This is a genomic window from Oxalobacter paeniformigenes (assembly GCF_027158465.1).
Classification (GTDB): Bacteria; Pseudomonadota; Gammaproteobacteria; order Burkholderiales; family Burkholderiaceae_D; genus Oxalobacter; species Oxalobacter paeniformigenes.
Window position 1 is genome coordinate 1 of the sequence record NZ_JAMKYL010000006.1, and the last position, 57,254, is coordinate 57,254.

At 50.6% G+C, this 57,254-nt stretch carries 62 protein-coding genes and 2 pseudogenes (1 of these 64 running past the window's edge); 38 read left to right on the top strand and 26 right to left on the bottom strand.

What is annotated here, in order from left to right; all coding sequences use genetic code 11:
- Positions 1-209 precede the first annotated feature (209 nt).
- Entirely contained in the window at positions 210-755 is a 546-nt protein-coding gene (locus NAI64_RS07355) for a YggT family protein (RefSeq protein WP_269299202.1), read from the top strand.
- Complete coding sequence (locus tag NAI64_RS07360) at positions 752-1,051, top strand: DUF167 domain-containing protein (protein WP_269299204.1); 300 nt, start codon at positions 752-754, stop codon at positions 1,049-1,051. The genes NAI64_RS07355 and NAI64_RS07360 overlap by 4 nt, the downstream gene beginning before the upstream one ends.
- Before the next feature lie 10 nt (positions 1,052-1,061).
- On the opposite strand, the gene ampD is transcribed toward NAI64_RS07360, so the two are convergent.
- Positions 1,062-1,646, bottom strand: a complete 585-nt coding sequence (ampD, locus tag NAI64_RS07365; RefSeq protein WP_269299206.1) for a 1,6-anhydro-N-acetylmuramyl-L-alanine amidase AmpD — start codon at positions 1,644-1,646, stop codon at positions 1,062-1,064.
- Between the two features lie 50 nt (positions 1,647-1,696).
- Between ampD and NAI64_RS07370 the strand changes: the two genes are divergently transcribed.
- A complete protein-coding gene (locus NAI64_RS07370; protein ID WP_269299208.1) occupies positions 1,697-2,254 on the top strand; it encodes a GNAT family N-acetyltransferase in 558 nt (185 codons plus the stop codon).
- Here the strand turns inward: NAI64_RS07370 and NAI64_RS07375 are convergent.
- Positions 2,227-2,541 (bottom strand): PP0621 family protein, encoded by a 315-nt coding sequence (locus tag NAI64_RS07375; protein ID WP_269299210.1) that lies wholly within the window; start codon positions 2,539-2,541, stop codon positions 2,227-2,229. The two genes, NAI64_RS07370 and NAI64_RS07375, sit on opposite strands and share 28 nt — an antisense overlap.
- Positions 2,542-2,682: 141 nt before the next feature.
- Between NAI64_RS07375 and NAI64_RS07380 the strand changes: the two genes are divergently transcribed.
- Positions 2,683-3,393 (top strand): YggS family pyridoxal phosphate-dependent enzyme, encoded by a 711-nt coding sequence (locus NAI64_RS07380; protein WP_269299212.1) that lies wholly within the window; start codon positions 2,683-2,685, stop codon positions 3,391-3,393.
- A 39-nt stretch (positions 3,394-3,432) separates the two neighbouring features.
- On the opposite strand, the gene NAI64_RS07385 is transcribed toward NAI64_RS07380, so the two are convergent.
- The 6 genes from NAI64_RS07385 to NAI64_RS07410 all read right to left on the bottom strand — a co-directional run bounded on the left by NAI64_RS07385 (position 3,433) and on the right by NAI64_RS07410 (position 7,659).
- The gene (locus NAI64_RS07385; RefSeq protein WP_269299214.1) at positions 3,433-3,759 is read right to left on the bottom strand and encodes a hypothetical protein; all 327 of its coding nucleotides are present in this window, start codon (positions 3,757-3,759) and stop codon (positions 3,433-3,435) included.
- Positions 3,760-3,780: 21 nt separating this feature from the next.
- A complete protein-coding gene (locus NAI64_RS07390; RefSeq protein ID WP_269299216.1) occupies positions 3,781-4,146 on the bottom strand; it encodes a phage holin family protein in 366 nt (121 codons plus the stop codon).
- A 13-nt stretch (positions 4,147-4,159) separates the two neighbouring features.
- Entirely contained in the window at positions 4,160-4,483 is a 324-nt protein-coding gene (locus tag NAI64_RS07395; protein ID WP_269299218.1) for a DUF883 family protein, read from the bottom strand.
- A 112-nt stretch (positions 4,484-4,595) separates the two neighbouring features.
- Entirely contained in the window at positions 4,596-5,453 is an 858-nt protein-coding gene (gene ubiA, locus NAI64_RS07400; protein ID WP_269299220.1) for a 4-hydroxybenzoate octaprenyltransferase, read from the bottom strand.
- A 45-nt stretch (positions 5,454-5,498) separates the two neighbouring features.
- Entirely contained in the window at positions 5,499-7,523 is a 2,025-nt protein-coding gene (gene recG / locus NAI64_RS07405) for an ATP-dependent DNA helicase RecG (RefSeq protein ID WP_269299222.1), read from the bottom strand.
- The gene (locus tag NAI64_RS07410; protein ID WP_269299224.1) at positions 7,516-7,659 is read right to left on the bottom strand and encodes a hypothetical protein; all 144 of its coding nucleotides are present in this window, start codon (positions 7,657-7,659) and stop codon (positions 7,516-7,518) included. The genes recG and NAI64_RS07410 overlap by 8 nt, the downstream gene beginning before the upstream one ends.
- A gap of 32 nt (positions 7,660-7,691) precedes the next feature.
- Between NAI64_RS07410 and malQ the strand changes: the two genes are divergently transcribed.
- From malQ to NAI64_RS07475, 13 genes are all read left to right on the top strand, one after another.
- Positions 7,692-9,191, top strand: coding sequence for a 4-alpha-glucanotransferase (malQ, locus tag NAI64_RS07415; RefSeq protein ID WP_269299226.1), 1,500 nt, complete (start codon positions 7,692-7,694; stop codon positions 9,189-9,191).
- 72 nt (positions 9,192-9,263) lie between these two features.
- Positions 9,264-10,295, top strand: coding sequence for a tRNA preQ1(34) S-adenosylmethionine ribosyltransferase-isomerase QueA (queA, locus tag NAI64_RS07420; protein WP_269299229.1), 1,032 nt, complete (start codon positions 9,264-9,266; stop codon positions 10,293-10,295).
- A gap of 15 nt (positions 10,296-10,310) precedes the next feature.
- Entirely contained in the window at positions 10,311-11,438 is a 1,128-nt protein-coding gene (gene tgt / locus NAI64_RS07425; protein ID WP_269299231.1) for a tRNA guanosine(34) transglycosylase Tgt, read from the top strand.
- A gap of 149 nt (positions 11,439-11,587) precedes the next feature.
- Positions 11,588-11,914: a preprotein translocase subunit YajC gene (gene yajC, locus NAI64_RS07430; protein ID WP_269299233.1), complete on the top strand. Its 327-nt coding sequence runs from the start codon at positions 11,588-11,590 to the stop codon at positions 11,912-11,914.
- Positions 11,915-11,978: 64 nt separating this feature from the next.
- A complete protein-coding gene (gene secD, locus NAI64_RS07435) occupies positions 11,979-13,853 on the top strand; it encodes a protein translocase subunit SecD (protein ID WP_269299235.1) in 1,875 nt (624 codons plus the stop codon).
- Between the two features lie 27 nt (positions 13,854-13,880).
- Positions 13,881-14,822, top strand: a complete 942-nt coding sequence (secF, locus tag NAI64_RS07440; protein ID WP_269299237.1) for a protein translocase subunit SecF — start codon at positions 13,881-13,883, stop codon at positions 14,820-14,822.
- A 62-nt stretch (positions 14,823-14,884) separates the two neighbouring features.
- Complete coding sequence (icd, locus tag NAI64_RS07445) at positions 14,885-16,138, top strand: NADP-dependent isocitrate dehydrogenase (RefSeq protein ID WP_269299239.1); 1,254 nt, start codon at positions 14,885-14,887, stop codon at positions 16,136-16,138.
- 272 nt (positions 16,139-16,410) lie between these two features.
- Positions 16,411-17,184, top strand: coding sequence for a fumarylacetoacetate hydrolase family protein (locus tag NAI64_RS07450; protein ID WP_269299241.1), 774 nt, complete (start codon positions 16,411-16,413; stop codon positions 17,182-17,184).
- A gap of 232 nt (positions 17,185-17,416) precedes the next feature.
- Positions 17,417-17,929: a Spy/CpxP family protein refolding chaperone gene (locus tag NAI64_RS07455; protein WP_269299243.1), complete on the top strand. Its 513-nt coding sequence runs from the start codon at positions 17,417-17,419 to the stop codon at positions 17,927-17,929.
- Between the two features lie 185 nt (positions 17,930-18,114).
- Positions 18,115-19,830 carry an arginine--tRNA ligase gene (gene argS, locus NAI64_RS07460; RefSeq protein WP_269299245.1) on the top strand — a complete coding sequence of 572 codons (1,716 nt, stop codon included), beginning with the start codon at positions 18,115-18,117 and terminating at the stop codon, positions 19,828-19,830.
- A gap of 7 nt (positions 19,831-19,837) precedes the next feature.
- Positions 19,838-20,359: an SPOR domain-containing protein gene (locus tag NAI64_RS07465; RefSeq protein ID WP_269299247.1), complete on the top strand. Its 522-nt coding sequence runs from the start codon at positions 19,838-19,840 to the stop codon at positions 20,357-20,359.
- Positions 20,360-20,364: 5 nt separating this feature from the next.
- Complete coding sequence (locus tag NAI64_RS07470) at positions 20,365-21,054, top strand: thiol:disulfide interchange protein DsbA/DsbL (protein ID WP_269299249.1); 690 nt, start codon at positions 20,365-20,367, stop codon at positions 21,052-21,054.
- Positions 21,055-21,189: 135 nt separating this feature from the next.
- The gene (locus tag NAI64_RS07475) at positions 21,190-22,776 is read left to right on the top strand and encodes a DNA methyltransferase family protein (RefSeq protein ID WP_269299251.1); all 1,587 of its coding nucleotides are present in this window, start codon (positions 21,190-21,192) and stop codon (positions 22,774-22,776) included.
- Between the two features lie 33 nt (positions 22,777-22,809).
- Here the strand turns inward: NAI64_RS07475 and lipA are convergent, their stop codons facing one another.
- The 10 genes and pseudogenes from lipA to NAI64_RS09110 form a co-directional block, all read right to left on the bottom strand.
- Positions 22,810-23,796, bottom strand: coding sequence for a lipoyl synthase (gene lipA, locus NAI64_RS07480; RefSeq protein ID WP_269299253.1), 987 nt, complete (start codon positions 23,794-23,796; stop codon positions 22,810-22,812).
- A complete protein-coding gene (lipB, locus tag NAI64_RS07485; RefSeq protein ID WP_269299255.1) occupies positions 23,768-24,463 on the bottom strand; it encodes a lipoyl(octanoyl) transferase LipB in 696 nt (231 codons plus the stop codon). The genes lipA and lipB overlap by 29 nt, the downstream gene beginning before the upstream one ends.
- A 33-nt stretch (positions 24,464-24,496) precedes the next feature.
- On the bottom strand, positions 24,497-24,772 hold the full coding sequence (locus tag NAI64_RS07490) for an HP0495 family protein (RefSeq protein ID WP_269299257.1): 276 nt from the start codon (positions 24,770-24,772) through the stop codon (positions 24,497-24,499).
- A gap of 18 nt (positions 24,773-24,790) precedes the next feature.
- Positions 24,791-25,936 (bottom strand): D-alanyl-D-alanine carboxypeptidase family protein, encoded by a 1,146-nt coding sequence (locus NAI64_RS07495; protein WP_269299259.1) that lies wholly within the window; start codon positions 25,934-25,936, stop codon positions 24,791-24,793.
- A 36-nt stretch (positions 25,937-25,972) separates the two neighbouring features.
- The gene (locus tag NAI64_RS07500) at positions 25,973-26,596 is read right to left on the bottom strand and encodes an alpha/beta hydrolase (protein WP_269299261.1); all 624 of its coding nucleotides are present in this window, start codon (positions 26,594-26,596) and stop codon (positions 25,973-25,975) included.
- Positions 26,597-26,634: 38 nt separating this feature from the next.
- A complete protein-coding gene (locus NAI64_RS07505) occupies positions 26,635-27,237 on the bottom strand; it encodes an ABC-type transport auxiliary lipoprotein family protein (protein WP_269299263.1) in 603 nt (200 codons plus the stop codon).
- A gap of 23 nt (positions 27,238-27,260) precedes the next feature.
- The gene (locus NAI64_RS07510) at positions 27,261-28,139 is read right to left on the bottom strand and encodes an MlaD family protein (protein WP_269299265.1); all 879 of its coding nucleotides are present in this window, start codon (positions 28,137-28,139) and stop codon (positions 27,261-27,263) included.
- On the bottom strand, positions 28,129-28,938 hold the full coding sequence (locus NAI64_RS07515) for an ABC transporter ATP-binding protein (protein ID WP_269299267.1): 810 nt from the start codon (positions 28,936-28,938) through the stop codon (positions 28,129-28,131). The genes NAI64_RS07510 and NAI64_RS07515 overlap by 11 nt, the downstream gene beginning before the upstream one ends.
- Positions 28,938-29,660: pseudogene (locus NAI64_RS09105) on the bottom strand (MlaE family ABC transporter permease); the annotation flags it as partial. The pseudogene NAI64_RS09105 and the gene NAI64_RS07515, both read right to left, overlap by 1 nt.
- Before the next feature lie 149 nt (positions 29,661-29,809).
- Positions 29,810-30,058: a hypothetical protein gene (locus tag NAI64_RS09110; protein ID WP_407946920.1), complete on the bottom strand. Its 249-nt coding sequence runs from the start codon at positions 30,056-30,058 to the stop codon at positions 29,810-29,812.
- A 290-nt stretch (positions 30,059-30,348) separates the two neighbouring features.
- Here NAI64_RS09110 and NAI64_RS07525 point away from each other — a divergent pair, with 290 nt between their 5' ends.
- From NAI64_RS07525 to NAI64_RS07580, 12 genes are all read left to right on the top strand, one after another.
- On the top strand, positions 30,349-31,128 hold the full coding sequence (locus tag NAI64_RS07525) for a type III pantothenate kinase (RefSeq protein WP_269299269.1): 780 nt from the start codon (positions 30,349-30,351) through the stop codon (positions 31,126-31,128).
- A 4-nt stretch (positions 31,129-31,132) separates the two neighbouring features.
- Positions 31,133-31,819, top strand: coding sequence for an SPOR domain-containing protein (locus tag NAI64_RS07530; RefSeq protein ID WP_269299271.1), 687 nt, complete (start codon positions 31,133-31,135; stop codon positions 31,817-31,819).
- 151 nt (positions 31,820-31,970) lie between these two features.
- On the top strand, positions 31,971-32,612 hold the full coding sequence (locus tag NAI64_RS07535; protein ID WP_269299273.1) for an MBL fold metallo-hydrolase: 642 nt from the start codon (positions 31,971-31,973) through the stop codon (positions 32,610-32,612).
- Positions 32,613-32,858: 246 nt separating this feature from the next.
- Entirely contained in the window at positions 32,859-33,203 is a 345-nt protein-coding gene (locus NAI64_RS07540; RefSeq protein WP_269299275.1) for an ATP synthase subunit I, read from the top strand.
- Between the two features lie 2 nt (positions 33,204-33,205).
- On the top strand, positions 33,206-34,042 hold the full coding sequence (atpB, locus tag NAI64_RS07545) for a F0F1 ATP synthase subunit A (RefSeq protein ID WP_269299277.1): 837 nt from the start codon (positions 33,206-33,208) through the stop codon (positions 34,040-34,042).
- Between the two features lie 52 nt (positions 34,043-34,094).
- A complete protein-coding gene (gene atpE / locus NAI64_RS07550) occupies positions 34,095-34,340 on the top strand; it encodes a F0F1 ATP synthase subunit C (RefSeq protein WP_269299279.1) in 246 nt (81 codons plus the stop codon).
- Positions 34,341-34,410: 70 nt separating this feature from the next.
- On the top strand, positions 34,411-34,881 hold the full coding sequence (locus NAI64_RS07555; RefSeq protein ID WP_269299281.1) for a F0F1 ATP synthase subunit B: 471 nt from the start codon (positions 34,411-34,413) through the stop codon (positions 34,879-34,881).
- Complete coding sequence (locus NAI64_RS07560; RefSeq protein WP_269299375.1) at positions 34,881-35,414, top strand: F0F1 ATP synthase subunit delta; 534 nt, start codon at positions 34,881-34,883, stop codon at positions 35,412-35,414. Before NAI64_RS07555 ends, NAI64_RS07560 begins: the two co-directional genes overlap by 1 nt.
- A 49-nt stretch (positions 35,415-35,463) precedes the next feature.
- Complete coding sequence (gene atpA / locus NAI64_RS07565) at positions 35,464-37,014, top strand: F0F1 ATP synthase subunit alpha (protein WP_269299282.1); 1,551 nt, start codon at positions 35,464-35,466, stop codon at positions 37,012-37,014.
- A 37-nt stretch (positions 37,015-37,051) separates the two neighbouring features.
- On the top strand, positions 37,052-37,921 hold the full coding sequence (gene atpG, locus NAI64_RS07570; protein ID WP_269299284.1) for a F0F1 ATP synthase subunit gamma: 870 nt from the start codon (positions 37,052-37,054) through the stop codon (positions 37,919-37,921).
- Positions 37,922-37,974: 53 nt separating this feature from the next.
- A complete protein-coding gene (gene atpD / locus NAI64_RS07575; RefSeq protein WP_269299286.1) occupies positions 37,975-39,351 on the top strand; it encodes a F0F1 ATP synthase subunit beta in 1,377 nt (458 codons plus the stop codon).
- Positions 39,352-39,443: 92 nt separating this feature from the next.
- On the top strand, positions 39,444-39,866 hold the full coding sequence (locus NAI64_RS07580) for a F0F1 ATP synthase subunit epsilon (protein ID WP_269299288.1): 423 nt from the start codon (positions 39,444-39,446) through the stop codon (positions 39,864-39,866).
- 65 nt (positions 39,867-39,931) lie between these two features.
- On the opposite strand, the gene argB is transcribed toward NAI64_RS07580, so the two are convergent.
- The 5 genes from argB to NAI64_RS07605 form a co-directional block, all read right to left on the bottom strand.
- Positions 39,932-40,813, bottom strand: a complete 882-nt coding sequence (gene argB, locus NAI64_RS07585; protein WP_269299289.1) for an acetylglutamate kinase — start codon at positions 40,811-40,813, stop codon at positions 39,932-39,934.
- A gap of 89 nt (positions 40,814-40,902) precedes the next feature.
- Complete coding sequence (locus NAI64_RS07590) at positions 40,903-41,664, bottom strand: BPSS1780 family membrane protein (RefSeq protein ID WP_269299291.1); 762 nt, start codon at positions 41,662-41,664, stop codon at positions 40,903-40,905.
- Positions 41,661-42,620, bottom strand: a complete 960-nt coding sequence (locus NAI64_RS07595; protein ID WP_269299293.1) for a homoserine kinase — start codon at positions 42,618-42,620, stop codon at positions 41,661-41,663. The genes NAI64_RS07590 and NAI64_RS07595 overlap by 4 nt, the downstream gene beginning before the upstream one ends.
- Positions 42,621-42,666: 46 nt before the next feature.
- On the bottom strand, positions 42,667-43,080 hold the full coding sequence (locus NAI64_RS07600) for a hypothetical protein (protein ID WP_269299295.1): 414 nt from the start codon (positions 43,078-43,080) through the stop codon (positions 42,667-42,669).
- A gap of 54 nt (positions 43,081-43,134) precedes the next feature.
- Complete coding sequence (locus NAI64_RS07605) at positions 43,135-43,872, bottom strand: LOG family protein (RefSeq protein WP_269299296.1); 738 nt, start codon at positions 43,870-43,872, stop codon at positions 43,135-43,137.
- On the opposite strand from NAI64_RS07605, the gene polA reads away from it, so the two are divergent.
- Complete coding sequence (gene polA / locus NAI64_RS07610) at positions 43,873-46,617, top strand: DNA polymerase I (RefSeq protein ID WP_269299298.1); 2,745 nt, start codon at positions 43,873-43,875, stop codon at positions 46,615-46,617.
- Between the two features lie 6 nt (positions 46,618-46,623).
- Here polA and NAI64_RS07615 read toward each other — a convergent pair whose 3' ends face one another.
- Positions 46,624-47,565 (bottom strand): DMT family transporter, encoded by a 942-nt coding sequence (locus tag NAI64_RS07615; protein ID WP_407946921.1) that lies wholly within the window; start codon positions 47,563-47,565, stop codon positions 46,624-46,626.
- On the opposite strand from NAI64_RS07615, the gene NAI64_RS07620 reads away from it, so the two are divergent.
- From NAI64_RS07620 to folE2, 5 genes are all read left to right on the top strand, one after another.
- A complete protein-coding gene (locus tag NAI64_RS07620) occupies positions 47,465-47,821 on the top strand; it encodes a hypothetical protein (RefSeq protein WP_269299389.1) in 357 nt (118 codons plus the stop codon). The two genes, NAI64_RS07615 and NAI64_RS07620, sit on opposite strands and share 101 nt — an antisense overlap.
- On the top strand, positions 47,811-48,065 hold the full coding sequence (locus tag NAI64_RS07625; RefSeq protein ID WP_269299300.1) for an exodeoxyribonuclease VII small subunit: 255 nt from the start codon (positions 47,811-47,813) through the stop codon (positions 48,063-48,065). Before NAI64_RS07620 ends, NAI64_RS07625 begins: the two co-directional genes overlap by 11 nt.
- Entirely contained in the window at positions 48,058-48,945 is an 888-nt protein-coding gene (locus tag NAI64_RS07630; RefSeq protein ID WP_269299301.1) for a polyprenyl synthetase family protein, read from the top strand. The genes NAI64_RS07625 and NAI64_RS07630 overlap by 8 nt, the downstream gene beginning before the upstream one ends.
- Positions 48,946-48,948: 3 nt before the next feature.
- Positions 48,949-50,811 (top strand): 1-deoxy-D-xylulose-5-phosphate synthase, encoded by a 1,863-nt coding sequence (gene dxs, locus NAI64_RS07635; RefSeq protein ID WP_269299303.1) that lies wholly within the window; start codon positions 48,949-48,951, stop codon positions 50,809-50,811.
- 123 nt (positions 50,812-50,934) lie between these two features.
- The gene (gene folE2, locus NAI64_RS07640; RefSeq protein ID WP_269299305.1) at positions 50,935-51,744 is read left to right on the top strand and encodes a GTP cyclohydrolase FolE2; all 810 of its coding nucleotides are present in this window, start codon (positions 50,935-50,937) and stop codon (positions 51,742-51,744) included.
- Here folE2 and NAI64_RS07645 read toward each other — a convergent pair.
- The gene (locus NAI64_RS07645; protein WP_331282619.1) at positions 51,708-52,391 is read right to left on the bottom strand and encodes a cob(I)yrinic acid a,c-diamide adenosyltransferase; all 684 of its coding nucleotides are present in this window, start codon (positions 52,389-52,391) and stop codon (positions 51,708-51,710) included. The two genes, folE2 and NAI64_RS07645, sit on opposite strands and share 37 nt — an antisense overlap.
- On the opposite strand from NAI64_RS07645, the gene pyrC reads away from it, so the two are divergent.
- Entirely contained in the window at positions 52,371-53,417 is a 1,047-nt protein-coding gene (gene pyrC / locus NAI64_RS07650; protein WP_269299307.1) for a dihydroorotase, read from the top strand. The two genes, NAI64_RS07645 and pyrC, sit on opposite strands and share 21 nt — an antisense overlap.
- Before the next feature lie 58 nt (positions 53,418-53,475).
- Here the strand turns inward: pyrC and NAI64_RS07655 are convergent.
- Positions 53,476-54,759: pseudogene (locus NAI64_RS07655) on the bottom strand (malic enzyme-like NAD(P)-binding protein); the annotation flags it as partial.
- Between the two features lie 472 nt (positions 54,760-55,231).
- Between NAI64_RS07655 and mnmG the strand changes: the two are divergent.
- Both mnmG and rsmG read left to right on the top strand, forming a co-directional pair.
- Positions 55,232-57,154 (top strand): tRNA uridine-5-carboxymethylaminomethyl(34) synthesis enzyme MnmG, encoded by a 1,923-nt coding sequence (gene mnmG / locus NAI64_RS07660; RefSeq protein WP_269299309.1) that lies wholly within the window; start codon positions 55,232-55,234, stop codon positions 57,152-57,154.
- Between the two features lie 99 nt (positions 57,155-57,253).
- On the top strand, position 57,254 holds a 1-nt sliver of the coding sequence (gene rsmG / locus NAI64_RS07665; RefSeq protein WP_331282620.1) for a 16S rRNA (guanine(527)-N(7))-methyltransferase RsmG. The gene runs 587 nt beyond the window's last position; a 1-nt sliver of its 588-nt coding sequence is all that appears in the window; only part of the start codon is in view: it crosses the right edge, with 1 base visible at position 57,254; the stop codon falls past the right edge of the window.

Genomic DNA, 57,254 nt, shown 5'->3' on the forward strand with positions numbered 1-57,254 from the left:
CTTTATCAAACGCCCGCAACTGCGGGCGTTTGTGTTTTTGGCACCACGTCAGTAATATACCTCTTTTAAAAAACGGCCAAACGGCGAAAAACGTCGTTTTCTGTCCATTTGTCAATATCCTGCGTGATCATGGAAGCAAACTGGCCATATTGCCGGGAATCGCTTGACGATGAACATGCCATCCATCCGAAGTTGCAAGGAGAAACCGCTTGTTGTACAGCCTCTTGAAAATGATAGCCGATGCCGCCACCACCATACTGGGAGGTGCATTTCTGCTCCGTTTCTGGATACAGGTCACCCGGGCACGGCCACCCATGCAATTGGCACAGCTGTTGCTTCAGGTAACCGACTGGTTCGTCAAACCGCTTCGCAAATCCATTCCGGGATGGGGAGGTTACGATTGGTCCACCCTTATTGCCGCCGTCCTGATGGCCATCGTCTCGGCACTGTTCGATACCTGGCTCATCAATTTCTTTTCGCCACGTATCATTCTCTTTCTGACGGCATTGTCCTTGCTGAACTGGATTGTTTACGGATTCATGGCACTGTTGTTCATCGAGGTCATCTTCAGCTGGATCAATCCGTATCACCCTGTCGCCGGTTTTGTCCGTGACATGAACCGTCCGTTACTGCAACCGGTCAGACGCATTCTTCCGACACTGGGCGGATTCGATTTTTCCGCACTGGTTGTATTTTTCCTGTTGCAGTTCATCTCACGAATGGCGACCAATCTCATTTTGTCGAATCTTATATGAGCGCACTCTGGCTATCCCGAACGAAAACCGGTATCCGGATTGCCGTGCAGGTCAGTCCGAATGCACGAAAATCGGAAATCGTATCCAGTGAGGGGGATGCATTGCGTATCAAATTGCAGGCACCGCCCGTCGACGGAAAAGCCAATGATGCGCTTGTGCAGTTTCTGGCCAAAAAACTGGAGGTACCACGCAAACAGGTCACAATCACGCACGGGCAGACCAATCGGCGAAAATTGCTGGAAATCACGGCCGATATGACACCGGAAAATATCGAGGAACGGCTGCTTCGTACCTGAAAAATGCTGATTACCTGAACCAGAAATCCAGCGGTTTTTCCGCTGAAAACACGCCTGCCGATTCCAGTCTCTTGCGATAGTACGTCCAGTCGAAAAACGGTCCCGGATCGGTTTTCCGCCCAGGCGCGATATGCTGATGTCCGGTAACCGCCTGAATCGGATAATGACGACACAATGCTTCAGTCAGCGATATCAGCGTATCATATTGTTCCTGCCTGAACGGCTCGTAATCCGTTCCTTCGATTTCCACACCGATCGAAAAATCATTGCATCCCGTCCGGCCGCGATAATCGGAAACCCCTGCATGCCAGGCCCGCTTGTCTGCCGATACGAACTGGATCAACGATCCGTCACGCCGGATCAGAAAATGGGATGACACATGCAACGAGCGCAACTGATCGAAAAAGGGATGACGGTCGCAATCGAGCCTGTTCAGAAACAAGTCTTCAATGAAGGGACCGCCGAACTCCCCGGGCGGCAAACTGATATTGTGAATGACCAGCAAATCGATCGTCTGACCGTCCGGCCGATCATTCTGGTTCGGCGACATCATGCGAACCGCATCCGCACACCATCCGTCCTTGTCGATATTCATGGCAAAATAACTGAAGAGTTTTACTGTATTGAAACCTGTCTGTTTTTCAAATGATTCTGGAAACCGAACGTCTTTTCCTGAGAACACTGACGGCCAACGACTATGCCGGTCTGTGCGATATCCTTCAGGACGAAAAGGTCATGTACGCCTACGAGCATGCTTTTTCAGATGAAGAAGTCTTGCACTGGTTGAACCGGCAACTGCAGCGTTATCGCGAAAACGGTTTCGGATTGTGGGCTGTTGTCCTCAAACACAGCGGAAAACTGATCGGTCAGGCCGGCATCACACTGCAACCCTGGCGAAACCGGCAGGTTCATGAAATCGGTTACCTGTTCAATCGACGCTACTGGCATCATGGATATGCTACCGAAGCGGCCTCTGGATGCCGGGATTATGCCTTTTGCCAACTTGGGCTGACAGAAGTATATTCCATCATTCGTGACAATAACATCGCCTCGCAAAACGTGGCTGTCAGAAACGGCATGACCATGGTCGGAACCGACATCCGATATTACGCAGGATACACCATGCCCCATCTTGTCTATCGTATCCGTAAACAGGACTGGTCTTTCCTGCCTGATCAGGACGAACGTTTTTCCGAAAAATAGGCGACGCCATGTTCATGACAGCAAAAAATTTTTCCGGAACGCTCCACTGCCTCGGATACCGGAACATAGACCTCGCAATATTCGCAACAGACCATGTGCTCGACTTCACCGGATGAATGCCTGTTTTCCGAAAAAAGCGGCGGTTGGTGAATATCGGCCTGTGGCTGCTCTTGCCGTGCCGATTCAAACGGATTATGCCGGATAATGAAAATTCGTGAATTGCGGCGCAATTTCACCACTATCGCCACAATCACCAGAACCAGCACCAGCAACCACATCCAAGCCATTATTTTCTCCTGTCCGACTTCGGGCCCAGTCCCCAGCAGGACTGTACGCATCATTTTATCAGGCTCTGCGCAAACCATTCGTCATATAATGAACAGGAAATATATTAGGCCATCGTTCAGTTTATTCAAGTTCTATTCATCATGTCCGCCATTACCGACCACTTGCAAACCGTCCGGACACGTGTTTGCCGGGCTGCACAACAAGCGCATCGCGACCCGTCATCCGTCAACTTGCTGGCTGTTTCCAAGACCCAGCCCGTTTCCGCCATTCTCGAGGCCGCCGAAGCAGGACAGCTCGCCTTCGGTGAGAATTATGAACAGGAAGCGGTTCGCAAGATCATGGAAATCCGCCAGAATCGGCCGGATCTGAAACTGGAATGGCATTTCATCGGCCCGATACAAAGCAACAAGACACGCGCCATTGCCGAACATTTCGACTGGGTACATTCCGTGGATCGCGAGCGGATCGCCAGACGGCTTTCCGACCAGCGTCCTGAAGACATGCCGCCCTTGAATATCTGTCTCCAGGTCAATATCAGTGGCGAAGACAGCAAAAGCGGTGTCCGTCCTGAAGAACTGGCCGATCTGGTCAAGGCAGTTTCCGGAATGCCTCGTCTGAAATTGCGGGGGCTGATGGCAATTCCGGAACCGCAATCCGATCCGGAAAAACAGCGGCAACCGTTCAGTGCCATGAAAACGCTTTTTGAAGAATTGAAGCACACAGGATATGATCTGGATACCCTGTCAATGGGAATGTCGGACGACATGGAAGCCGCCATACAGGAAGGCGCGACGACCGTACGCATCGGCACGGCCATTTTCGGCCAGCGTCACTACCCTGGGAAACGATGAGGGGCATTCGGAAACCCCATGAAAAGGATTTTGTCCGACTTACTGATGGCGCCTCGTCAGATAGCGGACAAGCGGCATGATGAACGGCCCGAAACGCCGCCATGTCTTGAAAAGCACCGTCGCAGACAACAGCCACGACAACAGCCGTCGCGGTTTGACAGTCAGCAGAAACAGTCCCAACGCGCCGATCAGTATCGGCCGTTTCCCAAACCTGCTCAGGTTGTTCCACAGATTCAGCCCCTTGCTCACCACATCGGGCATCTGCATCATGGACAGGGTTTCGACAGCCAGTTTCTCACGGAGGAGGGCGCTTTGAACCAACAATTCCGCTTTGCGCTGTGTCAGGTTTTTGGTCAGTTTGGCCATAACGGTAACGGAAAATGACGGTCAGACGGATGGTGTCAGGCGATCGATATCCTTGGCGATTTCCTGCCGTGTCAATTCAAGCAGTTTCGGTTTTTTGCTGAAACTGCGCCGGACACCGATCCATATCGCACAGGTTATGACGCCGAAAAGCACCATCATACCGACAATAGCCGGAATACGGCAGGTATCCCAGCAAAGCACCAGCACCAGAACGATTGCCAGAAGCACCGTCAATGCCAGACAAAACAGCGCGGTCAGGGACAATAACAGATACGTCAGAAGCCTGATCCACTCTTCTTCCAGCTCGATGGCCATCAGCTCGCAACGGGTTTTCACGATGGCAAGCAATGTGCCTGCCACCTTCGCCAGATTATCGACCACTGCCATATCTGTATCGCGGTTATTTCCTGGAACGGGCGATCAGGATGCCAAGCAGTACGCCCACTGCGGCGACAGCACCGACGGCTTTCCAGGGATGTTCCTTGGCAAATTCAGCCGTGCAGACCGCGGCGTCCTTGGCCTTGTTGACCACGACTTCTTCCAGTTCGCGAAGTACGAACTTGGCGTCGGTAATCGTCGATTCCAGCTTTCTTTTGGCATTCTGATAACTTTCGCTTCCCTGCTGGGTGCTGTTTTCCAGTACCTTTTCGGCATCGCTGATGATCGATTTCAGACTGCCCATGATCTTGTTGCCGGCCTGTCCGGCATTTTCCAGAATTTCCATATTCTTTTCCTTCCTGTCAAAGTTGAATGAAAAGCCATTTTTCAGTCATAAACAATTTAACAGACAAGCATTGCTATCGCCAGAATTTTCATGGCCTTCTCATAGAATAACCTTACCGCAATGCATAGTCCAGCACAATGCCAGCGAACAGGAATGCGCCCAGCCAGTTGTTATGAAGAAACGCACGGAAACAGCCTTCGCGTTCGCGATCACGAATCAACCGGTAATGATACCAGGCACAGCAAACCGCGCAGATCCATCCCGCCAGAAACAACCCTCCGAGATTTTCCCGCCAGCCTGCATATAGCTGTATCGACAGCATGGCGGCATAACAGCCCATTACCGCCACCACATCGAACCTGCCGAACGTGATGGCCGAGGTACAAATACCGATTTTCAGATCGTCATCGCGATCGACCATGGCGTATTCAGTATCGTATGCCAATGACCAGAAGACATTGCCCAGCAACAAAAGCCATGCGGTCACCGGCACCGTATTTTGTACGGCGGCAAACGCCATCGGAATACCGAAACCGAATGCAATACCGAGATAGGCCTGCGGCAATGCGAAAAAACGTTTGAACCACGGATAGGTCGCGGCAACGAAAAGCGCAACGAAAGACAGTCCGATCGTCAGCGCGTTCAGGGACAATACCAGCAAAAACGATACCGCCGACAACGCGACGGCGACCCAGATCGCTTCCGCAGGTTTTATCTGTCCGGATGTCAATGGCCGCATGGCGGTTCTTTTGACATACCGGTCGATATCCCGGTCGGCAAAATCATTGATGGCACATCCGGCGGACCGCATCAACACTGTTCCCAACGTAAAAAGCAGAACCAGCGACACGGGTGGTTTTCCTTCTGCCGCAATCCACAAGGCACATAATGTCGGCCACAGCAGCAATAAAATACCGATGGGTTTGTCCATTCTCACCAGTTGCCAGTAAAGTTGCATCCGTGTTTTCATGGATTTTTCGGCCTGTATCACCCCTTTCCTCCTGCAAAAAACGGTTCAGACATTGAGGTATTCCTCACGATTATCCAGCCACCGTGACAAATGTGCCGATATGATGGCATCCGCGTCCGGCATCTTGCCTGCCAACAATACCTGCGCATATTGCGCCGCCTTGTCGATCAGATCACGGTCTTTTTCCAGATCGGCGAATCTGAACATGGCTTGTCCGGACTGACGCGCGCCAAGAAATTCTCCGGGCCCGCGGATTTCAAGATCACGCTGCGCGATCGCAAACCCGTCATTCGTCTCGCGCATGGTCAGCAATCGCTGTCTGGCCGTATCACCCAGCGGCTTTTGGTACATCAAAAGACATACACTTTCAGCGTCTCCCCGACCGACACGTCCTCTTAACTGATGCAATTGCGACAGGCCGAAACGTTCGGCATGTTCGATCACCATCAGCGACGCATTCGGCACATCCACTCCCACTTCTATCACGGTCGTGGCAACCAGCACATCAATTCGGCCTTGCTGAAACGCCGCCATGACATGCTGTTTTTCATCCGGTTTCATCCGGCCATGCACCAGCCCGACCGACAATCCCTGCAACGCTTCCGTCAGGATGGCACGCGTATCGATCGCCGTTTGCAACTGGAGACTTTCCGACTCTTCGATCAGGGGACATACCCAATAAATCTGCCGCCCCTGCATCGCCGCCGCCTGAATCCGTCCGATCACTTCTTCTCTCCTTTCCTGGCTGACAAGACGGGTAATGACCGGTTTGCGTCCGGGCGGCAATTCATCAATCACGGACACATCCAGATCGGCATAAAACGTCATGGCCAGCGTTCTCGGAATCGGCGTGGCACTCATCATCAACTGATGTGGCAACATCGTTTGCGATTCTCCCTTGTTTCGCAGAACAAGCCGCTGTCCGACACCGAAACGATGCTGTTCGTCGATAATCACCAGTCCAAGATGTCTGAACTGTACGGTATCCTGAATCAGTGCATGCGTGCCGATCACAAGAGACGCTTCTCCCGTTTGTATCATGGATACGATTTGCTCGCGCGCTTTCTTTTTCATGCTGCCGCTTATCCAGACTACGGATATGCCCAATGGCGTCAACCAATCCGACAAACGGCGAAAATGCTGTTCCGCCAGAATTTCGGTCGGCGCCATCATGGCGACCTGAAAACCGTTATCGATGGCCTGCAATGCAGCGATGGCCGCAACGACCGTCTTGCCGCTGCCCACATCCCCCTGAAGCAGACGCTGCATCGGATAAGCGCGCCCCAGATCATGCCGGATTTCCGATACCACTTTCAACTGCGCCTTTGTCAAGGTAAACGGTAACGTCTGCATGAATTGCCGACTGAAATGCCCGGCCGCACCGAATGCATGAGCCTTCAGAAGGCGTCTTGCCCGCTGTGCACGACGCATCGAGAGCTGTTGCGCCAGCAACTCATCGAACTTCATGCGCCGCCATGCGGGATGCGTGCGTTCCAGCAATGCCGTTTCATCGGCATCTGCCGGGGGATAGTGCAAATAGCGCAAGGCCTCGCTGAACCCGGGCAATCCGAGTTCATCCAGCCATGATGGCGGCAAGGTATCGACCAGATCCAGTCGGCTTTGCGCGGCCGCTATCGCCTTGCGCAAATAATGTTGCGATACACCTGCACAGGTCGGATAGACCGGTGTAAGTGCCGTCGGCAACGGTGTATCTTCCTCAACGATCCGGCAAGCGGGATGCACCATTTCGGTACCGCCATATCCCTGCCTCAACTCGCCCCGGGCACGAATCCGTTTCCCTTCGGAAAATTGTTTGAGCTGACTCGGATAAAAATGCAGGAAACGCAAATGCATCACTCCGGTCCCGTCTGAAACCGATACGACCAGCTGGCGTTTCGGCCTGTATTGCACATCCGATGCCATGATCTGTCCCTCGATCTGGACAGGCCCCTCGCAACGGAACAAGGCATCCGCAATGGGTGTCAGGGTCGTTTCATCTTCATAGCGTGACGGCAAATGGAGCACCAGCTCCATATCCGTACGAATGCCGAGACGTTCCAGTTTATTCATGATCGAAACCGTTGCATGGAATACCGCTTGCATGTCCGGTATTCCCTATCGCCATTTTCCTGATATTCCAGCCGGTATTATCCCAGACTTTCAATTTGTCACATGCCCCCGTTACGAACGTCACCGATTTTGTCATAATAGGCTTTTCACTTTCTGGCGCCACACGTCATGGAATCAACTCGCCGCTGCGGCATTTTGCTCCATCCCACGTCTTTGCCGGGACCTTACGGTTCCGGCGATTTCGGACCGGATGCCTATTATTTTGCCGATTGGCTCGCTTCTGCACGCCAGTCATGCTGGCAAATGCTCCCGCTGTGCGATATCGGCACCGGAAACTCCCCTTATATGAGTCCATCGGCTTTTGCCGGCAATATTTTCCTCATCGGGCTTGATGCGCTTTGCAATGCAGGTTGGCTGAAAAAGGAAGAACTGGTTCCCGACAATGCATTTCAACGGTACCGTGTCCATTATCCCGCAGCAATCGCATTCAGGATGTCCCGCCTGAAACTGGCTGCTGACCGCTTTTTCGGGACGACAGAAACCACGACACACCACACTTTCGAACTTTTTTGCGAACGAAGTGCTTTCTGGCTGGATACTTATGCTCTCTTCCGGACATTGAGCGACAGTTACGGCGCCACCTGGCAACAATGGCCCGAAGCATTTGCCCGCAAGAACCCTGCCGCACTGGCCGGATTTGCCGAAAAACATGCCGGCGATATCCGTTTCTGGAAATTCTGCCAGTGGTGTTTTGACGAACAGTGGCAAGCTTTGCGTACCTATGCTCATTCAAAGGGTATCGACATTATCGGCGACATTCCGATTTTCGTTTCATTAAACAGCGCGGATGTCTGGGCACACCCTGAACTGTTCGATCTGGATTCGTCCGGATACCCGCGTACCGTCGCGGGTGTCCCGCCAGACCGGTTCAGCGACAGCGGACAACACTGGGGCAACCCCTTGTATGACTGGGAACAGCATGCGCGTACGGGCTACGACTGGTGGCGCAAACGCATGGAACATTCCATGACCCTTTACGACTATGTCCGGCTGGATCATTTCAGGGGATTCCAGGCGTACTGGGCCATTCCGGCCGAAAGCGGATTGCCTTCCGACGGGAAATGGATCGCCGGTCCCGGCAACGCTTTTTTCGATACACTCAAACAGGCATTCGGAGCATTGCGTTTCATCGCGGAAGATCTGGGCGTGATCACACCGGAAGTCGAGGCTCTTCGCAAGAAATACGCGCTGCCCGGCATGCGTATCCTGCAATTCGCATTCGACCGCAATCCCGGCAATCCCTATCTGCCATACAACTATGACCGTGATACCGTCGTCTATACCGGTACACACGATAACGATACCATCCGTGGCTGGTGGAACAACCTGCCGGAAAAAGAACGTGATTTCGTCCGCCGCTATCTGAGCATTGACGGTAACTGGATTCACTGGGATCTCATCCGGGCGGCATGGTCATCCACCGCAGCGCTGGCCATGACGCCTTTCCAGAATATCCTCGGTCTGGATTCTTCCGGACGCATGAACAGACCCGGCGAAAAAAACGGTTCATGGGAGTGGCGTTTCGACTGGCCGCAAGTCGAATCCTGGCATGCTTCCTATCTGGCAGAAATGACGGAAATATACGGCCGGACTTATTCCGGACGATAAACACGGCTATACTGGCGTTTTTTCAGGTATTTTCAGTTATGGTTTTCATCCGCCACACTGGATGATTTTTTTATGTACTCACTCTCCGACTTCGATTTCGAACTTCCGGAAACGCTGATCGCACAATATCCTCTGGAAAAACGCAGTGCGTCCAGACTTCTGGTCGTTCACGATGAACAACTGACCGATTCACATTTCCACCATCTGATCGATTATCTGGACAAGGACGATCTGCTGGTATTCAACAATACCCGGGTATTGAAAGCCCGTTTCTTCGGCGTCAAGGCCACCGGCGGGAAAATCGAGATACTGATCGAGCGTATTCTCGACAACCGGACTGCACTGGCGAAAATCCGTGCATCCAAGTCCCCGAAAGACAACAGTACCATCCTTATCGACGGACAACTCGATGTCACTGTGCAGGGACGTCAGGGCGAATTTTACATTTTGCGTTTTCCATCCGATATTTTCGCCATCCTCGAACAATACGGCCATCTGCCGTTGCCTCCCTATATCGATCGGGCCGCCGATGCCTATGACGAAACCCGTTACCAGACCGTCTTCGCCCGTGAACCGGGCGCTGTCGCCGCGCCGACTGCAGGCCTGCATTTCGATGAGGAACTGCTTGACCGGCTTGAGCAGAAAGGCATCAGGACAGCTTATCTGACCCTGCATGTGGGCGCAGGCACTTTCCAGCCGGTCCGAAGCGAAAATCTGTCGGAACACAAGATGCACACCGAGTGGTACACCATCCCGCAGGAAACCGTCGATGCCGTCAGGGCCGCGAAAGCCGCCGGACGAAAAGTCGTCGCCGTCGGGACCACAAGTTTGCGCGCACTGGAATCCGCTTCCCGAACAGGGCAACTCGTTGCCGGAAGCAATGAAACAAACCTGTTCATCACACCGGGCTACCGCTTCCGGACCGTCGATCATCTGGTCACCAATTTTCATTTGCCGAAGTCGACGCTCCTGATGCTGGTATCGGCTTTTGCCGGATATGAACGGATCAGAAAAGCCTATGCACATGCCATCGCCCAGCGTTACCGCTTCTTCAGTTACGGTGATGCCATGCTCCTTGAACACCGGAACGATATACCCGCCTGACTGGATACGATACACATGCTTGAATTTGAACTTGTCAATACAGATGGCAACGCCCGAAGAGGGCGTCTGAAACTGAACCACGGCATCGTGGAAACTCCCATTTTCATGCCGGTCGGCACTTATGGGGCCGTCAAGGCCATGTCGCCGGATCTTCTGGAACAGATCGGTGCCCAAATCATTCTGGGCAACACGTTCCATCTCTGGCTGCGTCCCGGACTGGAGGTCATGAAACAATTCGGCGGACTTCACCGGTTCATCGGATGGAACCGGCCGATCCTGACCGATTCGGGCGGCTTTCAGGTATTCTCGCTGGGTGCCATGCGAAAAATCAGTGAAGAGGGCGTCCGCTTCGCTTCACCGATCGACGGCAGCAAGCTGTTCCTGTCCCCCGAGATTTCCATGCAAATCCAGCATGTGCTCAATTCCGACATCGTCATGCAGTTCGACGAGTGCACTCCATACCTGATCGGCGACAGACCGGCCACGAAAGATGAAGCGGCACAATCCATGCGCCTGTCGCTGCGATGGGCCGCACGTTCGAAAAACGAATTCGGACTCAATGAAAATCCGAATGCGCTTTTCGGTATCGTCCAGGGCGGTATGTTCACCGATCTGAGAGACGAGTCGCTGGCCGGATTGACCGATATCGGTTTTCACGGTATCGCCATCGGCGGTTTGTCCGTCGGGGAACCCAAGGAAGAGATGTTCCGGATTCTCGAACATATCGGCCCGCGCCTGCCGCAACAGCTCCCGCATTACCTGATGGGTGTCGGAACGCCCGAAGATCTGGTGGCCGGTGTTGCCAATGGTATCGATATGTTCGATTGCGTCATGCCGACCCGCAATGCCCGAAACGGATGGCTGTTCACACGTTTCGGCGACATCCGCATCCGCAACGCCCGTTACCGTGACGACCAGCGCCCGCTGGACGAAACATGCCAGTGCTATACATGCCGTCATTTTTCACGCGCCTATCTGCATCATCTGGGCCGTGTCGGCGAAATATTGGGCGCGCAACTCAGCACGATCCACAATCTGCATTACTACCTGCAGCTGATGGACGAAATGCGCCATGCGATCAGCGAAAACCGTTTCGAACTGTTCAGGGCGCAATTCCACAGGGATCGGCAACGGGGAATCTGAGAATTGCCATCGCACGGATTCAGTATGCGTTCGCCGGAAACGATGCCGCACACCTTGCGTTCCGGGATGACATCACGCATAAATGCATGAAAATGCGGCACATGGTGCTAGAATCATGAGTTAAACCAAAAATCCGACCTGGAGAATACATGTTTATCACCAACGCTTATGCCCAATCCGCCGCTTCCGGATTCTCTCTGGACAGTATGGGAAGTTTTCTTCCTATTTTGCTGATGTTCGTCGTTCTGTACTTTCTGATGATCAGACCTCAACAGAAAAAGCAGAGAGAACAGCGGGACATGTTAAGCGCCCTGTCGGCCGGTGATGAGGTACTCACGGCTGGCGGCATTGTTGGAAAAATCACGAAAGTATCCGAAAATTTCATCACGCTGGAAATCGCCGAAGGCACGGAAATCATCGTCCAGAAAGCCTCCGTCGTTTCCATGCTGCCCAACGGCACGATCGAAACACTCTGACCGGCAGACAAACGGCACCGCCTGTTTTCGCACGTATCAGACCATGCATTCCCGACGTTAAATCATGAACCGTTACCCACTCTGGAAATATATCGTTATTGTCGCCGCGATCATCTTCGGCATCATCTATACACTGCCGAATTTCTTCGGGGAATCGCCTGCTGTTCAGATCAGCAGCGTCCGATCGACTGTCAAGGTCGATACGCAGATGATGGATCGGGTCGAACGCATCCTCCGCGACAGCCAGATCCCCGTCGACGGGATCTATTTCGATGCCAGCGGCATGCACTCCACCATCAAGGTCCGTTTCACGAGTACAGACATCCAGTTCAAGGCCAAGGAAGTTCTGGAAAGCAAACTCAATACGGACCCGCAGGATCCGACATTCAGTATCGCATTCAATCTGCTGCCCAATACGCCGCAGTGGCTCCAGAGCCTGCATGCCTTGCCCATGTACCTTGGCCTTGATTTGCGTGGTGGTGTGCATTTCCTCATGCAGGTCGATGTGGATGCGGCCATCAATTCCCGCATACAGGGTCTCCAGATTTCCGCCAGAAACCTGCTCAGGGAAAACGGTATCCGGTATTCCGGTCTCGTTCGGGTACGCGATACGGTAGAACTGCAATTCAATGATCCGCAAACGCGCCAGCGTGCCGAAAAAATCCTCACGGGCCAGCTCTCCGAAATCACTTTGCGTGAAGAAGCGGAAGGCAACAAGCTGATCATCGCCCTGAGTGCCGATGCCATCAAACAGATCCGCGAAAACAGCGTCAAACAGAATATTGCCACGCTGTCCAAACGTGTCAACGAACTGGGTGTGAATGAACCGGTCATCCAGCAACAGGGGGCCGACAGAATCGTTGTCCAGCTCCCGGGTGTCCAGGATGTATCCCGCGCCAAGGACATCATCGGCCGTACCGCCACGCTCGAAGTCCGGATGGTCGATGAATCCATTACACGCGGCACGGAAGAAAGTGTCGCCGTACCGCTTGGTTCCGAAATTTTCCGCCAGGGCAAGGGCGCTCCGGTCATTCTCTACAAGGAACCCGTTCTGACCGGCGAATATATCTCGAATGCATCTGCCAGCTTCGACCAGTACCAGCAACCCGCCGTCAGTATCGACCTGAACGGTGATGGCGGCAGAAAGATGCGTCAGGCGACACGCGGCAAAATCGGCAAACTGATGGCTATCGTCCTGTTTGAAAAAGGGAAGGGCGAAGTCCTGACCGTCGCCTCGATCCGTGATGAACTGGGTTCGAAGTTCCAGATCACCGGCATGGATACGCCTGAAGCGGCTACCGACCTGGCTCTGTTGCTTCGCGCCGGTTCGCTCGCGGCACCGATGCAAATTATTGAGGAACGGACGATCGGTCCGCAACTGGGTGCCGAAAATATCACCAAGGGTTTCCTTTCCACGTTATACGGTTTCGTGGCGGTTTCGCTCTTCATGATCGTGTACTACATGGTATTCGGCTTTTTCAGCGTGATCGCGCTGTCGGTGAATGTCCTGTTGCTGATCGCCATTCTGTCGCTGATGCAGATCACCCTGACCTTGCCGGGTATTGCGGCTATCGCGCTGGCACTGGGCATGGCAATCGACTCCAACGTGCTGATCAATGAACGTATCCGTGAAGAATTGCGTGCCAACAACAGTCCGCAAACTGCCATCGCCAACGGCTTCGGTCACGCATGGGCAACCATTCTTGACTCCAACGTCACCACTCTGATCGCCGGTGTGGCGCTTCTGGTATTCGGTACGGGACCGATCCGCGGGTTTGCCGTCGTGCATGTTCTCGGCATTCTGACGTCGTTGTTCTCGTCCGTTTTCGTTTCACGCGGTCTGGCAAACCTCTGGTATGGACGCCGGAAGAAACTGACATCGTTGTCCATCGGACAGATATGGCGGCCTGATAACACCGCAACGAACGACAAAAAATAGGATTTTGACAGGAAAACAGGATACGACATGGAATTCTTTCGGATCAAAAAAGATATTCCCTTCATGCGCCATGCGCTGATTTTCAATATCATTTCATTCATCACCTTTCTGGCAGCCGTATTTTTTCTGTGGCACAAGGGACTTCACCTTTCTGTGGAATTCACTGGCGGTACCGTCATGGAAGTCACTTACCAGAAAGCCGCCGATCTGGAGCGCATTCGCGAGACAGTCAGAAAACTCGGCTTCGGTGACGATTTTCAGGTGCAGAACTTCGGCCGCGCACAGGACGTCATGATCAACCTGCCGATCCAGAAAGACCTGACATCCGCCCAGCAAAGCGAGAAAGTCATGGCTGCACTCCTTGAGCAGAATCCGGACGCCCATCTCCAGCGTGTCGAATTCGTCGGCCCTCAGGTCGGCGACGATCTGACGCATGACGGACTCATGGCGCTTGGCATGGTGGTGATCGGCATCATTATCTATCTCGCTTTCCGTTTCGAATGGAAATACGCCGTTTCCGCGATCATCGCGAACTTGCACGATATCGTCATCATTCTGGGATTTTTTGCTTTTTTCGAGTGGGAATTTTCGCTGTCGGTACTGGCGGCCGTTCTGGCGATTTTGGGGTATTCCGTCAATGAATCCGTCATCATCTTCGACAGAATTCGCGAAAATTTCCGTATTCTTCGAAAAAAGAGCGTGATGGAAATCGTCAACCACGCGATTACCAGCACCATTTCCCGAACGATCATCACCCATGGCTCCACCCAGATCATGGTGTTGTCCATGCTGATCTTCGGTGGCCCGACGCTTCACAATTTCGCGCTGGCGCTCACGATCGGTATTTGTTTCGGCATTTATTCCTCCGTATTCGTGGCGGCAGCTGTTGCCATGTGGCTGGGTATCAAACGTGAAGACCTTGTCAAACCCGTCAAGGAAAAGGGCAATGCCGATGGCGCCGTCGTATAGGCAAACACATCACCAACCGTTTTCAATTTCAAATTACAGCTCGTATTTATCCGGAGAATCAGATGTACCAACATATTCAAGTACCGCAGTCCGGTGAAAAAATCACGGTAAATCCCGACTTTTCGCTGAACGTATCCGATCATCCCATCATTCCGTTTATCGAAGGTGACGGCATCGGTATCGATGTCACGCCCGTCATGCGCAAGGTCATCGACGCCGCTGTCGAAAAAGCCTATGCCGGCAAACGGAAAATCGAATGGATGGAAGTTTATGCCGGGGAAAAATCCCTCAAGGTATATGGCGAGAATGTCTGGCTGCCGGAAGAAACACTGGATGCCCTGAAAGAATTCGTCATTTCGATCAAGGGACCGCTGACCACGCCGATCGGCGGCGGTATCCGTTCCCTGAACGTCGCCATGAGACAGCGGCTTGATCTTTATGTCTGCCTGCGCCCGGTCCGTTATTTTCAGGGGGTTCCTTCGCCGTTGCGCGAACCGGAAAAAACCGACATGGTCATTTTCCGTGAAAACACCGAAGATATTTATGCCGGTATCGAATGGGCAGAAGGCACACCAGAAGCACAGAAAGTCATCGACTTTCTGGTTCGTGAAATGGGCGTCAGTCAGATCCGTTTCCCGAAAACATCTGGCATCGGCATCAAACCGGTTTCCCGTGAAGGTACCGAACGGCTTGTCCGCAAGGCCATCCAGTATGCCATCGACAACGACCGTCCTTCCGTCACACTGGTTCACAAGGGCAATATCATGAAATTCACGGAAGGCAGCTTCCGTGACTGGGGTTATGCGCTGGCGAAACGCGAGTTCGGTGCCGAAGTGATCGGCAAGGGACCATGGTGCCGCTTCAAAAACCCGAAAACCGGTCGTGAAATCGTCGTCAAGGATGTACTGGCAGATGCTTTCCTTCAGGAAATCCTGCTGCGTCCGGCCGAATTCAGCGTATTGGCGACATTGAACCTCAACGGCGACTATATCTCCGATGCACTGGCCGCACAGGTCGGCGGTATCGGTATCGCTCCGGGAGCAAACATTTCGGATTCCGTCGCCATTTTCGAAGCGACACACGGAACGGCCCCTTCGCTGGCCGGACAGAACAACGTCAATCCGGGTTCGCTGATCCTGTCGGCAGAAATGATGCTTCGTCATATCGGCTGGACCGAAGCGGCCGATCTGGTCATCGCCTCCATGCAGAAGGCCATTTCGTCCAGACAGGTCACCAGCGATTTCGCACGTCTGATGAGTGACGCACGAGAAGTTTCCACGTCCGAATTCGGCAATATCATGATTTCATTCATGTAAAATTTTGCCGGGCAGCCCTTGCCGGCTGTCCGGTTTTCGCGTGGCCGTATGTTTCCCGCTACCGGTTTCGCATGAAAATCTGTATCGATAAAAAAACGAAAACTTTTTATTGCCGATACAAATTTTCCATCAGTTCGGTTATGATGATTCATCTTGACTGACTGTTAATGATAACAATTGTCCGGTCAGACGCCGGACATTTAGTTTCCGGCTTTATGGAATATCATTTTCATGTCCCTGACGGGGACCTGAATGTTTATTAAGGAGAGAAGATGAAAACTTGGGTACGCTTTCAACAAGGCGATGCAGTCAAATTCGGCACGCTGGAAGGAGACACGATTTCCGTTTATAACGGCAATATGTTCGACAATCCGCAACCTGCCGGCGAATCGGTCAAACTGGCCGATGTCAAGTTGCTGACGCCTTGCTCGCCCAGCAAAATGATTCTGTTGTGGAACAACTTCTATGCACTGTCAGCCAAACTGGGCGTCGCCATTCCGGAAGAACCGCTCTATCTCCTGAAACCAAGCACTGCCTATATCGCTGACGGCGACGTGGTCAGGAAACCGAATTCCTATGACGGCAAGGTCGTCTATGAAGGCGAACTGGGTATCGTAATCGGCAAACGCTGCAAGGAAGTCTCCGAAGCCGACGCAAAAGATTATATTTTCGGCTATACCTGCTCCAACGACGTTACCGCCGGCCAGTTGATCCAGAAAGATCCGACTTTCGCACAGTGGACCCGTGCCAAGGGTTTCGATACCTTCGGTTCCTTCGGCCCGGGTATCGTTTCCGGTATCGACAATCCGAACACACTGGTCATCAAAACCATTCTGAACGGTCAGGAACGCCAGAATTATCCTGTCAGCGACATGATTTTCCCGCCGTTCAAGCTCGTCAGCATGATTTCCCATGACATGACGCTCGAACCGGGCGACATCATCTCCTGCGGTACGTCCGTCGGTGTCGGTTCCATGAAACCCGGCAGCACCGTTGAAGTTGTCATCGATGGTGTCGGTCATCTGGTCAACAAGTACGAAGCCTGATCCGCGAACGATACGGAAACGGCAGGCAGCCAGTCGGCTGTCTGCCGTTTTTTTATCAGGTTCGCCAATCTCATTCCTGTCGTGATTTTCACCTATCTTCAGTTAATTTACGTCAAAACACCGGCAACAAACTGTTACACAATACCTGCCCTAACCCCTTACGCACCGGTTTTCACCACCTTATACTATTTCCTGACACATTCATGATCCATTCGCCCTGAAAGGAAATCGTATGAAAAAACTCAACAAACTTCTTGTCGCAGGCCTCACCGCCGCCGGACTGTGTGCCGCCGGCATCACGACAGGTGCATTTGCGCAAACCCAATCCACCGACAACGACGATTATGTCGGCTGCCCCGCAGGCGGTCCCGGCCCTGGTTATGGTTATCATGCCCGTGCCCATGAACGCTGGAAAGACTATCACCACCAGCGTCGTACCGCGTTGCATGACAAACTCAAACTGAATGCCGAACAGGAAAAAGCGTGGGCTGACTATACAGCCGTCGCCGACAAGAATCTGGAAGCATGGAAGCCGGTTCGCCGCGCCGATCTCGAAAAAATGACCTCTCCGGAAAGAATGCAGGCGATGATCGACCGGATGAAAGCCCACGAACAGGCTCTGACCGATCAGCTGGCTGCACTGAAAACCTTCTATGCGACGCTGACACCCGAACAGCAGAAAACGTTCGACAGCGAATCCATGTACTATCCGCGCTTCCGCCGTGGCGGCCCGGCACGGCGCTGATCCGTCGATGCGACGGTATTTTCTGAAAAACGCCTGACATCGTCAGGCGTTTTTTGTACCAATTCCATCGTATTGCCGCAAAGCGCCTCGCAATCGCACCATTCAATACAGACAAACAGTATAATTTCTTTTTAAAGCCTTACAGGGCGCTCTGACATATTGTTTTAATACCGTTTTCTATTTTCATGCTTGCTCAACAGAAACAACAGATCACCAGTCTTTTTCAGAATGCGGTCAATACCCTGACAGAAGGAAACGACCTCGCCAAACAACCTGTCATTTCGCTTGAAAGACCGCGTGATGCCGCCCATGGCGATGTTGCCTGCAACATCGCTATGCAACTGGCAAAACCGCTCAGGAAAAATCCGCGTGAAATCGCAAAAACCATTTTGGACAACGTTCTGACCGCATCGGACTCCCGGGAACTGATCGCCTCCGGTGAAATCGCCGGCCCCGGATTTATCAATCTCCGACTGACGCCGGCGGCCAAACAACGTGTTGTCCGTACTGTACTGGAACAAAAAGAAAAGTTCGGTTATGGCAACCGCGGAGCCGGCAAGAAAGTCATGGTCGAATTCGTCTCCGCCAATCCGACAGGTCCGCTTCATGTCGGCCATGGTCGTCAGGGGGCGCTGGGGGATGCCATCTCGGCCCTGTTCGAAACACAGGGTTATGACGTCACACGTGAGTTTTATTACAACGATGCCGGTGTACAGATCGACAATCTGACCCGTTCCGTACAGGCTCGCGCCAAAGGTCTGAAACCGGGTGATGCCGGCTGGCCGGAAAGCGCCTACAACGGTGACTATATCGCCGATATCGCCGCGGACTTCATGGCGAAAAAAACCGTAACGGCCAGAAACTGTCCGACCGTCACGGCATCCGGAAACGCCGACGATTTGCAATCGATCCGTGAATTTTCGGTCGCTTACCTGCGCAATGAACAGGACAACGATCTGAATGCTTTCGGAATCCATTTCGACAACTTCTTTCTCGAATCGTCGCTTTACCGCGACGGCAAGGTTCAGGAAGCTGTCGAAGCGCTGACCCGCGAGGGAAAAACTTTCGAAAGTGACGGTGCGCTGTGGCTCAAGACTACGGAATATGGTGACGACAAGGATCGTGTCATGCGGAAAACGGATGGCACATACACCTATTTCGTTCCGGATGTCGCCTACCATATCAACAAATGGAAACGCGGTTTCGACAAGGTCATCAACGTACAGGGCAGCGACCATCACGGTACTGTCGCCCGTGTCCGGGCCGGCCTCCAGGCAGTCAATCAGGGAATTCCGGCCGGATTCCCGGACTATGTCCTGCACAAGATGGTCACCGTCATGAAAGACGGCGCCGAAGTCAAAATCTCGAAACGTGCAGGTTCCTATGTGACCGTCAGGGATCTGATCGAGTGGTCTGGCGCGGGTGATATCGCGAAAGGTCGCGATGCGGTCCGTTTCTTTCTGATTTCAAGAAAAGCCGATACCGAATTCGTTTTCGACATCGATCTGGCACTATCGCAGTCCGATGAAAATCCGGTTTATTACGTACAGTATGCGCATGCCCGTATCTGTTCTGTCTTTGCACAATGGGGTGGCGACGAATCCGTTCTGGAAAATGTGGATCTTTCACCATTGGTTTCTTCCCATGAAAACGCACTGTTGACCAAACTGGCCGACTATCCGGACATGCTTTCCCGCGCACAGGAAGAATTGAGCCCGCATCTGATCGCCTTTTACTTGCGCGAGCTCGCCGGGGAACTGCACGGATACTATAATGCCGAACGTTTTCTTGTCGATGACGAGCCGACAAAACTGGCACGTCTGGCTCTGCTGAAAGCGACACGGCAGGTTTTGCGTAATGGATTGGCCTTGCTGGGCGTTTCCGCTCCGGTAAAAATGTGAGTGTCATATGGCAACCCTGAAAAAACAAAAAAGCGGTACGCTTTTCGGTTTCATCGTCGGTCTGATAACCGGTCTGGTCATCGCGGTCGTTGTCGCGCTGATGGTGACGAAAACACCGATTCCTTTCGCGGCCCGCAAGGACAAGCCCGACAATGCGCCGACCCCGGCAACGGTCACTTCCCCCGCAGCCGATCCGAACCAGTCTCTCTACGGAAAGGAAATACCGAAACCGGTTATGGCTCCGGACACGGCAACCAGTCAGCCCACCTTGCCTCAGGATTCTGTGGAAGATAAAAACATCTGCTATCTTCAGGCAGGCGCTTTCCGTAACAAAAGCGAGGCCGAGAACATGCGCGGCAATCTGGCACTGCTCGGATTTGGCTCCCATATCTCAGAAGTCACATCAGGCAACGGCAGTATCTATCGTGTACGTCTGGGGCCCTATAAAGGCAATGCCGCAGCGCTCAACGCACAAAACCGTCTGAAACAGCACGGTATCAGTACCACGGTTACCCGTTCAACAAAATAACAAAAATGATGAAATCTTTCTCTCGCTGGATTGCGGTCATGCTGCTTGGCTTCATGACCTTTTCGGCTTTTGCGTCCCCATCGGCTCCCGTCAAAAACGTGGACTATCAGGTATTGTCCACTCCGCAACCTGTCGATACCGGAAACAAGGTCGAAGTCATCGAATTTTTCGGCTATTTTTGTCCGCATTGCTATGCATTCGACACATCTCTGACAAACTGGGCCAGAAAGCACAAAAAAGATGTCGTATTCAAACGCGTCGTCGTCAAATTCAGCGAATCCATGGCTTTGCACCAGAAACTGTTTTACACGCTTTCCGCCATGGATGTGCTGACCAATGAATTGCACCACAAGATATTCGATGCCATACAGGTTCAGCACGTTTCCCTGAGAACAGACGAGCAGATCTTCGATTTCATCGAACAAAACGGTATCGACCGCAAGAAATTCATGGATATGTACCAGTCGTTTTATGTACAGGTACTGTGCAACAAGGCTGTCGAAATGCAGTCATCCTATGAGATCGAGGGCGTTCCCATGATCGCCATCAACGGGAAATATCTGACTTCCCCGGCCATCGTCAGTTCAGGAAACAATATGGATCTTTCCGAAGCGGAGATGCACCAGCAGACGCTGAAAGTAATGGATGCACTTGTCCGGCAAGCCAAAAAGGAAAAGGCCGCACCACATAAATGATCCCGCCTTCACAAGGTGAAAACAGTTGTGGCAAGTATGGTTTTTGCCCTGATACAGGGCATATTGTTTTTTTGATCGATAAACGATTAAACTTGTTTTTCTGAATATCAAACTACTTTTTAACGGGACAAATCGATGGAAAATACACAAAAGAATCCTTCACAGACACTTTTCCATACACAGATTCTAGAATCCGAACTAAAGCAGTTGAACCTCGATTCCCAGAAAATCGTATTGCAGGAATGGTGCAACCGCCTTGGAGAACTTCGTCAGAAAGACCATGCATCCCAGGTTTCTGCCTTCACTTCCGAAATTCTGGAAAAACTTCTCGGTTACAGTGCATCCGGAAATACGGTAACGATCGCGCCGGATTCCACTCCCGAACCCTTCTTCGACATTCTTGCCGGGCAGTTCAAACCCGCAAATCAGCAGGCCATCGCCGCATGGAAACTGGAAACCGGAGCAGATCTTTCTTCCGAAACCGAACAGCTTTTTGAAAAGGAAGCCTGGAAATTCGGTGAACTGCAAAAAGACGGCTTCTATTTGTTGTCCGACCTGAATGAAATCCGCCTGTATCCCAGAAACCGCAAGGTAAAGGTATACGAACGCTTCGTTCTGGCGGACATGCTCGGAGACAGTGCCGCCTTTTCCCGCTTTTATCTGCTGTTGAACGCCATCAATCTGCTTTCCGGGAAAACGACCGGATGGCTGCAGGAAAGCGCACGCCGTTTTCTGGATGAAAAGCTCAAAGGCTCTTATCAAACACTCCGCGAAATGTACGGCCCGGTATACCGTGGTATCGTCACCGGACTCGATGAAGCCTTTATCGTCGACGACAAGACCAAAGAAAGTCTGGTCAAGGAAGATCCGAATTCCGCAGATATTCTGAAACCTTATGTCAGCAAGGAAGATAGGGATAAATGGACGGCTGAATCACGATCGCAGTGGCTCATCTACACCCCGCAAAATCAGTACGATATCGAAAAATATCCGGCTGTCAAAAAACATTTGCTGCCGTTCCGTGAAAAACTGGAAGCAAGACCCGGCACACAGAAATGGTTTGAATTGCAGCAGGTCAGCGAAAACCCGGAAAAAATGTTCAGCGCCAAGCTGGGATTTTCCGAACAGTCTCACAATCCGACATTCTCGATCGACAAAAACGGTGGCGCGTTCAACCATTCCGGCCTTTACACGACCGAACATGATTATTATCTTGTCGCGTTGCTCAATTCTTCCGTACTCTGGTATCTGATCCGGAACAATTCCATCAAAAAACCTGACGGAACCTATGAATTGACGGTTTCCGGTATCGAAACGCTGCCGGTTCCCGATGCACCGGGTCTGGTTCGCGCACGTATGGGACAGCTTTCCGATTTTTGTCAGGAAGCCTCTGTTTCAAGAGACGATCTGGTCAGACATTTCCGTGGCATGACTGCCTACAATCTGCTGCCTGACGGCCTGTCATCAAAACTGACCCAGCGACTGCATAACTGGTTCGCCCATGAATTCGATGTATTCCGAAACGAAATCATCGATGCATTCAAGACGGATATTCCGGCAGACGACCTTCAACTCTGGAACGACTATTTTTATCAGGAAAGAAACAAGGTCTTCAACATGAATGCCGATATCGCACGTGCCGAAAAGGAAATCGACCTGATCGTTTATGAATTGTTCGGCCTGAGTCCGGACGAAATTGACCTGATCGAAAGAACGGTCTGATTCATTCCATCCCCTTTGGAAAAGCGGGAATGATTACGTCATTCCCGCTTTTTTTGCCTGTACGTCTGCATGATAGCTTGACCGTACCAATGGACCGACCGCTGCATGGGCAAACCCCATCTGACCGGCAAGCCGTTCGAATCTGGCGAACGTTTCCGGACTGACATATCTCAGAACCGGCAAATGATTGGAAGAGGGCATCAGATATTGGCCGATAGTCAACATGGAAACGTGATGCGCTCTCAGATCGGACATCACCTGGATAATTTCCTCATCCGTTTCTCCCAGTCCGACCATCAATCCAGATTTTGTCGGAATATGCGGACACCGTTCTCCGAAGGCCCGCAGCAACGCCAGCGACGACAGATAATCAGCGCCAGGTCTTGCCTGAAGATACAGGCGCGGTACTGTTTCAAGATTGTGATTGAAAATATCGGGAGGATATGCACACAACACATCCAGTGCCCGCTCCATCCGTCCCTTGAAATCCGGCGTCAGTATCTCGATTTTCGTTTCCGGAGATGCAGCCCTGATTGCCTTGAGACAGGCGACGAAATGTGCGGCACCGCCATCCTTGAGATCGTCACGATTGACTGAAGTCAGCACGACATAGGACAATCCCAGCAGGGCTATCGTATCAGCGAGCTGTTCCGGTTCGCCGGCATCAAGCGGATCCGGCAAACCATGCGCCACATCGCAAAACGGACAACGGCGAGTACATTTGTCCCCCATGATCATAAAAGCCGCCGTTCCGCTTCCGTAACATTCCCCGCGATTCGGACAACTGGCTTCGTCGCAGACTGTCACCAGTTTGTGCGACGCGATCAGGTTTTTCACTTCATAAAAATGTGAACGATATGTCCCGGCTTTCACTCTGATCCATGGCGGCTTCGGCAATTTTTCCGCCGGTTGTATTCTGATGGGGATTCTCGATGTTTTCAGGGCGCCTTTCTGCTTTTGCGAAAGAAGCGCCTTTCTTGTCTTGCCCGTATCATCGGCCATTTCCAGTCTCCATGACATCTGCCATGTCCAGCCTGCATTCCAGTTCGGAAGACAGACATGCCAGTACCGTTTGCATCACCTCATCCTTCCGGCCGGAAAACCCGACGGACCGCATATCGGTAACGGCCAATCCACGGTAGCCACACGGATCGATCCATTTGAACGGCTCCAGATCCATGGCGACGTTCAGCGAAAAACCGTGGTACATACAACCATTGCTCCTGATCTTCAAACCCAGTGCAGCGATCTTGGCTCCTTGCCAGCCTGCATACATGGGTCGAGCTGGAATATAAATACCGGGTGCTCCCTTGCGACGTTCACCATCGATACGAAAAACGGATAATGCACGGATGATCGTTTCTTCTATCCGGTACACAAGTTCGCGCACATACAGCTTCCGGAACCGGCGTTTCAGATCGATCAGCAAATAGACGACCAGCTGCCCTGGCCCATGATAGGTCACTTCTCCGCCGCGATCCGTTTCGTATACAGAAATCCCGTGTGCATCCAGAATATGGGTACGCGAGGCTGCCTGTCCCAGCGTAAAAACCGGGTCATGCTCGACTACCCAGATCTCATCCGGTGTCGAGGCATTTCTCATGCGGGTGAATTCGGTCATTTTCCGGAAAACAGGTGCGTAGGACACCCGTCCGAGCTGACGTACAATGATTGTTTCAGTACTCATCGCTGGCAATACACCGGCTCCGGAATCACTTGACTACAAGACAACCCGAACCATCGGATGAGAGGACAAGTCACGGTACAGATTGTCCAGCTGTTCGCGGCTTGTTGCACGCACTACGGCCGTCAGGCTCAGATAATTCCCTTTGGAAGAAAGACGCATATCCAAAGACGCGGCATCGAACAAGGGATCATGCACACGGATCACTTCGACAATGGTACCGGCAAACTCATCTTTTCTTTCCCCCATGATCTTGATGGGAAAATCGCAAGGATATTCGATCGGATCTTCATTTCCAAGAAAACAACTCATCGCGAGCTCCTATTTCCTTCATTTGAACCACAGGCAGATAGTATCCCACAATCGCCCGAGAAAGCTGGCGACATTGATTTGTTCCAGCGCAACAACCGGCAATTCGGCGATGACGTTGTCATCGATCATGATTTTCAGTGTACCGATCTGTGTCCCTTCGTCGATCGGTGCGATCAACGGATCCTGTCTGACAAGAATCGAACGCAACCTGGACGCTTTTCCCTTCGGAACGGAAATATATGTATCTTCCTCGAAACCGATATCCACTTCGCCGGATGATCCTTTCCAGACTACGGGTGATGAAACGACTTGTCCCTTTTTGAACAGGCGGATCATATCGAAGTCCTGAAACCCCGAATTGAGTAATTTCAGCCCTTCCTGTGCGCAAACCTGATCGGATGACAGTCCCGTTACGATCGCAAGCATCCGGCGCTCACCCGATACGCTCTGGCGTTTTGCGGAAGCCACCAGTGTATGTCCCTTACCGGCACTGTTTGTCGCCATCAGGCCATCGACAGCCGCATCCAGCCATAACAGACGATTGGGATTGCGCATCCTGATCCGGTTATGGGTTATCTCACGTATTGAAAAATAATCGTAATAAGCCTGATAATTCCGGATGATATACATGGACAAAACCGCCAGATCGGCTGGTGTGGAATATCCTTGCTTTACGGAAGCGCCATAGGGATGCACGAACTGCGTCGACTTCATACCGATTCGGCTGGCTTCATGGTTCATCAATTCGACAAACTTCCGCTCATCTCCGGAAACTGTCAACGCCAATGCCAGCGCGGCATCGTCTGCTCCATGAACCAGCAAGCCTTGCAACAAGTCCTGTACGGTAACCGACTGGCCTGGCTGCAAAAACATGCTGGCACTGCCCGATCCAGGATGCAAGGCTGTTTCGGATATCACCACTTCCTGATCCAACTCCGTTTTTCCATCTTTGAGTGCGTCGAAAACCAGGCAGGCCGTCATGAGCTTCGATGCGGTTCCCGAAGCCATTTTCCTATCGGCTCCTCTGGAAGCCAGTATCTGGTTGCTGACAGTATCCATCAGCAACCAGGCTTTCGCCGTCATTTTCGGCACTGCCAGAGAATATGCCGGATATACCAGCATGGCGAAAAACAGTATGCAAAGCTGCCAGAGACTTTTTCTCATAGGAATGTGATTCGGGACTGCTAACGCACGCTACGCTCAAGCGCGGAAAAAAGCCGTGATGATATTGCGGATATGATGCAATTTGTGATTGAACAGGTGATCGGCTCCGGCGACAACCGTCACCGGCAAATCCTGTGGACGGGCCCAGTCAAAAACATCCGTCAGTGGGACGACATCATCCAGTTCTCCATGAATCAGCACCGTATTCCCCGGTACTTTTTCTACTGCCCATTTTCCGGCAGTCGCGCTGACGAATACCATTCTTTCCGGCTGAAGCCCTTTTGAGGCAAGGTGTTGCTGCAGCCTGGACTGGACATAGGTTCCGAACGAAAACCCTCCCAAAACGAACGGCAGGCCGGGATACAGTTTCCTCATATGATCCAGAAGCACTGCCATATCGTCTGTTTCGCCGTTTCCGTAATCGTGCATCCCTCCGGAACGGCCGACACCCCGGAAATTCATTCTTGCGGCAGCATAGCCAAGACCAACAAAAGAACGCGCCATCATCTGGACTACCTTGTTGTTCATGGTACCGCCATAAAGCGGATGTGGATGGGCAAGCAGGGCGATACCGGCAGGTTCGGTTCCGGGCAAATCCAGCGCACACTCAAGATTTCCGGCTTCTCCGGTCAGAAAAAACTGTTTCGTATCAGCATTCATTCCTGTCTCCCGTCATCATCGCCATCCGGCCCGGCATATCATAACCGTTGTTCAAGCATCCACTGCATGATTTCCACAACAAGGGCATCGCTGCCTTGTGCAAGGGCCCGCGCCCCACCTTGTGCGTCCGGTGTCTGTGCGGCCACTTCCTTGCTGAAAACTTTCTGCGCGATCAGATTACCCCCCTTAAACAGAGAAGCATAAAGCGCAATACGTCCGACACTGTCGGTCGGACTGCTGAAATGCTGGCTGAAATCCTCGATATGGATACGCAATACGAGTGCCGGGGACACCGTTCTTGCGCCGACAACCGGATTCCCGGATGAAACCAGAAAAGCATCGAGCCTGCTTTTGAAAAGTCGCGATGGCGCAGCATTCCAGCTGCTCTCGGTATAGAAACGGATTTGCTGGTTATTGATGTAATCCAACCTGTAAAACATCAGATTTTCACTCATCCACCCGGGTGAGCTCACTTTTGTCCGGACGGCCGGCATTCCTGACGCCATGGATACTTTTCCATCCGTTCCGATCGGTCCCAGATCATACAGCATCGCTGTCGGGCGATTGTCGCCCAACGCGCAGGCAGCCAGTATGATCGCCGAAAACACCATGACCACACAAAATCTTATCCGCTTCATCATGACTGATTCCCCCGAACTCGTTTTTATTTTCCATTTGCGTCAAATCCTGGTTCCCCGGGGCCTGGAGCCGGCCCCCTGGCCCCGAAAAGCAGTCCTGACGGCCGCTGCTGGTATTGATCCAATACCTTGTTGAGATTGGATAACGTTATTTTGGCTTCTTCCGTCAGCGATTCAAGATGGGGAACGGTATCGCTGTTAATATCATTCGCCAGCATCGTATTGGCTTTGGCGCTCAGTTCCTTGAGTTCCTGAGACAATTCGGTAACGGAACGGATCATTTCCCGAGTATCATCCGTCATCTGCGGCATCTGTTGCAGTACCGGTTCCAGCTGGTCCGGCACTTTTTCCCAGCTCTTGGCCGCACGGCCGATGCTTCTGAATGAATCAACAAGCGTCTGGCTGTTTTCCTTGTTGAAAATATACGACAGGCGTGACGTGATACTTTGTATTTCCTGCAAAATATGCAATCCACGCAACTGGAGTTGCGCAAGCAGACTGGGCCTCATCGGAATTTCCGCCGGTTTTTCCGGTGATGTTTCAAGTTTTTCCATATTCGTCCCGCTATCACCCAATTCCACGGAGGCGATTCCGGTAACGCCCTGATATGTCAGGGTGGCATACGTCGATTTCGTCATGGGAGTATCTTCCTTGACCTCGAAATGAATCAGGATCTCCCCCGGTTTGGCAGGATTGAATCCGATGCTGGTTACCCGCCCGACATCCATTCCGCGATAACGAACCGTCGCCTGCGGATTCAGACCCGGAATAGACTGATTGGTGGAAATCATGTAGGGCAGTCGAACGGTCTTGTCCATATTCAGATACCAGACAATAAACAGGGCCGCTGCAACCAGACAGACTGTAAACAATCCGGCGATAAACGCATGAGACTTATTTTCCATCGCATCCTCTCAATACTTTCGCGACATTCAATTTCGGCAAACCGGCCAGCACCTTTCTGCCTCTGGGTCCCAGAAAGAAAGCTTCTATAAAGGGATGACGCACTGCCAGAACCGTTTCCGGCGGCCCGCTGGCGACAATCGTCTGGTCGGCCAACACCACGATCTGGGTCGACAAATCCAGAATCGTGTCCAGATCATGTGAAACCATCACGACTGTCAGTTTCAGTTCATCATGGAGACTTTGCACCAGCTCTACAAAACTGTCGGATAATGCCGGGTCCAGCCCGGCAGTCGGTTCATCCAGAAACAACAAATCCGGTTCAAGCGACAACGCCCTGGCCAATGCCACCCGCTTGATCATGCCGCCTGACAAATCGGAGGGCATTTTGCCTGCATCCCGCGCTGACAATCCGGCCATCTGCAATTTCAGCAAAACGGCCTTGGCAATCAAATCTTCCGGCAATCCATGCAATTCACGCATGGGCAGGGCAACATTGTCGAAAACCGACATGGCCGAAAAAAGTGCACCCTGCTGGAACAATACCCCCCAGCGATCATTGAGACGGCGCATTTGTTGCACACTGGCCGTACCGATATCGGTACCCAGCACCTTCACGGTACCACGCGCCGGCTTTTGCAGCCCGAGAATTTCCCGAAGCAATGTCGTTTTTCCGGAACCCGAACCACCGACAATCGAAACGATTTCACCTCTTTTGATCGTCAGATTCAGATCTTTATGGACGACATGACTGCCGAACTGTGTCCACAAGCCCTGAATTTCTATCGCATTCGCCTCCATCAGAACCCCACACCCTGCAGCACTATCGCAAAAATCGCATCAGCCAGAATGACAATCGTAATGGATGTGACGACGGCACTGGTCGTTCCCTGTCCCAGACTCTCTGTATTAGGCTTGATCCGCATACCGTAATAACAGGCGATCAGCGCAATCAATATGCCGAAAACAAATCCCTTGCCGAGACCGATCCAGAAATTCGCGATAGGTACGGCCTTTGGCAACGCCGAAATGAAATAGGGAATGGACAGACCGATTTCAAAACTCGCAGCCAGCATACCTCCCAGCAATGCCAGGATATCGGTCCAGATAACCAGTAGTGGCATAACGACTGACAGAGCGATGACTTTCGGCAATATCAACCGGAACCCATGCGGCATTCCCATGACTTGCATGGCATTGAGTTCTTCCGTCACGCGCATGACGCCGAGCTGCGCCGTCATGGCAGATCCGGAACGCCCCGCGACAAGAATGGCTGCCAGCAAAGGTCCCAGTTCGCGAACAACGCTCATGCCCAGGAGGTTGACCAGAAATATGTCTCCACCGAATATATGCAGCTGCTGCCCTGACAGATACGACAAGACGACACCGATCAGAAAACCGACGATCGCCGTAATCGTCAGCGCCTGCGCACCGGCATGATAGACATTGGCCGATATTTCCGTCCATGGCCCTCTGTGCGGAGCGCGGATAAAACGGAGCAAATCGATCATCAGCTGCCCCAGCATGGCGACCATGGAAGATATATGATCCATCGCCAGACGCGGAAAATTCCTTAGCCGGGAAAATGGTACCCAACGTACGTTGCCCCCCTCTGGCATCGTGAGGCTGCCGGCACTTTCCAGTCTGGAAAAAAGCCTCTCCTGCTCTGCAGTCAGCAAAAGACCGGACGGACTCGCTTCCAGCCATCCCACAACAGCTGTGCCCCGATATAATCCAGACCTGACATTTGTGTCAGATCCCATGTCATATCGTCCTTTTCCGCAAAAAGCAAAACAGTCGACCTGATCTGGTCAATAGCCCCTGAAGCGGCCAGCGATTCAACACGCCAGTTACCGCGAAGCACGATATCCGTACTGCCGCTTCTGTCTATGCTGGGACTCTGATCCTGATTGCTCGGCATACTTGTCCGTTTTTCCTGTTACATGCGCCTTCATACTGCAATATGAAACGCTATTTGTTCACAATAACCGCTCTTTTTTGAATATTACACGAAAAACGGCACATTTCCGTATTGCTTTCCGGCAAGCCGAATACCGGTCACAGGGTATTTTCGACACGAATTCTGCCATTTGATCCGATCTTGCCGGATATGAAAGTCATGCCTGTATATCCGGAAGGTATCGAGACTTTGCCTGCACGGTAAAATAACCGCTACAATCCGTTCCCAATCCCGTAAAAAACAGAATCATCATGTTGCTTGTCGACGCAGGAAACACTTTTATCAAATGGGCCAGACCAGCGCCAGGCCAGACCTTCCATCTGGAATCTGTCCATTGGAAAAATTTCGGGGCGGTAAGGCATCATGAAATGGATGTCCTCAAAAAGGCCTGGCACAAACTTCATGAAGAAACGCCGATCAGCCATGTGCTGATTTCCAATGTTGCCGGAAAGCAACTCGGCGATGCGCTGTCCGGACTGCTGGAAACACTGGATCCGCAACCAATATCGGTCAAATGGTTCCGTTCCGCGCCATCGCTGGGCGGAATCACCAATACCTATCAGGATTATCGCAAACTGGGCTGTGACCGTTTCGCCTCAATGATCGGTGCACGCTCGCTCATGCCGGGAAAAGCGCTGGTCGTCGTAACGGCCGGAACCGCCACCACGATCGACACGCTGTCGCCGGACGGTACCTTTCTCGGCGGCATGATATTGCCGGGACTGAAACTGATGTCCGACTCGCTGGCTCACAATACCGCATTATTGCCTGAGATAGACCAGATGATCCGTCATCTGCCGCTTTTCGCCGACAACACCAGCGGCGCCATCCTGAGCGGTTGCATCAATGCCCAGGCAGGTGCCATCGAGCGTGCCGTTACGACACATCGGAAACGGTTTTCCGATGTGCACTGCCTTTTGTCCGGTGGCGCCGCACCGTATATTGCACCGAATCTTTCTATCCCTTGCAGAATAATAGATAATCTTGTCCTGATCGGTTTGCACACATCCTCGACACGACAAACTTACTGAAGTTATGCTGAAATTTGCCTTCTGGATCCTGCTGGCGGCCAATATCGTGGCATTTGCAACGGCACTGGATTATTCCGGTACCTCCCGAACCCGAACCGCATCCACAGAAACCGCATCCATCATGCCTGAACGAATCCGTGTAGCGCCGCCATCCGCAACCGCAGCGACACAGGCATCAACATCGGTATCGGAATCCGAACAGATTGCAGCTGAAAAACCGGCAACGACATGCATTGCCTTTGAAGGTTTCGATCCGGAAAAAGCCGACCTGTTTGAAAAGAAACTGGCATTTCCCGCAGGGACCTTCACACGAACGACTGCCAGCACGGCATCGAACTACATGGTATACATACCGCCATCGAAAAACATGAAAACGGCGGAAGCTCACATTGCCGCACTGAAAGCGAAAAACATCACCAATTATTTTCTCATCCAGGACGGCAAGTTCCGGAATGCCATTTCTCTGGGCATTTTCAAAACGGAAACGGCGGCCAACAAACTTCTGGCCGAACTGAAAGCGCAAGGCATTCACGACCTTGCCATTGCGGGACGAGGCAAGCAGACGGAAACCGTTACGCTCAGCATAAACCATCCAAACCGGCGCCAGATCGAGCAGATCGACGCATTGTTGACCGAATTTCCGAAAATCACCCGTAAAGACTGTCCCATGCCGGGAGAAACATCGCAATAACCAGAGTATTTTCATTGCGAACGTCTTAAACCGCGAAAGTTGGCTATAATGCTCCTGTTTTTTTACATTCAGTAAAAACCGAAACAGAAACGGGCAATTGAACGGTTCAGCCTGCGCTTTTCTCCTATCCACTTTTTAAATGCGAGCAACCATGAAGTTTCAAATCATTCCTGTTACTCCTTTCCAGCAAAATTGCACCCTGATGTGGGATGAAAACACAAACAAGGCCGCCGTCGTCGATCCGGGCGGTGATATCGAACGGATCAGCGATGCCATCAAACAGCATGGCCTGACGCTGGAAAAGGTTCTGGTAACGCATGGTCATCTGGATCATTGCGGTGGCGCCAGAAAACTGGCTGACCTCTACAACGTACCCATCGAAGGGCCGAACAAGGCCGACGACTGGCTGCTTGAACAACTCGGCTCGGAACAGACCCGCATGTGGGGACTGCCTCCGGGACAACCGTTCACACCTGACCGCTGGCTGGAACAGGGTGATGAAGTCACTGTCGGCAACGAAACCCTGAAAGTCTTTCACTGCCCGGGCCATTCACCGGGTCATGTCATTTTCTTCCATGCTCCGACAAAAGTCGCCATCTCCGGCGACGTGCTTTTCGCAGGCTCGATCGGACGTACCGATCTGCCAAAAGGCAGCTTCAAGGCACTGGAAAAATCCATCCGGGAAAACATGTACAAGCTGGGCGATGACGTACAGTTCATTCCCGGCCATGGACCGGTCTCGTCAATCGGTCAGGAACGGCGCAGCAACGCGTTTGTCCGGGATAAAAATTAATTCCGATAATTCACATCAGATATTGTTTGGAAACGGTTCTTTTCAAAGAAAAAAAAGTTTTTTAAACAACCGCCAAATAAGAAAAAAATTGCATATTTTGTAGGCAAAATTTCATTGACCGCAAATTTGTAACACAAGTATAATTCGGGGGTTTGGTGGCAATCCGGCGGCAGATTCTCCCAGTCATGGGGAATTTGTTCCGGTTGCAGCTCCTGATTTGATGACAGCGGCAAATTGAGATCAAAAATGGGGCGCGTTCTTTTGTGGCAGTCGGCTTTTGCAATAGTCATTGCGCTGATTGCGGTATTGATAGGAGGAGTTCCTTCCGGAATTGCGGCAATTTTGGCCGGTTTGTGTTGTGTGATTCCGAATGTGTGTTTTTTTGCCGGTTTGTTTTTCGCGCAAAAAATATTTCACAAGATCATACCCGCCACCTTTTTTGTAATGGAATTCTTGAAGATTTTGATCTCGATTTTGCTGGTAATACTTGTTTTCTGGTTTTATCGCGAGATCAAATGGATAGCGTTTATTGTGAGCTACATCCTGATTCTTAAGAGTTATATTTTGTTATTGTTAAAATTGAAGAGTTGATCATGTCTGCAGATGCTCATACGCCAACATTGGCAGAATACGTAACCCACCACCTTCAAAACTTCGGAACAAGCCATCAGGAAAAAATCATAGATTTTTCCATCATCAACCTTGACACGGTTTTCTGGTCCGTTTTTTGTGGTGCCTTCGCCTGCATTTTCATGTATATCGTCGCCAAGAAAGCAACGTCGGATACACCGAACCGCGTTCAGTCCATGATCGAGGTGCTGGTGGAAATGGCCGATACACAGTCCAAGGCACAGATCCATGGCGATCGTCGTTTTATCGCACCACTGGCGCTGACCATGTTCGTCTGGATCTCGTTGATGAACTGCATGGACTTTCTGCCTGTTGACCTGTTCGGACAGCTTTTCACGTGGACCGGATTGAGCAAATACATTACGTACCATCGTGTCGTGCCGACATCCGATCTGAATGGTACCGTCGGTATTTCGCTGGGCGTCGTCGTGCTGATGATCTATTTCGGTATCAAGGTCAAAGGCCTGAAAGGCTTCCTGCACGAACTGTTCGGTGCGCCTTTCGGTCTTGCGCTGGCACCGGCAAATTTCATTCTGAACTGCATTGAATACATTTCGAAAATGGTTTCCCTGGCCATGCGGTTGTGGGGGAACATGTATGCAGGCGAACTGCTGTTTTTGATGATTGCGATGCTGGGTGCCTATGCATCCCTGTCGATTGGCGGTTCGTTCCTCTTCCTGGGACACGTCGTTGCTGGCGCGATCTGGGCGATTTTCCATATCCTGATCGTTTTCCTGCAGGCATTCATTTTCATGATGCTGACCCTGGTTTACCTCGGTCTCGCTCATGAAGGACACTGATTTTTTCAACCCTTTGTTTTAACCTTTATTTTTCAATCTGGAAGGAAATATTATGAGTAATATTGGCATGATGGTCTTTACCTGTGGTTTCATGATCGCTATCGTAGCGTTTGCCGCAGCTTTCGGTATCTCTTTTATGGCAGGTAAATACCTTGATGCATCCGCACGTCAGCCTGAACTGACCAACCCGCTGCGTACCAACGTTCTGATTCTGGCTGGTCTGGTTGACGCGGTTTATCTGATCGCCGTTGCTATCTCCGTCATGTTTGCGTTCGTTAATCCTTTCGCAGGTAACTGAACAAGCTGGGTTCGGATGGAAACATCCGAAACTTGAACATGGCGCAATACTATTTTAAAAGGGAAATACCGTGAATTTAAATGCGACATTATTCGCGCAATTCGTGGTCTTTATTGTTCTTGCCATATTCACGGCAAAAGTAGTATGGCCACCTTTAGTTAAGGTTCTGGATGAGCGCGCGAAAAAAATCCAGGAAGGTTTGACTGCGGCCGACCGTAGCAAGCAGGAAATGATCGCCGTACAAAAGCATGTTCAGAGCGAGCTGGCCAAAGCAAGAGAAGAAGGTCAGAAACGTGTTCAGGAAGCTGAAACACGTGCACAGCAAATCGCTGACGACATCAAACTGGATGCCGAAAACGAAGCAGCTGAAATCATCGCTCAGGCAAAAGCCCAGGCCGAATTGCAAATCAAGCAGGCCAGGGAACAGCTTCGGGCAGAAGTGGCCTCGCTGGCTGTCAAGGGCGCTGAACAGATTCTCAAACGCGAAATTGACGCTAAAGCCCATGCTGATCTGTTAAACAAACTTTCTGCTGAACTTTAATTATGGAAATAGCTACTGTAGCGCGCCCGTATGCCGAGGCACTGTTTCAGATAGCACAGAAACAGGATCTTCTGCACTGGTCCCAACTGATCGAAGCGTTGGCAAAGATCGGTTCGCATCCCCAGGTTCTTGAGGTTGCGAACAATCCCACGCTGAGAAAAGACCAGATCGCCAGCGTCCTTTTCCAGATTTTCCACTGTGAAAACGACGAACCGGTGAAAAATTTCATCCGTGTACTGGTTGAAAACGATCGTGTTGCCTTGCTACCTGAAATTGCCCGGCAGTTCGAGGAACTGAAAAACGCAAGTCAGGGTTCGGCTATCGCGCAAATAGTCAGCGCTTTTCCATTAACGGAAGCTCAAACGAATGAACTTGTCAGCAAATTGGAAAAGCGGTTTGGACGCAAGCTCATTCCTACTATTGAAATAGACAATTCCCTGATCGGCGGTGTCTGTGTCACCGTCGGCGATGAGGTTCTTGACTTGTCAGTACGTGGGAAGCTGCACAAAATGCAGGAAACCCTTGTTTCGTAATCCAGCTGCTTGAGCGGTGCGAACCGATAGAACAAAATTAGGAGTTAGCATGTTACTAAACCCGTCCGAAATCAGTGATCTGATTAAAAATCGGATAGAGAATCTTGGCGATGCCGCCGAGATTCGCAATCAGGGTACCGTTATTTCCGTCTCTGACGGTATCTGTCGTATACATGGCCTTTCCGACGTCATGCAAGGCGAAATGCTCGAGTTTCCGGGAAATACCTATGGTCTGGCATTGAACCTGGAACGTGACTCGGTAGGTGCGGTTATTCTGGGTGAATACGAACATATTTCCGAAGGCGATACGGTCAAATGTACCGGTCGTATTCTGGAAGTGCCGACGGGTCCCGAGCTGATCGGTCGCGTCGTGGATGCCTTGGGTTCGCCGATTGACGGAAAGGGTCCTGTCAATACCAAACTGACCAGCCCGATCGAAAAAATCGCTCCGGGCGTTATTGCACGTCAGTCCGTTTCTCAGCCGATGCAGACCGGCCTGAAAGCCATTGACTCGATGGTTCCGATCGGACGCGGCCAACGTGAATTGATCATTGGCGACCGCCAGACCGGCAAAACTGCCGTAGCTATCGACGCCATCATCAACCAGAAGGGCCAGGACATGGTTTGTATCTATGTCGCTATCGGCCAGAAAGCTTCTTCCATCAAGAACACCGTCCGTGCTCTGGAAGAAAACGGCGCCATGGATTATACGATCGTCGTTGCAGCAACGGCATCGGAATCCGCCGCAATGCAATACATCGCTCCCTATGCCGGCTGCGCCATGGGAGAATATTTCCGCGACCGCGGCCAGGACGCGCTGATCGTTTATGATGATCTGTCCAAACAGGCTGTTGCCTATCGTCAGGTTTCCCTGCTGCTGCGTCGTCCGCCAGGACGTGAAGCATTCCCGGGTGACGTTTTCTATCTGCACTCCCGCTTGCTGGAACGTGCAGCACGTGTCAACGAACACTATGTCGAACAGTTTACGAAAGGTGAAGTAAAAGGCCGTACCGGTTCCCTGACCGCACTGCCTATCATCGAAACCCAGGCTGGTGACGTTTCTGCTTTCGTTCCGACCAACGTCATTTCCATTACTGACGGTCAGATCTTCTTGGAAACAAACCTGTTCAACGCCGGTATCCGTCCTGCCATTAACGCTGGTATTTCGGTTTCCCGTGTGGGTGGTGCTGCCCAGACCAAAGCGATCAAGAGCCTCTCCGGCGGTATTCGTACCGACTTGGCACAGTATCGTGAACTGGCTGCGTTTGCACAGTTCGCCTCGGATCTGGACGAAGCGACCAGACGTCAGCTTGATCGTGGTGCTCGCGTTACCGAATTGCTGAAACAGAACCAGTATTCTCCGCTGCCGATTTCGCTGATGTCGGTTTCCCTGTTTGCTGTCAACAGTGGTTTCCTCGATGATATCGAAGTGAAGGACGTTCTTCCGTTCGAAGCAGAATTGCATGCTTACATGAAGGAAAACTATTCCGATCTTCTGAGAAGAATCGACGAAAACAAGAAACTGGACAAGGATGACGAATCGACGCTCGCAGCTGCGATCACCGATTTCAAACAGGTCCGGGCAAAGGAAGCTGCCTGATTAACGATATAACTGACGCGACAAGGAGTAAAGCCTCATGGCATCAGGCAAGGAAATACGCAGCCAGATAAGCAGCGTAGAAAATACGAGAAAAATTACCAAGGCCATGGAAATGGTGGCTGCATCCAAAATGCGCAAGGCGCAGGACAGGATGCGTGCCAGCCGTCCTTATAGTGAGATTGTCCGCAATATTGCCGCTCACCTGGCAGAGGCAAATCCTGATTATGTTCACCCGTTTACCATCGAACGTGAATCATCCAAGCGTATCGGGCTGGTTGTGGTGACGACCGACAAGGGTCTGTGTGGCGGTCTCAATACCAACGTATTGAGAATTGTCACCAACAAGATGAAGGAAGAGGAAGCCAAGGGCAACAGCATTATTACGGTAGCGATCGGCACCAAGGGATTGGGTTTTTTGAACCGTATCGGCGCGAAAGTTGTCTCGTCAGTTGTCCAGCTCGGGGACGCTCCCCGTCTGGAACAGCTGATCGGACCTTTCAAGGCATTGCTCGATGAATACAATGCCGAAAATCTGGATGCGATCTATCTGTGTTACAACAAGTTCATCAATACGATGCGACAGGAACCGGTCATTGACCAGTTGCTGCCATTGCCCAAGGACACTCTGAAAGTAGAAACGAAAAGCCACAGTTGGGAATATATCTATGAACCGGACGCCGCATCCGTCATCGATACATTGCTGCAACGTTACATCGAAGCGCTTTTGTATCAGTCGGTAGCGGAAAATATCGGTTCAGAACAGTCTGCACGCATGGTGGCCATGAAGGCAGCTAGTGACAATGCGGGTAATGTCATCTCGGATTTGAGACTGATATACAACAAGACCCGTCAGGCAGCCATTACAACCGAGCTGTCGGAAATCGTTGCAGGCGCAGCTGCGGTTTAACCGGCAGCCAATAGTATTGATTAAACGAATAAATTTATTTAGAGGAACGAAAAATGGCGGAAGGCAAAATCGTTCAGTGTATCGGTGCCGTGGTTGACGTGGAATTTCCACGTGATGATATGCCCAAGGTGTACGATGCTTTGAAAATGGAAGGTTCCGACCTGACCCTGGAAGTACAGCAGCAGCTTGGTGACGGTGTAGTCCGTACCATTGCGCTGGGTTCGTCCGATGGTTTGCGTCGTGGCATGGTAATTCAAAACACCGGTAATCCCATCATGGTACCGATCGGTGAAGCGACTCTCGGTCGTATCATGAACGTTCTGGGTGAACCTATCGATGAAATGGGTCCGATCCAAACGGAAGAACGGGCATCGATTCACCGCAAGGCACCGGCTTACAGCGAGCTCTCCCCTTCCCAGGAAATTCTCGAAACGGGTATCAAGGTGATCGATCTGATCTGTCCGTTCGCCAAGGGTGGTAAGGTCGGTCTGTTCGGTGGTGCCGGTGTGGGCAAAACCGTGAACATGATGGAACTGATCAACAACATTGCAAAACAGCACTCCGGTTTGTCGGTTTTTGCAGGTGTGGGTGAACGTACCCGTGAAGGTAACGACTTCTACCACGAAATGCAGGAATCCAACGTTCTGGACAAGGTTGCGATGGTTTATGGTCAGATGAACGAACCTCCGGGCAACCGTCTGCGTGTGGCATTGACCGGTCTGACGATTGCGGAAAGTTTCCGTGACCAGGGCCGTGACGTGCTGTTCTTCGTCGACAACATTTACCGTTTCACTCTGGCCGGTACGGAAGTGTCCGCACTGCTTGGCCGTATGCCGTCCGCTGTGGGTTATCAGCCGACGCTGGCGGAAGAAATGGGTAAACTGCAAGAACGTATTACTTCGACCATTACGGGTTCCATTACCTCGATTCAGGCCGTTTACGTTCCAGCCGACGACTTGACTGACCCGTCTCCTGCAACGACCTTCGCTCACCTGGACTCCACCGTCGTGCTTTCCCGTGACATTGCATCTCTGGGTATTTATCCAGCTGTCGATCCGCTGGACTCGACTTCTCGCCAGCTTGACCCGCATGTCGTCGGTGAAGAACACTACGAAACCGCCCGCAAGGTACAGGGTATTTTGCAGCGCTACAAGGAATTGCGCGATATTATCGCTATTCTGGGTATGGACGAACTGGCTCCGGAAGACAAACTGGTCGTCGCACGTGCCCGCAAGATGCAGCGTTTCCTGTCGCAGCCTTTCACGGTTGCTGAAGTGTTTACCGGTTCCCCAGGCAAGTATGTTCCGTTGAAAGACACCATCAAGGGCTTCAAGATGATTGCCAACGGTGAACTGGATCATCTGCCGGAACAGGCCTTCTATATGGTTGGTACCATTGAGGAAGCAATCGCAAAAGCAGAAAGAATGTAATCGGTTGTCACTTGCATTCCGGTGCGGGAATATTACTTCCGTCTGGAATGCAGGTTCGTAAACGCAACTGAACGATCATAAAGGTTTCTAACATGGCAAACACCATACATGTTGACGTTGTTTCCGCCGAAGAATTGATTTTCTCCGGTGAAGCTGAATTCGTCGTGTTGCCGGGTGAAATGGGTGAACTGGGTATCCTTCCACGACATGCCCCGTTGATTACCCGTATCAAGCCGGGTGCCGTACGTATCAGGGTCAGCGGTAAGCAGGATGAGGAATATGTCTTCGTGGCAGGCGGTGTTCTTGAAGTTCAACCACATGCTGTTACCGTTCTGGCGGATACGGCAATCCGTGCGAAGGATCTTGACGAAGCCAAGGCCAACGAAGCGAAGAAACTGGCTGAAGATGCCATCTTGAATCGTGAATCACAAATTGACTACGCCAAGGCACAGGCTGAAATCGCCATGGCTGTAGCCCAGTTGTCCATGATCAAGAAATTGCGGCGCAAGCATTGAGTTTTCGTTTCATTCCAGCAAAAAAGGCAGCGTGAGCTGCCTTTTTTGTTATGGCTGAATCCGGCTCAGTGTGAACGGATCAGCGTACCGAAAGGCTGCTCGGTCAGAATTTCAAGGAGCAGGGAATGTTCAATGCGACCATCAATGATATGCACCGAATTCACGCCGGATTTCGCTGCATCCAGTGCCGAACCGATCTTCGGCAACATCCCGCCTGAAATCGTTCCGTCTTCAAAGAGCAATTCGATTTCTCGTGCCGTCAGATCCGTCAACAACCGGTTCTGCTTGTCCAGTACACCCGGTGTGTTGGTCATCATGATCAGTTTTTCGGCTTTCAGGATCTGGGCTATTTCACCTGCGACAACATCGGCATTGATATTGTAGGCCTCTCCATCATCGCTGAAACCGATCGGTGATATGACCGGAATGAACGCATCGTCCTGAAGTGTCTTGACGACGGCTGGATTGATGGATGTGATCTTGCCAACGTATCCGAGGTCGATGAATTCGCCGGGTTTGTCTTTGTCGGGCATCCGCATTTTTTCGGCATGAATCAGCCCGCCGTCCTTTCCTGTGAGACCGACTGCCTGACCGCCATACTGATTGATCAGCATCACGATATCCTGCTGCACTTCGCCGCCAAGAACCCATTCGACGACTTCCATGGTTTCCTCATCGGTGATACGCATACCCTGGACGAATGTTCCGCTTTTGCCGACTTTTCTGAGGGCGTTATCAATCTGTGGACCACCACCATGAACGACGACTGGATTCATGCCGACCAGTTTGAGCAATACAACATCTCGTGCGAATCCGTGTTTGAGTCTTTCTTCAGTCATGGCATTGCCGCCATATTTGATGACAATGGTTTTACCATGGAATTTCTGGATATACGGTAACGCCTCGGCAAGAATCTCCGCCTTTATTTTGGGTTCAAGATCACTCATGGGATATCCTCACAACAAATTAACGTGATGGCAGAAAAAGATATCGGAAAAATCCGTTTGTTGCATTCTACCGTTTAACGCAGAAAAATTTACGTGTTTGCGTCCGGACGACCGAAAATATCACGGTAAGTGGGGTAAAAGGAACAGTAGATCAGTACTGACAGGATAAAAGAAAAGACAAAGACCACAAACGTGGCGATGCCTTGTCCGGCAACGATACCAAACAGGGCAGCGATCAAATATGGAAAACCGAAGACAAGAGCAATCCAGATACCGAAATACACCAGAAAGGGACGGAAATTCCTGGCAAAAGCGAAAAAACTGTAGAACATCGCTTTTCCGAGACTCATATCCTTCCAGCCGATCAGCGGAATGGCAAACCACATCGCCATCAAAAACGGAATGTAGGCGATCAGAATCAGGGTCAATGTGATAAAAAGCGAGACCATCTCGGAGGATTGCAGTTCTTTTGTCTGTTCGCCGAACAGTATGAAAATATTGCCGCCGTCTATCAGAAACGAGAGTCCGACCGCCAGGAAAGCGAAAAGCAAATAACAGCTTCCGGCCATGGACAATCGAAACAACATCTGCCGATTCAGAACGGCAAGCAAGTCTCTGAAAGTGATCTGTTCACCGGTCTCTGCCTTGAAACAGGCGTGCATGAACAGGAAAGTAAATACAGGGGAGAGCAAAACCGGCAGAATTTGTCCCAACAACGGGATGACTCCCAGAAGAATCATTCCGAACACATAAATGAAAAACAGATTGGTCAGAAAAAAAGGACGTGCGCGGAAAAGATTCCAGCCGCCGGTAACCCAGTCCCATCCCGCACGAGCATTCACCTGATTCATACAATCAGTTCCGGAACAGGTAGCGCCACTCGCAAACGCAGGATGCGTTCAAAATGGCGTGGATCATGTGGTGTCAGTATCTGGGCTTCGCGGGGCATATGAAAATCATACAGACGTGAAATCCAGAAACGCAGGGCTGCACTTCTGAGTATCGCTTTCCATGCTGCACATTCATCCACAGTGAAGGGACGCACCGCATGGTACGCATCCAGAAAGGCTCTGACGCGGTTCATATCGAATTCACCGGTTTCAAGATCGATACACCAATCATTGATCGCCACGGCAACATCGAAAAGCCAGGTATCGCAACCGGCGAAATAAAAATCGAAAAATCCGGACAATTCATCACCGTCGAACATGACATTGTTGCGGAACAAATCGGCGTGAACAGGCCCCCTGAACAGTTTCCAGTATAAATTCGAGGCAGCGAATTCTTCCTGGAAGCGCATTTCGTTCTGAAGCAAAAACGACGCTTCCGTCGAGAGGAAAGGAAGTACTTCCGGCACGGTTTTCCGCCACCATGCGATACCTCTGAGATTGGGCTGTTCAAGCGGATAATCACGTCCGGCCAGATGCATCTTCGCCATCATGTCGCCGACTTGTGCGCAATGAACCGGTTTGGGGGCAGGAACCCAGTCGCCTTCAAGTTTGGACACCAGACATGCCGGTTTTCCGCACAGTGTATGCAAAATCCTGCCGTTGTTGTCCGGAACAGGTGCCGGTACCTTGATGCCTTTTTTGGCCAGATGTTGCATCAGGTTAAGATAAAAAGGCAATTCGTCGAACGTCAGCTTCTCGAAAAGCGTAAGAACAAATTCCCCTTTTTCGGTGGTAACGAAAAAATTACTGTTTTCGATGCCGGAACTGATACCCCTGATATCCTTGGCTGTACCCAGCGAAAAAGAAGCCATCCAGGGAACCAGATCATCGAGACTGACCGGTGTAAAAACTGCCATGAGTATAAGATGTTGAACGTTAAACTGAAGATCTCTTGCCACCTTGTCAATTATTCATCGAGGGCGGTGGCAAAGGCGGCGCATTCAATGGCTCGTTCATTTCCTGCTGCTGTTTTTCCTGTGGTGCTTCGCCGATATCGAATTCATGTATTTTCCACAATGCCGGCCGGACTTCGGAACTTTCGAAAGACCCCGGTACGCCTCCCGGACCGTTCGGGTACAGATAATAGGTACTGGGACCGCTTTTTACCTTGATTTCCTCGACAATACCCCCTTTCCGTTTTTCGGTAATTTCACCCGTCATGTCCGGCTTGCGAATGGTGATCGCCGGCTGATCGACCTCGTCGATCACCTCCAGTTCCTGCACCTGCGGAGACTGCGAATCCTGCCCTGAAGCTACGGATGCAACCGCCAGTGTAGCCAGCGCCATGGTTTTCCTGAAATGAGAAAATAATCGCATGAGGGTAACGTCGATAAATTGAACAGACAATCTATTGTAACAAACGGATACCGGTTACAGGTAAAGCATTTTCTGTCTTTCTTCTTCCGATGGGCCTGTCGCACGTTTTTCGTAAAATGAGAAAATGGCTTCCAGTACCTTGTCGGTATCGTCCATGATCTGCATCAGTTCGATATCTTCACGTGCCAGCATTCCTTCAGCAAGCAATGAATCATGCATCCAGTCGATAAACCCTTTCCAGAATTTGCTGCCGACAAGAATTACCGGAATACGCCGTGATTTGCCTGTCTGGATCAGTGTCAGCACTTCGCTCATTTCATCGAGTGTACCGAATCCGCCCGGAAACAGGACAAAGGCATCGGCATATTTGGCAAACGCCACCTTACGCGCAAAGAAATGCCTGAAATTCAGGGAAATGTTTTGCCAGCGATTGGGTCTTTGTTCCTGTGGCAATTCAATATTCAGGCCAATGGAAAGCGATTTGCCTTCATAAGCGCCGCGGTTGGCCGCCGCCATGATGCCGGGACCGCCACCGGAAATAACGGCAAAACCTGCATCCGAGAGACGCCGGGACAATTCCATGCACTGGATGTAATACGGATTGTCGGGATGAATTCTGGCCGAACCGAAAATCGTGACTGCCGGATTTATATCCGAGAGGCGTTCGGTCGACTCGATAAATTCTGACATAATGGAAAACATGCTCCATGATTCTCTGGCCTTGAGAATCGTTGCATAATTGACATCCGTTATTTCGTGCAGTTTGTGCACGCTTTTTGTGTTCTCTTCCATATGAGCAAACTTCTGTTATTGGTTGATGGCTCAAGCTATCTCTATCGTGCCTACCATGCCTTGCCGGATCTGCGCAATGCCGAAGGCGAACCGACCGGCGCCATATACGGTTTTCTGAATATGCTGCACCGTCTTGAAAAAGATTATCCCACAGCCTACGCTGCCTGTATATTCGATGCCAAAGGTAAAACTTTCCGTCATGACCTCTATCAGGAATACAAGGCGAATCGTCCTGCCATGCCTGACGATCTCGCACGCCAAACCGCACCCATCCATGATCTGGTTCGCATGCTAGGCTGGCCTATTCTCTCGGTCGAGGGAATCGAAGCCGATGATGTGATTGGAACGCTGGTTTCGATCGCCGCCCAAGAAGATTTCGACATAGTCGTATCGACAGGCGACAAGGATTTGTCCCAGCTGGTAAAAGACCGTGTCACGCTGGTCAATACCATGAACAATGAAATTCTGGATACAGAAGGCGTCACAAAAAAATTCGGTGTACCGCCCGAAAAAATCATCGATTACCTGTCTCTTATCGGCGATACCGCCGACAATATTCCGGGTGTCAGCAAGGTCGGTCCAAAGACCGCGGCCAAATGGCTTATCCAGTACGGTTCGCTTGACGGCATTATCGAACATGCCGGAAGCATCAAGGGAAGCGCCGGTGACAATTTGCGTGAATCGCTGAACTGGCTTCCCCGGGCGCGTGAACTGATCACTATCCGTACGGATTGCGACTTGCAGGGACAATTCCAGTCCATTGAAAAATCGCTGGCCAAACAACCGGAAGACATTTCCGGCCTGAAAAACGCTTATGAGCGATATGGTTTCAAAAGCTGGCTCCGTGAACTGAATGCATCGCATCAGGAAAAAGAAAAAAAGGAAAACCTGCCGACAGCATCCGGCGAACGACCTGAAAATCCCGGCAAGTTCATCAGTAATCAAAACTATGAAACCGTACGGACTGTCGAACAGCTTGAAGACTGGCTGGAACGGATAAACCGCGCTGAACTTACCGCTATCGATACAGAAACGACCTCGCTGGACGCCATGAATGCCCGGCTGGTCGGTATTTCCCTTTGTGTACAACCGGGAACGGCTGCCTATATTCCACTGGCACATCAAAGTATCGAGGCCATCGAACAATTGCCTGCCGATATGGTGCTGGATCGCTTGAAAGGCTGGCTGGAAAATCCCGACAAAAAGAAAGTCGGACAAAACCTCAAATACGATTCCCATATTTTCAGGAATCATCATATCCGTCTGCAAGGTATCGCACATGACACCCTGCTGGAATCCTATGTTCTTGAATCGAACCGGCGGCATGATATGGACAGTTTGTCCGAACGGTTGCTTGATTACAAACCGCTCGGATATGAAGAAGTTTGCGGCAAAGGCGCATCCCAAATCGGTTTCGATCAGGTCGGGCTGGAACTGGCTACCCGATACGCAGCGGAAGATGCCGACGTCACCTTGCAACTGCACCAGCACATGTGGCCACAACTGGCAGAATATGACGGTTTGCGCTTCATTTACGAAAAAATCGAAATACCGGTATTGACCGTACTGCAAAAAATGGAACGCAACGGTGTCCTGATTGACCCGAACAGGCTTCTTGAACAATCATCCGAGCTCAGGAAAAAAATGGATACTCTGGAAAAAGAAGCCTATCTTGCAGCCGGACAACCTTTCAATCTCAATTCTCCCAAACAGCTTGGAGAAATTCTTTTCGGAAAACTGAATCTTCCCGTCGTCAGGAAAACACCGTCAGGTGCGCCTTCGACCAGTGAAGATATACTTGAGAAACTGGCTCTGGATTATCCATTGCCCGGTATCATTCTGAATTACCGGAGTATGTCGAAACTGAAATCGACCTATACCGACAAGTTGCCCAGAATGATTGATCCGCATACAGGAAGAGTCCACACCAATTATGCACAGGCTGTCGCTGTAACGGGTCGTCTGGCTTCCAGCGATCCGAATCTCCAGAATATTCCTGCCAGAACAGAAGAAGGCAGACGAATCAGGGAAGCATTTGTCGCACCGGCCGGAAGCTGTATCGTATCAGCCGATTATTCCCAGATCGAATTGAGAATCATGTCGCATCTTTCCGGAGATACAAGCCTTTTGAAAGCCTTTCATGACGGACAGGATGTACATCGTGCAACGGCTTCCGAAATTTTCGATATCACACCACTTGAAGTCACGTCGGAACAAAGACGTTATGCCAAAGTCATCAACTTCGGCCTGATTTATGGCATGAGCGCTTTTGGTGTCGCGTCCAATCTCGGTATCAGCCGCAACGACGCAAAAGATTATATCGACCGGTATTTCCAGCGTTATCCAGGTGTTGCGAGATACATGGATTCCATTCGCCGGCAGGCAAGGGAACAGGGTTATGTCGAGACGGTTTTCGGCAGAAGATTGTGGCTTCCCGAAATCAATTCACCGAACGGACCACGCCGGCAAGCTGCCGAACGGGCGGCTATCAACGCACCGATGCAGGGTACCGCCGCCGACATCATCAAATTATCCATGATAGCCGTCCAGAACTGGCTCGAAAACGAAAAACTCGAGTCGAAACTCATCATGCAGGTTCATGACGAACTGGTTCTGGAAGTTCCCGAAAAAGAACTGGATACCGTCAAATACCACTTGCCGAAACTGATGGGGAATGTCGCCAGACTGGATGTTCCGCTGATTGCGGAAGTCGGCTCCGGGAAAAGCTGGGGAGAAGCGCACTGAAAATCGTCAGCCGGTTTTCTGCTCCAGCATCTTTTTGGCTTTTTCGTATGTTTTCATGGTGGACGCCATTTTGTGGCGTACATCGAAAAATGTCGTGGAAACGCCACTGCCGATAATGACGATCATGCCGAGCCATCCTATCCAACCGAGAAAATCCTGCCATATGAGAATGCCCCATATGCTGGAAAACACGATACCCGAATATTGCAGATTGGCCGTTACCAGTGTCTTGCCAAGATGGTAGGCACGGGTCATGGCCATCTGTCCGACAGCAGCGAAAACACCGATCAGCGTCAACAGGACGATTCCGCGGATACTGTGGCTATGGAAAGCGATACCGTCGCTTCCGGGCAAGCGGGCACACGCCATCGAAACCAGTGCACCACCTACCGTACCGATTATGCAAAAATAAAATACAACACGATATTCCGGCTCACCCAGATTGCCCAGATGCCGGACCTGAAGATAAGCCAGCGCCGCCAATACACCGGAAACAAGCGCAATCATCCCGGATTGCAACTGGTCGGCATGAATCGTAGGTTGCAAAAGCAGGACAACACCGATGAAGCTCGCGACGATGGCACAAACCAGCTTCCATTCGAAACGGACCTTGCCGTGATACAACCCCATGGCAAACAAAATTCCGGCAATCCATATCGGCGACATATAATTGAGCGTCATGGCTGTCGCCAGCGGCAACCCCCTGAACGAGAAAAACCAGAGTCCGAATGCCGTCGCTCCGACGACACCGCGCCACAAATGCTGGAATGGATAAGCCGTTTTGAGAGACCCTCCCCTGACGGCTACCAGACATCCCAGAAAAATGGCGCCGACCAGACTTCTGTACATGACGATCTCGGGTGTTGAATATTCATCGGACACCAGTTTCACGCAAACTCCCATCAGTGAAAACAGAAATGTCGCAAAAAGCATCCAGAGAGATTGCATAGATAAAACCCGTCAAACTGTCGGCATTCATCCAACTGCCGAAAAACATTATCCGGCAGTGAAAAAAATCTGCCTGTATTTCGTTTCTGAACAGAACAAAAAAAAGAACCCTGAATCAGATCACCAAAAAACCATGCCCGAAGAGCGCATGGCGTATAATGACAGATTCAGGTCAGACAACAACTTCTTATTTTTATTGAATTTTACACCTTCTTTATCGGAATCCTTGCAGGTGTCTGTTTTCTATGTCAAATGATGATTTCAACAAAACGCCGGCCTCATTCGAAGATGCCATGTCGGAACTGGACGAGCTGGTAACCAAACTGGAAGCGGGGGAACTTTCTCTGGAATTGTCGATTGACGCATATAAAAGAGGCGTCGAACTGATCAGGTACTGTACCGCCCGGCTGGACAAGGCCGAACAACAGGTCAGGGTTCTCGACGGTGAACTTTTGAAACCCTTTTCTCCGGAAGACCGGAACGGAAACGACAATGACTGAATCTTTCGCGAACTGGATGCAGTCGGTGCAAAACACCATCGAAAAAACGCTGGATGAGCTTTTGCCTTCTGAAGAGCTGATTCCCGTCAAATTGCATCAGGCAATGCGCTATGCCGTCCTGGATGGCGGAAAAAGAATCCGTCCCTTGCTGGTATTTGCGACAGGCACGCTGTTCGGCGCACAACCGGATATCATGGCAAGAGTCGCTTCTGCAGTCGAAATGATCCACGCCTATTCGTTGATTCATGACGATATGCCATGCATGGACAACGACGTTTTGAGACGCGGAAAACCAACAGTTCATGTCCGGTTTGGAGAAGCGACCGCACTGCTGGCCGGTGACGCCTTGCAGGCACAGGCTTTCATCGTTTTGTCGGAAACGGACGACAAGGCGGAACTGGCCATAAAAAGATTGTGCATTTTGTCCGACGCATCCGGTTCCATGGGAATGTGTGGCGGACAAGCCATCGATCTGGACAGTGTCGGGAAAAAATTGTCCATGACACAACTGGAACAGATGCATCGACTGAAAACCGGTGCCATCCTCAAGGCTTCCGTCATGCTCGGTGCTTTTTGCGCAAGGAAACCGACAGAAAAAGAAGAACAGGCACTGAAGCTTTATGCAGAAGCGATCGGTCTGGCTTTTCAGGTCGTTGACGATATTCTGGACGTTACCGCCGATTCGTCCGTCCTCGGAAAAACTGCGGGAAAGGATTTTGCCGATCACAAGCCAACCTACGTTTCCCTGCTCGGACTGGAGCCTTCTGAAAAACTGGCAGAACAATTACGGTGTCAGGCACATGAATCATTGGCGCCATTCGGAAAAAAAGCAGATTATTTACGGGAACTCGCGGACCTGATCGTAAAGCGGAAAAAATAAATAATGACTTTGCTCGATACCATCAACAGCCCGGCAGATCTTCGAAAACTGAAATATTCCGATCTTGAAGAACTGGCTGCCGAACTGCGCGAATACATCATTCAGTCTGTCGCAAAAACAGGCGGGCATCTCTCGTCCAATCTGGGTACCGTGGAACTGGCTATCGCGCTGCATTACGTATTCGATACACCCAATGACCGTCTGATCTGGGATGTCGGTCACCAGAGCTATGCGCACAAAATTCTGACCGGGCGAAGAGAGCAAATGCGGACATTGCGGCAATCCGGCGGCATTTCCGGTTTTCCAAAACGGGATGAAAGTCCATACGATGCTTTCGGAACGGCTCATTCCTCGACATCCATTTCAGCCGCACTTGGCATGGCATTGGCAGCAAAACTGAAAAAAGAAAATTTCACATCGATCGCTGTCATCGGTGACGGTGCCATCACAGGCGGAATGGCCTTTGAAGCCATGAATAATGTCGGCATCTATGACGATATCAAACTGCTTGTCATCCTCAACGACAATGATATGTCGATATCGCCACCTGTTGGTGCCCTGAATCACTACTTCGCCCGGTTGATGTCGGGAAAATTCTATGCCACCGCGAAAAATGTCGGAAAAACAGTCCTGTGCGGTCCGATGCTGGAAATCGCGAAACGGTTTGAGGAACATGCCAAAGGCCTGATCGCACCGGCAACCCTGTTTGAAGAATTCGGTTTCAATTACGTCGGCCCGATCGATGGCCATGATCTGGGAACACTCATTCCGACACTGGAAAATCTGAAAAAACGGACAGGTCCGCAGTTCTTGCATATCGTGACCAAAAAAGGACATGGCTACAAACTGGCCGAAGCCGATCCTGTCCTCTATCATGGTCTGGGAAGATTCAGTCCGGAAGAAGGCATCAAACCAGCTCCAGCGACGAAACCGACTTATGCCGAAATTTTCGGAAACTGGCTGTGCGATACGGCAACTGTCGATGAAAAACTGATCGGCATTACACCCGCCATGAAAGAAGGTTCTGGCATGGTCCGGTTTGCAAAAGATTTTCCAGACCGCTTTTTCGATGTCGGAATAGCGGAACAACATGCAGTGACATTCGCTGCCGGTCTGGCTTGTGAAGGATTCAAGCCCGTTGTCGCTATCTATTCCACATTTTTGCAAAGAGCCTATGACCAGCTCATTCACGATGTCGCCCTGCAAAACCTTGATGTGACATTCGCACTGGATCGCTCGGGCCTCGTCGGCGCAGATGGTGCAACCCACGCAGGCAATTACGATATGGCTTATTTGAGATGCATTCCGAATATGGTTATCATGGCGCCTTGCGATGAAAACGAATCGTACCGGATGCTCAAGACAGCTTTCCTGTACAATGGGCCTGCAGCAGTCAGGTATCCACGGGGTACGGGACCCGGAAGCGTCATCGAAAAAAATTTGCCGGCATTACCGATCGGAAAAGGTCAAATTATCCGGGAAGGCAAACATATCGCTATTCTCGCCTTCGGTACCATGGTCAAACCGGCTCTCGCGGCCGGGGAGGCGATCGACGCCACAGTCGTCAATATGCGTTTCGTCAAACCGGTCGATCATTGCCTGATTCTTGAAATGGCCAAATCGCACCGTGCTCTGGTCACTGTCGAAGAAGGAACCATTTGCGGTGGAGCCGGCTCCGCTGTCATGGAAACCCTCTCGGAAGAGGGAATAACGACACCTGTTCTTTTGCTGGGATTGCCCGATAAATTCATCGATCACGGCGATGTCGGTCAATTGCTTGCCATGCACAAACTTGATAAAAATGGCATTATTACGTCAATTCAAAAACGCTTCGGACAATTTCAGGATCCCGGTCAGGTCTTGTGATTTTCCGGTACAGGCGGCTTCTTAAGGTTTAACATGAATTTTAGAGATTCTCACTCTTTTGAATGTAACTGGGATGACTGCTCAAACATCCATACGACTATAACCAGTACATCGGCTACCAAAATGAATTCTGACATTCTCTCTATTCCGGATGTTCAAAGTACTCTGGATACCAGACACATTGCCATACAGAAAGTCGGCGTAAAAGGCGTTCGTCATCCCCTTATGATCCAGACCAGCAATGGTATCCAGCCTTCTGTCGGAACATGGAACATGTATGTCCGTTTGCCTGACCAGAAAAAAGGCACACATATGTCCCGTTTCATTGCATTGCTGGAAGAATTCACGGGTTCCGAATCCGGTCCTTTGAACGTTGAAGTCTTCACCCGGCTTATCCGTGACATGCTGACACTTCTGGACGCGGAATCCGGCTGCATTGAATTGTCTTTTCCCTTTTTCATGACGAAAACCGCCCCGGTATCCGGGGTAAAAAGCCTGATGGATTATGAAGTCGGTTTCAAGGGAGAAATCAAAAACGGCGACGTCGAAATCACGCAGAAAGTTGTCGTTCCGGTAACAAGCCTTTGTCCCTGTTCCAAGGAAATATCTTCCTATGGTGCCCACAACCAGCGCTCACACATTACCGTCAACGCAGTTTTGGACGGAGAACTTCCTGTCGAGGAATTGATCCGAAATATCGAGGCACAGGCATCCTGTGAACTGTTCGGTCTTCTGAAACGGCCTGACGAAAAATATGTTACCGAACATGCTTATGACAATCCGAAATTCGTCGAGGATCTTGTACGTGATGTCGCTTGTGTGCTGAACAGGGACGACCGAATCGTTGCCTATACACTGGAAGCGGAAAACTTCGAATCAATCCACAATCATTCCGCTTACGCTTGTATCGAATTCGACAAGCGATCGGAATAATCGTCTTTTTTCCAGAAAACGTCAGGATGGTTGGCCAGTTTGTTGGCCAACCGTGCCATGACAAACAGCAGATCCGACAACCTGTTCAGATATTGCACCGGGACAGGTGATATGTTTTCTTCTTTTCCCAAAGCAACGACACTGCGTTCCGCGCGTCGGCATATGCTTCTGGCCAAATGAAGCAGGGATGCTTCTTCCGATCCACCCGGCAATACGAATTCTTTTAACGGCGACAAGTCCCTGTTGAAATACAAGACAGCGTTTTCTATACGTAAAACCTGATTTTTCCCCAGCAATATATTTCCGCTTCCTGCCAATTCTCCTCCCAGTCCGAACAAATCGTTTTGCACCTGCTGCAATTGCGTCTTCACTTCTTCACAAAGGCTTTTGCAAACGACCAGACCAATCATCGAATTGAGTTCATCAACTTCACCGATGGCATGTATCCGCAAACAGTCCTTTCCGACACGTCGTCCGTTCGCAAGTCCTGTTTCTCCCGCATCTCCTGTTCTGGTAACGACCTTCGATATACGATTTCCCATACTGGTTATTCCGGCAAAAAATTCTGAATGGAAAGGAACAATTAAAATAAAATAAAAGGATATATGGAAAAAGAGAGTTCTATCATGCCCCAATCCAATATTCAAACGCTATCTATCATCCAGCCTGACGACTGGCACCTTCATTTACGGGACGGCGATGTCCTGCAATCCACCGCTTCACAAGCGGCAAAACAATTCAGACGGGCCATCATCATGCCCAACTTGCGTCCTCCTGTCACGACAACGGAAGCGGCGCAACAATATCGTAAACGGATACTGGATGCATTGCCTGGCAACACGAATTTCGAACCATTGATGACACTGTATCTCACAGACAATACCCCTCCCGAAGAAATCAGAAAAGCCAAGGAAAGCGGTATCGTCCATGGCGTCAAACTTTATCCCGCTGGTGCGACGACAAATTCGGATGCTGGTGTCACTTCTCTGGATCGCTGTATCCCAACATTGGAAGAAATGCAGAAACAGGGAATCCCCCTTTTGATGCATGGTGAAGTAACCGATCCTTCCATCGATATTTTCGACAGGGAAGCTGTTTTCATCGACAAGGTACTCATTCCGCTCCGTAAAAAACTTCCCGATCTGAAAATCGTCTTCGAACACATTACCACGAAAGCGGCAGCGGAATATGTAACGGAAGCAGATGGCTATATCGGCGCAACCGTCACTCCTCATCACTTGCTGTTCAACCGCAACAGTTTGTTCGTCGGCGGTATCCGCCCACATTACTATTGCCTGCCGATCTTGAAACGTGAAGAAAACCGTCAGGCATTGCTGAAAGCCGTCACACACAAAAATTCACGTTTCTTCGCCGGAACCGATTCTGCACCACATGCCAAAGGCGCAAAAGAAAACGCTTGCGGCTGTGCGGGATGTTATACCGCTTCGCATGCTATCGAACTGTACGTACAAGCCTTTGAAGAAGTCGGTGAACTGGAAAAACTGGAGTGGTTTACCAGTATCAACGGACCGAAATTCTACAATTTGCCAGTTAACAGAAACAAAATCACACTGGTTAAGGAAGAATGGAAGATTCCCGATGAATTGCCATTCGGTCATGAAAAGGTCATTCCCCTGATGGCCGGTGAATCCATCCACTGGAAACTGAAGTGAAACTAAAATAAAAAAGCCGTGCTATGCACGGCTTTTTTATTGCTGAAAACGATTATTTCACGAAATCTTTCAGTTTCTGACGATAGGCTTCCATATCGGTAATCGGTTCCTGCGCTACACCAGAATCCATCGCTGCCTGTGCAACTGCCGGAGCAACCGTCCACAACAGGCGCGGATCGAACTGGAACGGCAACAGGTAGTCACGACCGAAAGTATATTTCTTGCCATACATCGCTTCGATTTCCGGAGGACATTCCATTTCTGCCAGGCTGGCGATAGCACGTACTGCAGCCAGTTCCATTTCACGATTGATCGTTTTTGCACGGCAATCCAGAGCACCTCTGAACAGATACGGGAAGCACATGGAATTGTTGATCTGGTTTGGATAATCGGAACGACCTGTACCGACGATAGCGTCATCACGGGTAGCATGAGCGACTTCCGGCAGAATTTCAGGAATCGGGTTGGCCATTGCAAAGATGATCGGATTTTTTGCCATCTTCAACAGCATTTCTGGTTTCAGAACATTACCTGCAGACAAACCCAGGAAAATATCAGCATCCGGGATGACATCCATCAGCGTACGGGCGGAAGTATCCTGTGCGTAGATTTCCTTGTCCGGGTCCATCAGTTCCTTGCGGCCTTTGTAGACAACACCCTTGATGTCGGTGACCCAGATATTCTTGACAGGGAATCCCAGGTCGACCAGCAATTCAAGACAACCCAGTGCACCGGCACCGGCGCCGGAAACGACCATCTTGCAATTCTTGATATCCTTGCCGACGATCTTCAGCGCATTCAGAACGGCTGCGCCGACGATGACAGCTGTTCCATGCTGGTCATCATGGAAAACCGGGATATTCATTTTTTCGCGCAGTTTTCTTTCAATGTAGAAGCATTCCGGAGCACGAATGTCTTCCAGATTGATACCGCCGAATGTTGGTTCAAGTGATGCGATGATGTCACACAACTTGTCCGGATCCAGTTCGTCAATTTCCAGATCGAAAACATTGATACCTGCGAATTTTTTGAAGAGAACACCTTTACCTTCCATGACAGGTTTGGATGCCTGGGCACCGATGTTACCCAGCCCAAGAACTGCCGTGCCGTTGGAAATAACGGCAACCAGATTGCCTTTGGTCGTATAGGTGTAGGCATCTTTCGGGTTTGCATGGATTTCTTCGCAAGCACAAGCTACACCAGGGGTGTAAGCAAGTGCCAGTTCATTCTGGTCTCTGACCTGTTTGGTCGGTTCAACACTGATTTTTCCGGGAATGGGGAAACGGTGAAAAGCAAGAGCGTTTTTCTTGAGCAGCTCTTTTTTTTGGTCTTGAGAACTCATTTCTTCAGTCTTCTTCAATGTAAAGGGTAAGTTATAAACAGACATATCATTCTAACAGATACCACTGTGAAATCCGAATTTGTCTGTTGGGTGATGAAAAAGTGTTTTCTATACCAGTAATCCAAGTATATATATAGGAATAGTGATATCGAAAAAACTTGTGTACAAGTAATTTAAATCATTTAAAATCAACGTGTTACAAAAAACAAACGTTTGGGATAAGTAAAGAATATATTTTGTATATCTTTTTGGGCTTTGGGGTACGGGGTGTTGTTCCCATCTGACCCACAACTTATCAACAAGGTTATCCACATATTGTAATGATTTTTACAACAATGTGGGATATTACGATCAATTCGTTGTATCAAGACCATTTCATGGTGAATTCGATCTACAATACAAGCCGTTTGTCAGATAAATGACATGTTTCACGTGAAACATATCTTGAAGTCAGTTTGGGTTGATATGGGTTATGCTTTATTCGGTAAACTTTGATGTGATTGTTGTTGGTGGGGGGCATGCCGGTACAGAAGCTGCGTTGGTCTCTGCAAGGATGGGAAAAAAAACATTATTGATAACCCATAACTTTGAGACACTTGGACAATTGTCTTGCAATCCTTCTATTGGTGGTATTGGTAAAAGTCATTTGGTTCGTGAAATCGATGCGCTGGGCGGTATTATGGCTTTGGCTGCGGATAAAGCCGGAATTCAGTTTCGTGTGTTGAATTCTTCAAAAGGTCCTGCTGTCAGGGCGACTCGTGCGCAGATAGATCGGGTGATGTACAAACAGGTTATCCGTTATGAACTGGAAAATCAGGAGAATTTGTCTCTTTTTCAGCAACAGGTCGATGATCTGGTAATTGAACAGGATAGAGTAGTTGGTGTCAAAACGCAGGGTGGTGTTGAATTTCGTTCATCGGCGGTTGTGTTGACAGCAGGTACTTTTCTGGATGGAAAAATATTTGTCGGTCTCGACAGTTATCCGGGTGGACGTTCAGGAGATGTGCCGGCGCTGGCTTTATCGAAGTGTCTCAAGGAATTGGGATTACCACAAGGCCGCTTGAAAACAGGAACGCCGCCACGGATAGATGGAAAGACAATTGATTTTTCCGTGATGAAAAAACAGTTGGGTGATTTCGATCCGGTTCCTGTGTTTTCATTAAGAGGGGATGTATCGATGCATCCGCGGCAATTGCCGTGCTGGATAACGCATACCAATATAGAAACACACGATATTATTCGTTCCGGTCTGGACAGGAGTCCCTTGTTCACGGGTGTAATAGAAGGTATTGGACCACGTTATTGCCCATCTATCGAGGATAAGATACACCGTTTTTCCGATAAAAATTCGCATCAGATTTTTCTGGAACCGGAAGGCTTGAAGACTAATGAATATTATCCGAACGGTATTTCGACGAGTTTACCTTTCGATATCCAAATCAAACTGGTGCAATCGATCCCGGGGTTGGAACATGCGCATATTCTGAGGCCGGGATACGCAATCGAATATGATTTTTATGATCCGAGATGCCTGAAATCTTCTCTGGAAACACGCCAGATCAGAGGGCTTTTCTTTGCCGGACAGATCAATGGAACAACCGGTTATGAAGAAGCGGCTGCGCAGGGCCTGCTTGCCGGGATCAATGCGGCACGTTATGTATCCGGTGAGGAAGCCTGGATTCCGAAAAGAAGCGAAGCATATCTTGGTGTGATGGTGGATGATCTGATCACTCAAGGTGTCAATGAACCCTACCGGATGTTCACCAGTCGGGCGGAATACAGATTGAGTCTGCGTGAAGATAATGCGGATATGCGTTTGACAGAGACCGGTTATAAGCTGGGATGTGTCAGTCAGGAACAATGGAATGCTTTCGAAAAAAAAAGGGAAAAAATTTCCAGGGAAATAGAACGTTTGAAATCGACCTGGATTCATCCTTATATGTTGTCGCTCGAAGAATCCAGAAGAGTGATCGGCAAGGAAATAGAAAGGGAATATTCTCTTGCTGATTTACTCAGGCGTCCGGATGTTAGTTACGACAATCTGGCCAGTCTGACGTCAGTTGACGGAAAAAACTGGCGTACAGAAGAAATACTGGATTCCAGGGTTAAGGAACAGGTCGAAATTCAGATCAAGTACGCGGGATATATTGAAAGACAGGTTCGCGAAGTGAAAAGGCAGCAATATTATGAAAACTTGCGTTTGCCTGCCGATATGAACTATTCCGAAGTAGGGGCCTTGTCTTTTGAAGTGCGTCAGAAACTGGATAAGCAAAAACCGGAAACACTGGGACAGGCATCCCGTATTTCCGGAGTGACTCCGGCGGCGATTTCATTGTTGCTGATATATCTCAAAAAAAGAGGTGTCATCAGTTTTGCGGAAACGGATACAGATTGACCGATGCGTAGAAAAGAAACAGAAAAAGTCGATCGGACCGATATTGAAGAAAGATTGAAATCCGGTGCAGAAAATATGAAAGTTTTTCTGGCGGATGAAA

Bases quoted from the DNA above. Each gene is read 5' to 3' on its own strand.
- NAI64_RS07375 (WP_269299210.1), bottom strand. From the start codon at position 2,541: ATGGCTTGGATGTGGTTGCTGGTGCTGGTTCTGGTGATTGTGGCGATA.
- NAI64_RS07495 (WP_269299259.1), bottom strand. From the start codon at position 25,936: ATGAGAAAAAGTCTCTGGCAGCTTTGCATACTGTTTTTCGCCATGCTG.
- NAI64_RS07470 (WP_269299249.1), top strand. From the start codon at position 20,365: ATGATGAAATCTTTCTCTCGCTGGATTGCGGTCATGCTGCTTGGCTTC.
- atpA (WP_269299282.1), top strand. From the start codon at position 35,464: ATGTTACTAAACCCGTCCGAAATCAGTGATCTGATTAAAAATCGGATA.
- mnmG (WP_269299309.1), top strand. From the start codon at position 55,232: ATGCTTTATTCGGTAAACTTTGATGTGATTGTTGTTGGTGGGGGGCAT.
- polA (WP_269299298.1), top strand. From the start codon at position 43,873: ATGAGCAAACTTCTGTTATTGGTTGATGGCTCAAGCTATCTCTATCGT.
- NAI64_RS07530 (WP_269299271.1), top strand. From the start codon at position 31,133: ATGCTGAAATTTGCCTTCTGGATCCTGCTGGCGGCCAATATCGTGGCA.
- NAI64_RS07410 (WP_269299224.1), bottom strand. From the start codon at position 7,659: ATGACAAAATCGGTGACGTTCGTAACGGGGGCATGTGACAAATTGAAA.
- NAI64_RS07540 (WP_269299275.1), top strand. From the start codon at position 32,859: ATGGGGCGCGTTCTTTTGTGGCAGTCGGCTTTTGCAATAGTCATTGCG.
- NAI64_RS07370 (WP_269299208.1), top strand. From the start codon at position 1,697: ATGATTCTGGAAACCGAACGTCTTTTCCTGAGAACACTGACGGCCAAC.
- NAI64_RS07360 (WP_269299204.1), top strand. From the start codon at position 752: ATGAGCGCACTCTGGCTATCCCGAACGAAAACCGGTATCCGGATTGCC.
- NAI64_RS07385 (WP_269299214.1), bottom strand. From the start codon at position 3,759: ATGGCCAAACTGACCAAAAACCTGACACAGCGCAAAGCGGAATTGTTG.
- NAI64_RS07510 (WP_269299265.1), bottom strand. From the start codon at position 28,139: ATGGAAAATAAGTCTCATGCGTTTATCGCCGGATTGTTTACAGTCTGT.
- NAI64_RS07600 (WP_269299295.1), bottom strand. From the start codon at position 43,080: ATGCGATTATTTTCTCATTTCAGGAAAACCATGGCGCTGGCTACACTG.
- NAI64_RS07490 (WP_269299257.1), bottom strand. From the start codon at position 24,772: ATGAGTTGTTTTCTTGGAAATGAAGATCCGATCGAATATCCTTGCGAT.
- queA (WP_269299229.1), top strand. From the start codon at position 9,264: ATGTACTCACTCTCCGACTTCGATTTCGAACTTCCGGAAACGCTGATC.
- NAI64_RS07595 (WP_269299293.1), bottom strand. From the start codon at position 42,620: ATGGCAGTTTTTACACCGGTCAGTCTCGATGATCTGGTTCCCTGGATG.
- ubiA (WP_269299220.1), bottom strand. From the start codon at position 5,453: ATGAAAACACGGATGCAACTTTACTGGCAACTGGTGAGAATGGACAAA.
- NAI64_RS07465 (WP_269299247.1), top strand. From the start codon at position 19,838: ATGGCAACCCTGAAAAAACAAAAAAGCGGTACGCTTTTCGGTTTCATC.
- NAI64_RS07630 (WP_269299301.1), top strand. From the start codon at position 48,058: ATGACTGAATCTTTCGCGAACTGGATGCAGTCGGTGCAAAACACCATC.
- atpB (WP_269299277.1), top strand. From the start codon at position 33,206: ATGTCTGCAGATGCTCATACGCCAACATTGGCAGAATACGTAACCCAC.
- NAI64_RS07500 (WP_269299261.1), bottom strand. From the start codon at position 26,596: ATGAATGCTGATACGAAACAGTTTTTTCTGACCGGAGAAGCCGGAAAT.
- argS (WP_269299245.1), top strand. From the start codon at position 18,115: ATGCTTGCTCAACAGAAACAACAGATCACCAGTCTTTTTCAGAATGCG.
- yajC (WP_269299233.1), top strand. From the start codon at position 11,588: ATGTTTATCACCAACGCTTATGCCCAATCCGCCGCTTCCGGATTCTCT.
- secD (WP_269299235.1), top strand. From the start codon at position 11,979: ATGAACCGTTACCCACTCTGGAAATATATCGTTATTGTCGCCGCGATC.
- atpG (WP_269299284.1), top strand. From the start codon at position 37,052: ATGGCATCAGGCAAGGAAATACGCAGCCAGATAAGCAGCGTAGAAAAT.
- tgt (WP_269299231.1), top strand. From the start codon at position 10,311: ATGCTTGAATTTGAACTTGTCAATACAGATGGCAACGCCCGAAGAGGG.
- argB (WP_269299289.1), bottom strand. From the start codon at position 40,813: ATGAGTGATCTTGAACCCAAAATAAAGGCGGAGATTCTTGCCGAGGCG.
- NAI64_RS07450 (WP_269299241.1), top strand. From the start codon at position 16,411: ATGAAAACTTGGGTACGCTTTCAACAAGGCGATGCAGTCAAATTCGGC.
- NAI64_RS07525 (WP_269299269.1), top strand. From the start codon at position 30,349: ATGTTGCTTGTCGACGCAGGAAACACTTTTATCAAATGGGCCAGACCA.
- icd (WP_269299239.1), top strand. From the start codon at position 14,885: ATGTACCAACATATTCAAGTACCGCAGTCCGGTGAAAAAATCACGGTA.
- NAI64_RS07475 (WP_269299251.1), top strand. From the start codon at position 21,190: ATGGAAAATACACAAAAGAATCCTTCACAGACACTTTTCCATACACAG.
- NAI64_RS07395 (WP_269299218.1), bottom strand. From the start codon at position 4,483: ATGGAAATTCTGGAAAATGCCGGACAGGCCGGCAACAAGATCATGGGC.
- malQ (WP_269299226.1), top strand. From the start codon at position 7,692: ATGGAATCAACTCGCCGCTGCGGCATTTTGCTCCATCCCACGTCTTTG.
- pyrC (WP_269299307.1), top strand. From the start codon at position 52,371: ATGCCCCAATCCAATATTCAAACGCTATCTATCATCCAGCCTGACGAC.
- atpD (WP_269299286.1), top strand. From the start codon at position 37,975: ATGGCGGAAGGCAAAATCGTTCAGTGTATCGGTGCCGTGGTTGACGTG.
- NAI64_RS09110 (WP_407946920.1), bottom strand. From the start codon at position 30,058: ATGCCGAGCAATCAGGATCAGAGTCCCAGCATAGACAGAAGCGGCAGT.
- recG (WP_269299222.1), bottom strand. From the start codon at position 7,523: ATGAATAAACTGGAACGTCTCGGCATTCGTACGGATATGGAGCTGGTG.
- NAI64_RS07590 (WP_269299291.1), bottom strand. From the start codon at position 41,664: ATGAATCAGGTGAATGCTCGTGCGGGATGGGACTGGGTTACCGGCGGC.
- NAI64_RS07580 (WP_269299288.1), top strand. From the start codon at position 39,444: ATGGCAAACACCATACATGTTGACGTTGTTTCCGCCGAAGAATTGATT.
- NAI64_RS07515 (WP_269299267.1), bottom strand. From the start codon at position 28,938: ATGGAGGCGAATGCGATAGAAATTCAGGGCTTGTGGACACAGTTCGGC.
- NAI64_RS07625 (WP_269299300.1), top strand. From the start codon at position 47,811: ATGTCAAATGATGATTTCAACAAAACGCCGGCCTCATTCGAAGATGCC.
- NAI64_RS07620 (WP_269299389.1), top strand. From the start codon at position 47,465: ATGACGATCTCGGGTGTTGAATATTCATCGGACACCAGTTTCACGCAA.
- NAI64_RS07605 (WP_269299296.1), bottom strand. From the start codon at position 43,872: ATGGAAGAGAACACAAAAAGCGTGCACAAACTGCACGAAATAACGGAT.
- secF (WP_269299237.1), top strand. From the start codon at position 13,881: ATGGAATTCTTTCGGATCAAAAAAGATATTCCCTTCATGCGCCATGCG.
- NAI64_RS07535 (WP_269299273.1), top strand. From the start codon at position 31,971: ATGAAGTTTCAAATCATTCCTGTTACTCCTTTCCAGCAAAATTGCACC.
- atpE (WP_269299279.1), top strand. From the start codon at position 34,095: ATGAGTAATATTGGCATGATGGTCTTTACCTGTGGTTTCATGATCGCT.
- folE2 (WP_269299305.1), top strand. From the start codon at position 50,935: ATGAATTCTGACATTCTCTCTATTCCGGATGTTCAAAGTACTCTGGAT.
- lipA (WP_269299253.1), bottom strand. From the start codon at position 23,796: ATGTCATGGAGACTGGAAATGGCCGATGATACGGGCAAGACAAGAAAG.
- NAI64_RS07505 (WP_269299263.1), bottom strand. From the start codon at position 27,237: ATGATGAAGCGGATAAGATTTTGTGTGGTCATGGTGTTTTCGGCGATC.
- NAI64_RS07390 (WP_269299216.1), bottom strand. From the start codon at position 4,146: ATGGCAGTGGTCGATAATCTGGCGAAGGTGGCAGGCACATTGCTTGCC.
- NAI64_RS07615 (WP_407946921.1), bottom strand. From the start codon at position 47,565: ATGCAATCTCTCTGGATGCTTTTTGCGACATTTCTGTTTTCACTGATG.
- NAI64_RS07380 (WP_269299212.1), top strand. From the start codon at position 2,683: ATGTCCGCCATTACCGACCACTTGCAAACCGTCCGGACACGTGTTTGC.
- NAI64_RS07455 (WP_269299243.1), top strand. From the start codon at position 17,417: ATGAAAAAACTCAACAAACTTCTTGTCGCAGGCCTCACCGCCGCCGGA.
- lipB (WP_269299255.1), bottom strand. From the start codon at position 24,463: ATGAGTACTGAAACAATCATTGTACGTCAGCTCGGACGGGTGTCCTAC.
- dxs (WP_269299303.1), top strand. From the start codon at position 48,949: ATGACTTTGCTCGATACCATCAACAGCCCGGCAGATCTTCGAAAACTG.
- ampD (WP_269299206.1), bottom strand. From the start codon at position 1,646: ATGAATATCGACAAGGACGGATGGTGTGCGGATGCGGTTCGCATGATG.